Below are 57,671 nucleotides of genomic sequence, written 5' to 3' on the forward strand. Positions count from 1 at the left end.
TTGCCCTTTTAAAAGAAAAGAAAAGAAAAGTTAAGAGTCGATCATGAAAGTCAGTAATGTATATTGAAAAGTTACCAGGACTTACGCGGTTTAAATGAAAACTCAATAATTAAACCTTCAACGATCTAAAATATGCCTTTAGCCGCAGCGTCTATTGTGCTTGAGTTTTCACATTCAGTGCGTAAGTCCTAACGTCATCATTAAGGTATTTTCTCAAGACACCTTTTCCCAGTAACCTTTCAGCGGGTAAGTTTTCAAAAAAAATAAGGATAGGTAAAGACGACGCTCGGCAAACCCCAAATCGTTAATGTACATTACCTTAAGAACATAAGATAATGACTATAAGTCATATTTTTCCTCCTTACCCTATACTTTCTTTGTCTTTCCCCAGAACTTTCATGAAAACTTCTTTGTTTTTTAAAATAAGAGAAACTTTTTTATGCTTACTTATCATTTATACTTTTGTTATACTGTTTGACATTTTAACTTTTTAAACTCTTCAATGGGGGTCTTAACATTAAAATTCTTGGATTGGTGGGTAGTCCTAATATCAATGGGAATACTGCAAAGCTTGTAAATGCAATTCTCGACGGAGCTGCTGAAAACGGTGCCGAAAAAGTAATTTACAATCTAGCTTCTCTAAATATTAAAGGTTGTGACGCCTGCTTCAGATGCAAGGAATCAGGCTGCTGTGCAATAGACGACGACATGCAGGAACTTTACCACGAAATCCAGGCTGCAGACACTATTGTAATCGGCTCTCCTGTTTACATGTGGCAGATGACGGCCCAAACTAAACTCTTAATTGACCGTCTGACAGCCTTTTTAAAACCGGATTTTTCAAGCAGGCTTGATAATAAAAAACTGATCCTTGTTTTTTCCCAGGGCAGTTCAGACAGGGATGCCTTCAAACCGTATTTTGAATACACAGCCGGCCTTCTCTATTATCTCGGTTTTGATGTTCTGGAAACCGTTATTGCGGCTGGCACGGATAATCTTGAAGTCTCATTCAGGCCCAGGCTGCTTGAAAAAGCAAGAGAACTCGGTAAATTGGTTTCAGCTTCTCCTTTTTCTGGTCCTGAGTTTAGAAAAAGCGAGTCAAGCCTGATCCCGCTTCTTTGATTTTCTCATTTTAATATTTTTTGTTTTTGGCATTTACTTCTTTACACTTTTTTACTCAATTTAAACCTGTTTTACCACTAAAATCCTCTTTTTCGTATTCTCTTCAAATTGTATGGGTAAAAGTAAATTTCATGTATTTACTGAAAATTTAATAATTTTATTAAGTTTAAATAACAACCTCAAACGATAAATTCAACTTTATAACTGTTATACTAAAACTGTTGCACATTTTTCGAGCTGGAAAATTCTCGATTGAATTTGAAGAGGATATACAATTATTATACTGCTTAATGTATGATTTAGTTAGAGCACAATTTTCGGAGATTCCGGAAAAAATAGAGGGCAACACTTCAATTAGAGCAAACTTTTGTATGTAAAAACGGAGTAGTAAACCCGAAGGAATAAAATAGTCTGAAGATAAGATGGGGCTTTCACACAATAAAGAGATACATACGATAAAGAAAATATCTATAATATCATAATTTTAATTTCATATTTTTGCTGGAGGTAAGAAATACATGAGAGAAGGGCCGGACCCATTTGGGGTCAGAGACACTATTGAAACAGCTGCCGGAACAGCTACGATTTACAGATTGGGCAAACTGGAAGAAAAGGGCTATGAAGGAATTTCCCTGCTTCCTTACTCCATAAGGATCCTGCTGGAATCTCTGCTAAGGCATGCAGATACTGAAAAGCATATAATAACTGCTGAGGATGTGGAGGCTCTTGCCCGCTGGAGTCCTGAAAATGTAAGTGACAGGGATATTCCGTTCATCCCATCAAGGGTAATAATGCAGGACTTTACAGGCGTTCCGGCTGTAGTAGACCTGGCAGCTCTCCGCTCGGCAATGCAGCGCCTCGGAGGCAATCCCGCAAAAATAAACCCTGTAATTCCTGCCGATCTTGTTATTGACCACTCGGTCCAGGTGGACTCCTACGGCACGGCATATGCCCTGGAGGAAAACGAGAAAAGGGAATTTGAACGCAACACGGAACGTTATTCCGTCCTTCGCTGGGCCCAGAAAGCTTTTGACAATTTCAGAGTCGTGCCCCCTGGAAGGGGAATTATCCATCAGGTGAACCTTGAATATCTGACTCCACTTGTGCACCTTAAAGAGAAAGATGGTGAGTTGTCTGCATTCCCTGATACTCTTGTAGGGACAGACTCCCATACTACAATGATTAACGGAATTGGAGTACTCGGCTGGGGAGTCGGAGGCATAGAAGCCGAAGCCGTAATGCTCGGGCAGCCTTATTATATGCCTGTGCCTCAGGTAGTGGGCTTCAAGCTTTATGGAAAAACTGCACCTGGAGTCACTGCCACCGATCTTGTCCTGACAATTACGAAGATGCTTAGAAAAGAGGGAGTTGTCGGCAAATTCGTGGAATTTTATGGGCCCGGGTTAAATTCACTGAGTCTTCCGGACAGGGCAACGATTTCCAACATGGCCCCTGAGTATGGTGCAACCCTCGGAATTTTCCCGCCTGATACCGAGACGCTTGACTATCTGCGAAGAACTGGCAGGGGTGAAGAGCAGGTTGACCTTGTGAAAAAGTATCTGGAAGCCCAGGGACTTTTCTATTCGCCTCACGAACCTGATCCCGTTTTCAGCACTACTCTGGAACTTGATATGAGCACGGTAAAACCCTGTCTTGCGGGCCCGAAGCGTCCTCAGGACCAGCTTTTCTTGAGTGAGGTGCCTGAAAATTACCGTGAAACTATGCAGCAGACCTTTATCCGAAAGAAAGAGTCAGGGCTTGAACTTTCCCAGGACCCTGCTTACCAGCGCTGGACAGAAGACGGAGGGAAACCTTTAGAGGGGCCTGAAATTCTCGGCGCCGAAGAGGAAATAAAGAAATCTTCGGAAAAGGCTTTCAGGGTAACACATGGCTCTGTAGTGATTGCAGCAATTACTTCCTGTACCAATACCTCAAACCCTTCAGTTTTAATAGGGGCCGGGCTGCTCGCCAAAAAGGCTGTAGAAAAGGGCCTTCATGTCAAACCTTTTGTAAAAACAAGCCTTTCCCCAGGCTCAAGAGTAGCTACGGAATATTTGAGAACTGCAGGACTTTTGCCCTATCTCGAAGCACTTGGTTTCCACCAGGTTGGTTATGGTTGTACAACCTGTATTGGAAACAGTGGGCCTTTACCTGAAAAGGTTTCAAAAGAAATTAAGGAAAATGACCTTACTGTCGCAGCCGTACTCAGTGGAAACCGAAACTTTGAAGGGCGGATTAATCCGCTTGTCAGAGCAAACTTCCTTGCTTCTCCGCCTCTTGTTGTGGCCTATGCAATCGCAGGTACCGTGAACATCAACCTTGAAACCGATCCTCTTGCTTATGATCCCAATGGACGCCCTGTTTACCTCAGGGAAATCTGGCCTGCAGAAGAAGAAATAAGGGACGCTGAAAAGAACAGCATCAAACCTTCAATGTTCGAAAAAGAATACTCGAGTGCTCTGGAGGGTCCCAAACGCTGGAAAGAGCTGGAAGCCCCGACAGGGACCCTCTATGATTGGAACTCTATGTCCACATATATTCAGGAACCACCCTATTTCATGGACTTTCCGCCTGCTCCACCTTCGCCTGCGGATATAAAGAATGCAAGAGTTCTGGCTCTTTTTGGAGACAGTATTACCACGGATCACATCTCTCCTGCAGGGGACATTCCTTCAGATAGTCCTGCAGGCAGGTACCTGATTTCCTGGGGTGTGAGCCCTGAAGATTTCAATTCTTATGGGTCCAGGAGGGGTAACCATGAGGTAATGATGCGTGGAACCTTCGGGAATATTCGGCTCAGGAACAGGCTTGTGGACAGGGAAGGAGGATGGACCGTATACCATTCCCGAAAAGAAGACTTCCCCGAGGACACTTGCGAAGGAATCCCAATTTATGATGCATCTATGCTTTATGCAGAAAATAACATTCCTCTTATCGTTCTCGCAGGAAAGGAATACGGGACAGGCAGTTCCAGGGACTGGGCAGCAAAAGGTACGTTCCTGCTTGGAGTTAAAGCAGTTATTGCCGAGTCTTTCGAGCGTATTCACAGAAGTAACCTTGTCGGCATGGGAGTTCTTCCATTGCAATTTAAAGAAGGTGAGAATGCCGATATCCTGGGCCTCACAGGAAAGGAAAGCTACGATATTCTGGGCATTGAATACATGGAACCCCACGGAGATCTTACTGTAAGTGCAAAGGACGAAAATGATAATGAAGTGCAGTTTCAGGTAACTTTGAGGCTGGATTCGGTTGTGGAAGTTGAGTATTACCTGAACGGCGGAATTTTGCATAAGTTCTTGCGGGATTCAGTGAAGAAAAAATAACAGGTTAGAAATGCCGGAATTAAATAAATAATCTTTTTGAGAAGGTTTCGCAAGCTTTACATAAAGCTTCCTGCTTTTTTGAAACCTTTTTCTTTTCCAGGATCGGAAAGAAAGTTATAAAGAGTTATTTTAATTTTACAGGCATTTTTAAGGAAAACTTTATTCTGAAATGAGCACATTTCATTTTTAATGTAACCTAGAGGTTTAAGGCCGTAACATCCTTTATATTAAAAAAATAATTATAATGGTGCTGAAATATAATTTCAACAAATTTAATATACTTATTCAACGATAATAGGAATGCATTGTCACCCTATTTTTGGGTCTTGTAAGACCCTTTGCGTTAAATTTTCCACATATAAGTAGAGGATTCCCCAAACTTCAAAGTTTTTTGAAAATCCTCTTGGCATAACTGTGAGGTATAAAATGAGTAAAAATATCTGTTTCATTGATGGGTTAGAAGGCATTCTGAAATACAGGGAGATAGACATTAACAAGCTGGTTGATCTCCCCTATGATGCCGTTTCCTATCTGCTTATCCTCGGAGATCTCCCCGGAGATCCGGAACTTGCCGAGTATTCAGCCTGCCTGCATGGGGAGCGTGAAGTCAACAGGGAGGTGATAGACGTTATCCATATGTGCAATTTCAACATTGAAGCTATAGAAGCGCTGCGTACAATCGTTTCTTTTATATCACAGTTCGATCCGGATATCAACGACAGCTCTCCTGAAGGAAATAAGAGAAAAGCCATAAGGTTAATTGCCAAGATACCAACCATAGTTGCTGCGTATTATAGAATCGCAAACGGAAACCAACCTGTTTCTCCTGATCCGTCCCTATCCCATGGAGCTAACTTTCTGTATATGTTAAGAGGAAACAAACCAACTCAATTGGAAGCTGAGGTCATGGAAAAAGACTTCATCCTCAGCGCCGAACACGAACTAAATGCCTCTACTTTTTCGTCAAGAGTTACCGCCTCTACTCTTTCAGACCTATATTCTGCTGTTGTTTCCGGGCTTTGCACTCTTAAAGGCCCTCTGCATGGGGGAGCAAGGGCAGAAGTCACAGCCATGATCGAAGAGATCACTTGCCCCGAAAACGCGGAGAGTTATGTCCTTGATAAGCTGAGTAAAAAAGAAAAAATTATGGGCTTTGGACATAGGGTTTACAAAACTTACGATCCTAGAGGCACGATATTCAAGCAGCTTGCTAAACAACTCGCAGAAGCAAAAGGGGATATGCACTGGTACAATATTGCTGAAGTAGTAGAAAACACTGTTGTCCGCGAACTCGTAGAAAAGAAAGGAAAGCCAATTTATCCGAACGTTGATTTTTACTCGGGAGTTATTTACAAGTATATGGATATCCCCCCTCAACTTGCAACATCAATCTTCGCAATCGGCAGGGTATCAGGCTGGATAGCTCACTGCTTTGACCAGTACGAGAAGAAAAGGATTATAAGGCCCAGGGCTTTCATGCTTGATGAATGTTAAGATGACCATTGGTCAGGCTTTTTTAAAAAAGGTTCCCACCACTGCTACGGATTTTCGATCAAACCTTTTTTGAAAAGGTTTGTGGTCAAGCTTTTTTAAAAAAGTCTTGCAGGCAAGTTTTTTACAAGTTATTCTTAAAAACTTGTCAGATAATCTTTTTATCATCTGACAGCTTTCTGATATCCAGATACCCATGAGTTTTAGAACTTTTATCAACCAGTTAAATGAAAATGGAAAACTGGTAGAAATATTCCAATCTGTGTCCCCGAGATTTGAAGCTTCAAAAATTGCAAAAAACACAAAAACTCCCGTTCTCTTCCATGATATTTCAGGTTCAAAAGTCATAATGAACCTGCTTGGGTCAAGGGATGAACTTGCCTCCATGCTCGGAGTCCCTAAAGAAGAGATTATAAAGAAGCTTTCGGAAGTTTCTCCTGAAGGGGAAGTGAAGCTGGTGTCAGAATCTCCAACGCTTGAGGTCATAGAAGACCAGGTCGATCTGACAAAACTTCCTATCCTCACACATTTTGAAAAAGATGGAGCTCCCTATATAACTGCAGGAATCGTGGTTTCAGAATACGGAGGTACGATTAATGCTTCTATCCACCGGCTTATGCTAGCAGGAAAAGATAAACTTGCAGCCCGGCTGGTTCCTCCAAGGCATACTTATCTCCTGCATAAAAAAGCCGCCGAAAAAGGCGAACCTCTGCCTGTTGCAATCGTGCTTGGTTGCGACCCTACAATTATTTACGCGACTTCGACAAGGGTTCCTGTAGGAAAAGAATTTGAATACGCAGCCGCCCTTAGAGGTGCTCCAATTGAGCTTTTTGAGTGCGCAAACGGGGTAAAAGTTCCTCATGCGGAGATTGTGCTTGAAGGTTATATTGATCCTGTAGAGAGGATTGATGAAGGGCCTTTTGTAGACATAACCGGAACCTACGATGTGGTAAGAAAAGAACCTGTTATCCATATTACCCGAGTCATCCATAGAAAAGACCCGATTTATCACGGAATTCTGCCAGCCGGTCCTGAACATCTTCTGATGATGGGAGTGCCTTACGAGCCAAGGATTTACAGATCTGTAGGGGAGGTTACGACGGTCAAGAACGTGGTGTTGACCGAAGGAGGATGCTGTTATCTCCATGCAGTTGTTCAGATTGAGAAGCAGACTGAAGGGGACGGGAAAAACGCTATCATGGCGGCCTTTGCAGCTCATACGAGCCTTAAGCACGTGGTAGTTGTGGACGAAGATATAAATATTTTTGATCCGAATGATGTCGAATTTGCAATTGCTACCAGGGTAAAAGGGGATATGGACATTTTGATTATCCCCAATGTTCGGGGAAGTTCCCTTGACCCACGAGGAGCTCCTGATGGAACGACCACAAAAGTGGGAATTGATGCTACAAAAGTGCTCGTAGAAAAGGAAAATTTTGAAAGGGCAGTAATTCCTGAATAATTCCTGAATAATTCCTGAATAATAAGTAAAAATTATTTTAAGCATCTGGTAATTATCGAGTGAATTTCAATGTATCTTACAAAAGAAGAAGAGAAAATCCTGAATGGAGACGCTGGAGAGACTCTCAGGCAAGCTATTGAAATCCTGGTGGCCCTTGGGGATATTTACGGTGCAGATGGGCTTATTCCCATCAAAAGTGCCCAGATTGCAGGAGTTTCTTACAAAACTATGGGCGATGCGGGTCTTGAATGGATTTCAGACCTGCAGGGGAAGGTTAAGGTTCCTGCGATTCTAAACCCTGCCGGGATGGATCTGCAAGACTGGAAAAGGCTCAGGATCTCGCCCGAGTTTGCGGAAAAACAAAAATTGATTGTCCAGGCATACGAAAAACTGGGAATTCGGTGTGAATGCACATGTACGCCTTATAATCTCGAGGGTTTTGATGTCGGTTACGGTGACCATCTGGCATGGAGCGAATCATCAGCCGTTTCCTATGCAAATTCCGTACTCGGGGCCAGAACAAACCGGGAAGGTGGGCCGTCAGCCCTTTCTGCTGCACTTCTTGGAAAAACCGCAAACTATGGATTCCATCTGGATGAAAACCGTGTGCCTGAGATTTCATTTGATGTAGAATATCCACTGAAGGGATCGGATTACGGTGCGCTTGGTTATGTAGCTGGGAAACTTGTAGGGAGCAGGGTGCCTGTTTTTCATCTAAGGAGTACTCCGGATGCGGATGAGTTAAAAGCGCTGGGAGCTGCAATGGCAGCGTCAGGAGCAGTTGCCCTTTACCACGTTGAAGGAGTCACGCCTGAGATTCGCAGGGTGGATTTTGAGGAGCCGTCAGAAAAAATAACTATTGAGAAAAGCCAGCTTGACGAGGTTTATGCGAGCCTGAAAAAAGCCTGCAAGGAGCCTGAATTGATAACCATAGGGTGTCCTCACTGCTCGGCAGCAGAGCTCGAAAAAGCAGCCGAACTCCTGAGAGGAAAAACAGTTTCAAAAGAGTTCTGGATCTTTACCTCAAGGGAACTTGCAAAGCGCTATCCTGAGTATGTCGGGACCATTGAGAAAAGTGGAGCTAAGGTTGTCTGTGACACCTGCATGGTAGTTTCTCCTGCTACCAACAGCTATTCCTGTGTCATGGTGAACTCAGGAAAAGCGTTTGCTTACGTGCCGGGGATGTGCGGAGCTGAAGCCGTATACGGAAGTATGGAAGCCTGTGTAGAGGAAGCAGTAGGCGAAGCATCAAAGAAGGTAGTAAAAAAGGCAGGTGGTTCCCATTAAACTTAAAGGCAGGACGATTTCAAGAGGATGTGCACAGGGGGAAGTACTGCTCTCCAGAGATCCTATTTCATTCCTTGGCAGTGTAGACCCGAAAACCGGGGTCGTAATTGAAGAGAATCACGCCCTTGAAGGAAAATCAATCCAGAATAAAGTTCTTGTTTTTCCACACGGCAAAGGCTCTACAGTTGGCTCGTATGTTATGTATCAACTGAAGAAAAATGGGGTCGCCCCTTCAGCGATAATAAATCTGGAAACCGAGCCCATAGTTGCAGTTGGAGCCATTATTTCCGAAATCCCACTTGTTGATATGCTTGAGAGAAACCCTTACGAAGTATTAAATAATGGAGATCTTGTTCTGGTTAACGGAAGTAAAGGATATATTGAACTTCTCAAACAGGAAACCATTAAAACTGAAAACGAGTAAAACTGAAAAATAATCAGCAAACGAAAAGGTTATTTAAGTCCTGAAAGCTGGACAGAAACTGAAAAATAATCAGCAAACGAAAAAAGGTTATTTAAGTCCTGAAAGCTGAACAGATAAAGTTGAACTGATCAAATTGAACGGATAAACCCAAAAATTAAGTTTTAAGATGGGAAATAGGAACTCCAAAATGAACCCGGAAAACCATAAGAAAGGCAAGGGAAAATTCAACGCCGAAGAAACGGTCTCGCGTTTGTATCCTTACATAGCCAGGGTATTCGACGTTTATGAGGTCCAGAATTCCGGGGAAGCTCTTTACTTCTATGGAACCCCTAGAACCAATTCCGAAAATGTTACAGGAGAACTCTGGGAACCTTTACAGCATTTTGGGTTTGGGTGTACGTTGAAGTACGAACTTGGAGAATATGTACTGCTGGTTTCTCCTGAAAAGAAGGCAAAGGAAAAGACCTGGATAAACCTTGTCCTTTTCATAGCAACCTTTTTTACAACTATGGTTTGCGGAGCCTGGATGTCAGGAGCAGACCTCGAAATCGATTCCTCCCAGCTTATCCGGGGCTTACCATTTACCCTTGCGATAATGACAGTTCTTGGTTCTCATGAGATGGCTCACTATGTAATGGCCAGATATCATGGAATGAAGGCATCTCTTCCGTATTTCATTCCTTTTCCGACTTTTATTGGCACTATGGGAGCGTTAATTCGCTACAGAGGGCCTGTACCCAGTCGAAAAGCGCTTTTTGATGTGGGAGTTGCAGGGCCACTGGTAGGTCTATTCATGTCGGTCGCAGTGACTGTAATTGGACTTAACCTTAAGGCGCCTGCAGTAAATCCCCTGTCGGATTCCATTATGCTCGGTCTTGGCATGCCTCCACTTTTCGTGTTTATCCAGAACCTTGTTGGAGTTACAGGAGAAAACCTTCATCCCGTAGCCTTTGCAGGCTGGGTAGGAATGTTTGTTACCCTGCTCAATCTCCTTCCTTCGGGGCAGCTTGACGGTGGGCACATCCTGAGGGCTATGCTGGGTAAGAAAGCGGAAAAAATTTCATTTATGATGCCGCGTGTCCTGTTCCTGATAGGGCTTTATGTAATTTACTGGCTGAAGGAAGACGGATTTATATGGATTTCCTGGGCCCTTTTCCTCTGGATTTTTGCTGCGGTAGGGCATCCGTCTCCCCTGCACGATAAAGTCGAACTGGATAAAAAACGCATTTTTATAGGGATCATTACCTTTATCCTGGGCTTACTCTGCTTTACTCTGATACCTTTTAAGCCAATTCCCTGAGAGAGTCTGGATTTCTAAAAAACGGAGAAAAAATAATGGACGTGCACTTCCGGTACAGCAAGAAAAATTCTTACAGCTTTGCAGTCCTTTCGCCTTTACTGCCTGAAGCCGGTTTTGTGGACAGACCCGTAGACGGGATCATGATCTACAGTTTTACAACGCGCCAGGCGGCAAAAGTATTTATAGAAGTGAAAACTGCAGGCACGGATTCGATTTTTATTGCTGGAGGACCTCATCCATCCGGCGCTCCGGAAGAGACACTCGAATACTTTGATTATGTTGTGATCGGGGAAGGAGAGGAAACCCTTCCGGAACTTGTGAAAACGATCCAGGAAAATGGAGACCCACGAAAAGTACCTGGCATTGCATACAGGGATGTAAAAACAAGCAAGGTTGCCACAACTCCGAAAAGGTCATATGTAAACCTTGATTCCTACCCCTGCTTTGACCCTCATAAACTCCGGTCTCCTATTGAAATTAGCAGGGGATGTCCCTGGGGCTGCAAGTACTGCCAGACTCCCAGGCTTTTCGGAAGAGAAGTCAGGCATAGAAGCATAGATTCCATTGTGAAAAATGCAGGGTACTATAATGACCTCCGCTTTATAGCTTCCAATGCCTTTGGTTACGGCAGTGACGGAATTCATCCCAGGTTTGATAAAGTGGAAAAATTGCTTTCAGCACTTCATAAACTGCCTGATAAGAAAATCTTTTTCGGGACTTTTCCTTCGGAAGTGCGTCCAGAATTCGTAACCAATGAATCGGTTGAACTTGTAAGAAAATACTGCACAAACGATAGCCTTAGCCTTGGGGCTCAGTCCGGCAGTGACCGAATTCTAAAGGAGATCCGCAGAGGGCATACGGTTGGAGACAGCATTTCAGCAGTTGAGTGCTGTCTGGAACATGAAATTGTTCCAGCTGTTGATTTCATTTTTGGCCTTCCCACCGAAAATGAGGAAGAACAGGAAAAAAGCCTTGACCTTGTCCGCTGGATCTGCAAGAAAGGAGGCACTGTAAGAGCCCACTACCTGACCCCTTTGCCGGGAACTCCATATGCATCGGCTGTTCCCTCAGAAGTTAGCGATAGGGTCAGGCGAGAGCTTGGAAAACTTGCCCTTGGGGGCAAACTTACAGGATACTGGGAAATACACCGAAAATTTGATAAAAAGTAAAATTAGAGGGATAAGGTTGAAGGTCGATATACGGATTTCGTTACCGGCTTTGAAACCAAATCTGATTGTTCTGGATTCATAAATTCCCTGAGACGTTGAGCACAATTTATTTATTTTTGAGATTTACGCACATGTTATCTACTCTGGTTCTGTTGCTATCTTTCTTCTATCAACTCCATAACTTGAATTCGAGTTTTAATCCATAGCTTCATTCCACATTTAATTTTTTGAATAGACTTTATTTAGTTTCATTTTGACAGAGTCTGCAATTTTCAAATTTATTTGTAAATTTATTTGTTGGTCTTGCACTTTCGATTGATCTTGTACTACCGGCTGTTCCTTTAATCAAACAATACTTAGAGCTTTTACTACATTTTCAGTTTAGAATAGATACTCTTTGAGCTTAGGAGGCTCTTATACTGACACACTTCTATAAATTAGGACCGCTCATTTTTAGTCCCATATGTAATAAAGTGATTAATGTATTTATAATTTGTTGCTACTAATATCAAAATAAAGCATACCAGTTAAATAAAATACTCATCTGAGTTCTGCAGCCTTCCCGGAGAAAGCTTAACCAAAGCTCAAAGTGGTGCAAGTCTTTTAAAAAAGTTTGAGCAAAAACTGCTCTAAGTTTGAGTTTAAGGATTTTATCCCAGCCCCTCTCCGGCGTGATCGCAAGCCTTTTAAAAAACGGCTTGACCGAAAACCACGGGCCAACATTTGGGTTTGAGAACCTTATCCCCAAACCCTATCGGCGTGATCAACCGGCGCAACGGTTGTGGGACAACCATTTTGAAAAAATGTTTGAGTGGAAGCCCCAGGAGAGATTCGGGACTTATTTGGGAGTTGAAGCTTTTTCTGCTCTTATGACCATTTGCAGGCCTTCCTGCATGAGTTCTTCAGCTCGTTCTTGCTTCTTTGCTTCGGCAAAGATTCGGAAAATCGGTTCCGTGCCCGAGGGGCGGATAAGGACCCAGCCATCTTCGTATCGGATTTTGACCCCGTCGATGGTGTCCATCTTAAGCCCGAGGCCTGAAGCTTCATATTTTACTCTTTCCATTGTGGCCTGCGTGTTTACAGAGGGAACTTTGGTTTTTGCGTTGAAGTACTGAGGTACACTCTTAGCAAGCTCGGAAAGCTTTTTCCCATCAGCCAGGATTTCAAGGATTTTGGCACAGGCCATTGCTCCATCCCTGCAATACTGATGCCTGGGGAAAATAAGGCCTCCATTGCCCTCTCCTCCGAATACTGCATTTACTTCCATCATCTTTCTGGCGACGTTGATGGAGCCAACTGCTGTCCAGTAAAGTTCGACTCCTTCTTCTTTTGCTACATCAGCCATCCGCTGTGAGGAGCTAACAGGAGTTACTATAGGCCCTTTTTCGCGTTCAAGCATATATTTTGCCATCATGGCAAGCAGAACTTCTTCATTTAAGAACTCGCCATTTTCATCCATAAAGACTATTCTATCTGCATCCCCGTCGTGAGCTGCTCCGAGATCGGCCCCGGTCATTTTCACAAGTTCGGAGAGCTCGGTTAAAGCATCGGGAGTGGGTTCGGGATTTCGCCAGGGGAAGGTCCCATCGGGCTGAGCTCCAAGAGTCAGCACATTGCAGCCCAGTTCTCTGAGCAGAAAGGGGAGAGTAAGCGAACCTGCTCCGGAACCTGTATCAATGACTACTTTGAGTTTGCGGCTGCGAATCTTTTCGGCATCCACTGCGTTAATAATATTTCTGATATAATAGTCATTGACTCCTGGATCGACTCTGAAACTGCCGGTTTTCTCCCAGGATACAATGGAATATTTTCCAGATAAGTAAATTTTTTCGATATCTCTTTCTCCATCCCTGGGAAACTCCGTACCATCTCCAGCAATTAATTTGATTCCGTTATATTGTCTTGGGTTGTGAGACGCAGTAATAACGATTCCTGCATCGGCATAATCACGCACATAGTATTGAATAGAAGGAGTAGGGAGAGTTCCCACGTCAATTACATTCAGACCTGTTGAAAGAGCCCCGGCAATTGCGGCAGACTTCAGCATCTGACCTGAAATCCGGGTATCACAGCCTATAGCAACCGTGCCTTTTGAACCCATATATGTACCAAGGCTTCTGGCTAAATTGACTGCCAGTTCTGGATTTATATATTCATTGGCGATACCACGTACACCATTAGTTCCGAATAATGCCATGTAAGATCTCCGTCTTTGTAATTTGAATAAAAATTCTGTCGTTCAGGCAAATCTGCTCTTTACTTTGAATTATTATAATAAATAGAGCTCTGATATGGAACAAAGCTCTGGTAATAAAAACATTGCAATGATTTCAAAATACCTCTATTTTGAGAAGATCCTCAAACTTAAAAATAGTATGCATTAGTGAATCCATAAATCCTCTCTGTCGGCTGTTTCAAATAGCCTGATTATAGGGCTGGCAAATACATATATCTTATTAGCTAAAAACCCGTTATTAATGGCCAGTGAAAAGATAGAACTGATAAAGGAAGCTATAAAAGCCAGAGAAAGTGCAGTCATTGCATTTTCAGGAGGGGTAGACAGTGCTACTCTTGCAGCCCTTGCTTTTGAGGTACTTGGAGAAAGAGCTCTTGCCGTAACCATAAATTCTCCACTTTTTCCAAGGACACAACTTGAAATAGCTGTCAAGACAGCCTGTGAGATCGGAATTGAGCACAAACTACTCTCTTTCTCTCAGTTGAGCCTTCCTTATTTTTCCGCAAATACACTAAACAGGTGCTATTTCTGTAAAAAAGCGCTGCTTGAAGCCCTGCTGGATTTCGCGGAAAAATCGGGATATAATGCTGTACTTGAGGGCACTAATTCCTCTGAAATACACGGGGAAAACCGTCCGGGATACAGGGCGGTCCAGGAAGCCGGAAAAATGGTCTTTTCTCCTTTTGTGGACTTTAACGTGACAAAAGAAGAAATCAGGGAGTTCGCTTCTGAACTTTCTCTTTCAGCAGCCAGCAGGCCGTCTGCAGCCTGCCTTGCCACCCGAATTCCTTACGGACAACCAATCACGGAAGAGGCTCTCCAGAAAATCGAAAAAGCTGAAGAATTTCTTTTTTCCCTGGGTTTTACTCAGTTTAGAGTCAGGATGCACGAAAATTTAGCCAGGATAGAAGTTATTCAAAATGAATTTGAAGATGCTTTGCGGAAAAGAGATAAAATTTCACGTCATTTGAAATCCCTGGGCTTTGACTACGTAACTCTTGATCTTGAGGGTTTTCGGAGCGGGAGCATGGATGAACCTTATACCTTGAAGAAAGTCTGACTACCATATGAAAAAAGCCTGACTACCAGATGGAGAAAGCCTGACTACCAGATGACGAAAGTCTGACTCCCATATGAAGAAAGCCTGACTGCCAGATGAAGAAAGTCTGACTACAAGAAAACAACTAAGGAAAACAAGGGAAATTATGAGAGAGATCTGCATTCGAAAAGCCAGAAATTCTGACCTGCTAGCGATTCAGAGGCTCCTGTCAACTTACTTTCTTGACATGGAAGGACTTGCACCGGAAGATTTTGTGCTGGCTGAAATCGATGGAAAAATTACAGGATGTGCTGCCCTTATAAAATCCGAATTCCACGGTAAAAATTTTCTGGAGATTCATTCTATTGCAGTCCATCCGAACTTCCGGGGAAAAGGTGTTGGAACCAGGCTTGTTAAGCATCTTCTAACAACTACTGGGGACTCATGCTGCGACTTGTATGTCAGGACAACTGCTCCCATCTTTTTTGAAAAACTAGATTTTAAAAAAGTAGAAAATTCTGAAAAGTTATCCCTCTGGAAAGATTGTGAAAATTGTGAGCATTTTGAAAAGTGTACACAGCATGCAATGAAGTATTCTTATAAGTGATAAACTTCCAACTCAATTGTTAAGCCTTCACTCCAGATTTTCCGGACACAATATCCATATTTTCTGTTAGACAACTCGAGAAAACAAGAGTTTTTTTTCATATTCGGAATTTTAAATTGATAAGTTAACTGTTGCCGGGTTAGTACATAATTTTGACGATTTCAGACGGAATGAAAAAGATTTCAACGGTATTTTATGTCGGGACAGTTATAGCTTTCTTTATTAATTATAAAAAGGGATTAAAACGCTTGGCTGAGAGTTAAAAAAGCACCATAAAAATATACAAAAATCACTAGTGTTTTGAAAATTTAGTTATTGTTCTTATGTTAAATCTGAATAGATATCTTTTGATGAAAAGCTATCAAAAATTATGTTCGATAATTAAGTTGCCATAACACTAGATTTTGGAACTGAGCATAAAGTGCTAATTGTTAGATACTTTGGTAATACAAATTATATAGATGTTTATAAGTTGTAATATTTGGAATTCAATCGGGTGTGAAAATTACGATTGGAACCCAAAAATCTCAAAGCTCGATTAGTTACTGAGCTCGTCCCAAAACTAATTTTATTTATCATATCAAAAATTTCAGAACCTTTTCACGATTGGAAACTCGATTGGTCATTTGGTTTTTGAAAATTCAGATACGCAATTTTGAGTTTTGGGATTGGCTCACTTACAAAATGCAATCTAAAAAAGTAATTTTGAGTTGTGGGCTCAGCTCAATAAGTACTCAATGTTCTCCGGATTGTCTAGCAATAGTGACCAGTTGCAAGTAAAATCAATGACAGATTTATCAGTACTCGATTTCGACAATTCTGGGGGATAATAAGCACTAAAATAAATGAAAAAGATGGGAGAGAAAAGACAAATGAAAAAGAAAGAAAAAGTGTATTCAATAGCTTTAGCTTCAACATTTCTAATTTTATTTTTGCTTTTTATTTCAACTGCAGCATCGGCGTCTCCTGAACAAAATCAGCGAACCGTTGCTCCACCGGAGATCAGCAGTGGAGCAGGGGATCCCTCAGATGACCAGATTCTGTCCGATGAGTTATCTACCGAAGAAAGCGATACAGCCAATGAATCTATACAACCTGCTGCCGCACCCAAGATCACTGAAAAGCGTATCACCACCAATGCAGCAGAGCAGTATTCACCTGTTATCTATGGTAACAAAATTGCGTGGTATGATAATCGTAATGGAAACTGGGATATTTACATATATGATCTTTCTACTAAAAAGGAAACCTCTACTCTCAATAAATCAGATCAGTATTCTCCAGATATCTACAGTAATAATATTGTGTGGACAGATACGCGTAACGGAAAGACTGAGATCTATCTGGAAGATCTTTCTACTAAAAAACAAACTCGTATAATTAATAATAAAGTAGATAACTGGGATCCTGCAATTTACGGTAACAAGATTGTCTGGACAGGTTATCCGGGTGAAGATTACGAAGGTTACAATATTTTCATGTATGACATTTCCACTAAAAAGGAACAAATGATAGCTGCCCAAGCATATTCTCCTGATATATATGGTAACAGGGTTGTGTGGGTAAACGATAACGCTGGATATAGCGATATCTACATGTACGATCTCTCTACTAAAAAGCAAACTCAAATTACCAATAACGGACTCGCAAACTCTCCTGCAATCTATGGTAACAAGATTGTATGGCAGGATGCCCGCAATGGAAACGCCGATATATACATGTACGACATTTCCACTAAAAAGGAAAAAAGAATAACCACCAATCCATCAGCTTCATATTCTCCAAAAATCTACGGTGACAGGATAGTCTGGGAGGATGATCGCAATGGAAATTGGGATATCTATGTGTACGATTTAGCCACTCGCCAGGAAAGTCATACTACTGATAAATCAGACCAGTACTATCCCGATATCTACGGCGACAGGATAGTATGGACAGATATGCGCAATGGAAATGCTGATATTTACATGGGTACTCTTTCAACCTCTCCAGTTGCTGCATTTTCTGCATCTCCAACCTCAGGAAACGCTCCACTGAAAGTAAAATTTACTGACAAAAGTACAGGCTCCCCAACTTCGTGGAAATGGAGCTTTGGAGATGGAAAAACTTCGACATCCAAGAATCCTTCATACACATACAGTAAAGCCGGAAAATATACTGTCAGCTTAACAGTAAAGAATGCTGCAGGAAGCAACACGAAAACAATAAAGAACTATATTGTTGTAAATGCGTTGAAAGCGCCGGTTGCTGCTTTTTCAGCTTCTCCTCGATCAGGAAAAGCCCCACTGAAGGTGCAGTTTACTGATAAAAGTGCCAATAGTCCGACTTCCTGGAAATGGAGTTTCGGAGATGGAACGTATTCAACAGCAAAAAGTCCTGCACACAAATATAATAAAGCCGGAAAATATACTGTCAGCTTAACAGTAAAGAATGCAAAAGGCAGTAATACCAAAACTATTTCTGGATACATTACGGTTTCCAAAAGATGAATATTTTAAACTGAAAAGTGAGCAAAAAGATTAGGTCTAAGGGTTAGGTAGGAATATCGATCAAATCTGACAAAAAAGGCAAAAGTAATCATTTTGTCAGATTTGAAAATTCTTTTTTACAATTTTCAATATTGATCTTAAAATCCAGCTTTTTAACTTCTTTAAGTTCTTTTGAGACAGTCTCAGCCATTCTCTTATTTTTTGTGTCAACATATATAATATTAAAAATTTACAAGGTATTTTATATAAAGACTTAACATTCATTTGATAACTATTGCAAATAGTGGGGATCTTAAGCAAGAAATTTTTTACATTTTCCAGTTTTTCCAGCGACGCTAGCCAATTGAAAGCAAAATCAATGCTAGAAATGCTTGGTTTCGACAATTGCGGAGAACAGTTTACACTAAAAGGAATGGAAAAGAGGAAGGAAAAGTGAAAAAGAGAGAAAAAGCGTATTCAATAGCCTTAGCTTCAACAGCTATGATTTTGTTTTTGATGCTTGCATTATCCATGGCGTCGGCATCTCCTGAACAAAATGCTTCGTTCACGATCACTGAAACTCTAGTAGTCGCAAATCAATCAGTTGGTGACTTCCCTGTTATCTATGGAGATATTATCGCGTGGACAGATGAGCGCAACGACTATGACTATGTCTATATTTATGACTTATCTACATCCAAGAAAAGTCGGGTCACTAATAATAAATCAGATCAGTACGAACCCGCGATTTACAGTGACAAAGTAGTGTGGGCGGATGGGCGCAATGGGGATTACGATATTTACGTGTACAACCTCTCCACTTCCACAGAAACTCCGATAGTCATTACCGGATCAACGCAGTTCAGTCCTGCTATCTACGAAAACAGGATAGTGTGGGAAGATGATCGTAACGGAAACCAAGATATCTACATGTATGATCTTTCCACTAGTAAAGAAACTCAGATCACCACCGACGAATCCGATCAGTTACGTCCAGCTATTTATGGCAACAAGATAGTGTGGCAGGATCGTCGTAATGGAAACTGGGATATCTACATGTACGATATTCCCACCTGCACTGAAACCCAAATAACCAGCGATGAAGGACATCACGCGTACCCTGCTATATATGAAGATAGGGTCGTTTGGGAAGATACTCGCAATGGAAACTACGATATTTACATGTACAACATTTCCACTTCTAAGGAAACTCAGATCACTACAAATGAATCATGGCAAGTTAGTCCTGCAATCTACGGGGACAGGATAGTATGGCAGGATGGGCGCAATAATGAAGGCATTAATGACGATATCTACATGTATGACCTTTCTACTTCCACGGAAACTCAGATCACTACTAATAAATCAGGGCAGTGTCGCCCTGCAATCTACGGTGACAGGATAGTGTGGATTGATTATCGCAATGGTGATATCCCTGATATCTACATGGCTACTCTAGGTTCAAGCCTTCCGGTTGCTGCATTCTCTGCATCCCCAACCTCAGGAAAAGCGCCATTGAATGTTTGTTTTACCGACAAAAGTACAGGCTCACCGACTAAATGGAAATGGGATTTTGGAGACGGAACTACTTCAACCAAGCAGAACCCAACTCATAAGTATTCCAAAGTAGGTAGTTATACTGTTAAACTTACAGCAACAAATGATAAAGGCAGTAACACGGTAACAAAAAAAGATTATATAAAAATTGTAACAAAGCCGGTTGCTGCATTTTCGGCAAACCCAACCTCCGGAAAAGCATCATTAACCGTTGCTTTTACTGATAAAAGTACGGGAATACCAACTAAATGGAAATGGAGTTTTGGAGACGGAAAGACTTCAACTCAGCAAAATCCAAAACATCAGTATTTACAGGAAGGAAAATACAAGATTACACTTACAGTAAGCAACGCGGCAGGCAGCAGTACTGTAACAAAAACAAATTACATAAAAGTGACAACAAATACAAGACCCGGTATCTACTCTGAAAGCAAATAAACCCTTAAATTGAAAAACGAAAAAAGATCAAGGTTAAAAGGATATGTATGATTGTCGATAAAATCTGGCAAAAAAGGCGAAAGTAATCCTTTTGTCAGATTTAATAGTTTTTTAACAACTTTTCACTAATTGATCTTAAATCCAATTCTTTAATTTATTTTAAGCTAATTGAGATGTTCTCTATTTTCTCCTTATTTTGATGTCAAGATATCTAGTATTTAAAGATTTCAAGGTATTTTATACAAGGACTTTTACATTCACTTACTAACCTAACTTCCGCTTTTTTAGGCGCATATGTGCTTTTCTGTATCTCTGCGGGGTCATATGATTGCGATTTAGATATTTTTACCTTGTATATAATGTGCTTAAGTTTAAGCACATGTATCGATATCAAGCGAGATTTATGTGCTTAAAAATGCGGAACTAAGGTTACTAATCACTACAAATAGTTAGAATTTTAATCAAAAAATTTTTGATATTTTTCAGTTTTCTAGTGATAGTATACCAGTAGCAGGCGAAATATCAAATTCTCCAAAAAACATATATGATATTCTTCGAATAACATGCCCCAAAAATGAAAGTACTTGAGAGCACTTTCATACCAAATGAGCATATTATATTAAAAAATATATCACAATGCAACATATAAAAATAAGTGGGACATTTATACATGAATCTATATCGAAACTCACAATTTGATTTTTGAACCTCAAATTTGGAACAGTTAGTCGAATATATGATCATGGAAAATGAGCCTGAAAATTCTTGATGATTCAGTATAAAACAGATTTTAGGATAGAGTCGTAAAACCGATACATAATAAAGTGAAAATTATCATATAGACTGTCTCAAATATAAACTCAATTCTACAATTGAGATATTATATTTGACTATAAGGTTAATCTGTAGTAAAAATGGCTTGAGTTTTGAGACCGCTTGAGAAGAGATGTTCCATATCCTGATACGGTTTGATAAATTTAAATATGTAAAAAGTATATATTAATTATGAAATTTTTTAACATAGCTGTTGGGACAACAAATCTGCTTCATAATAAATGTGAATACAGATCGAGGTGTGCTGGGTATAAAGATGATTCTTACACATGTACAAAAACATTGGATAAAAACTACTGTGGAATCTATAATCATTTTTTACAGGAAACCTCTGAAATCTTAAATACAGAACTATAATAAAATTATTCAGAGTTATTAGGTTACGCTGACAAACTTCTGTTTTTTGTTTTGCTGTGAATTAAACAGTAAAATATCAAACTGAAGAACAGGAGCTTTATTCCCTTTTATCTATTTGAAGGTCATTATTTTAAATGCGGTCTAAGTAACTGACTGTTCAAGGAGTTATTAAACCCGAAAAACTTAAGAAAAATCAATAAAAGTTGACGAAACATTATTTTACGAAAAAGAATAATGAAGCACCTTATGCTCACCCTTGGGATAGTAAATACCTACGATAAAATCAAAGTTCTAGATGCGCATTATCGGGCAATAGCAAGAGCTGCTCCGATCTGCCATGCTTTTGGATTCCACCTCGCTCTTTACGATTTTCCTTTCAAGATGACCGCAGAAGAACTGGTAGCTTATGTGATGGAAAAAACCACAATAGGAGAATCGGGAAGTTATCTCAAAATCCTTTATGAAAAAAACCACCTGTCAGTATCCGATCTTCCAAAAAAAGGGTTTGCTTCCCAGTTTGGGGAAATCGTAATCACTACCTCAAAACCTGATCCCAAAAGACAGGTTCTGCCCATAAAGATTGCCGAAGAAGCTCTTCGAAACCGTTCATTTCTGTTTCTTGTAGGGCTCGGGCACAAAGGGCTTCCAAAAGAGCTTTTCGAGAGAGGAAAATACCATCTTGACATTACCTGCAAAGGGCTTTCTCTTGAGACCTGTACTGCCATAGGGGCGATTCCGGCTCACCTCTCTGGGCTTATGGCAAATTTGGAAGCTAAAAAATAAATACATACTAATTTTTTTAAAGGTTGAATATTGGGGGTTATTCCAATCGTTTAATCAAAAAATTTAACTCAATTAAAAAAATTTCAAGCGTATCTAAAAGAAATTCCGGAATCAATATATATTACGATTGACAATTAATACTTGTTGTGGAGAACAACGCATGCTGCGCTGTCATGGGGTTTTTAGCCCATAGGAAATAGAATTCTGGCCCGCTTTCAGGTTTTATCCTGAACAATTGAGGTTCTGGACCTTATTGCAGGAGTTTGTCCACAGGGATTTAGAGAATGACGTTGATTGAATTTCCCTGAAGGGACTGGAAATTCTAACCTGCATTCAATTGCCGCTCCCGAAAAGGCTGAAAACTTTAACCTGAATTGCATGGCCCTCAAATCCGCAAGGACTACTATGACCCACATTTAAGCGCAGGTTTTGAAGAGACAGGAGGAAATTTTATGAGTGAATTAATGCACGAACACAGAAAAAGAAAAGAATATGGACGTAAGCACCAGGAAAATGGTTATCATGCCGTTGTAAAAGGCTGTACCGACAACCTGGACTCAGATGAACTAGACCTTTACCGCTTTATGATAGGCGGGGTGCAGGGTAAATAACCTGCAAAACCTTTTTTTATTTCTCGTTCCTACAAAAGAAGCATGTACGACGTATATGCGGTCCGTGAAGATTTCCCTGTTCTTAAAGAAGTCGTGTACCTTGACAGTACGGCAACTACTCAGACTCCGATACCTGCAGTTGAAGCTATGGTAGAGTACTTTTACAGGTATGCTGGAAATCACGGGAGAGGTGCTCATCGTCTGGCCAGGGAGGCTACAAACCGCTATGAAGATGCAAGGGAAACAGTTGCGCATTTTCTTAATTCTGAGCCTTCAAAGACCGTTCTTACGAAAAATACCACTGAAGGAATCAATCTTATTGCAAACAGTTACCCATGGGAGGCTGGAGACCATATCGTTACAACCGTTCTCGAACACCATTCTAATCTCCTGCCCTGGCTGCGCCTGCAGAAAAAAGGAGTAAATGTTACGGTTGTAAGTCCGGACAGTAATGGAAAAATCGATGTCTCTTCGATAGAAAAAGCCTTTACTGAAAAAACCAGATTGGTGGCCATAAATCATATTTCAAATGTCTTCGGTTCTGTCCAGGATGTAAAAACCATTACTAAACTTGCCCACCGATACGGTATAAAAGTCCTGGTTGACGGGGCTCAGTCTGCAGGACATATGCCGGTCAGCCTTAAAGACCTGAACTGTGATTTTTTTGCGACTGCCGGACATAAAGGCTTGCTTGGGCCGCAGGGCACTGGTGTCCTCTATATCAAAGAACCGGATGTGCTCGATAGCGCTTCAGTGGGGGGCGGTACGGTTTCGGATGTTGAGGGATGTACTTACGTGCTGGAGCCTTCTCCAGCCTGTTTTGAAGCCGGCACTCCTAATATCCCTGGAGTTATAGGCTTGGGAAGAGCAGTTGAATATGTAGAAAAAATAGGGGTACCGGAAATCGAGGCACATGAAATAAAGTTGTCCAGGGAAGCTGCAAAAAGGCTCTCCGAACTTGAGCATGTAGAGGTATATGGGCCTGAAGACAGGGCAGGGATAGTACCTTTTAATGTAAAAGGGCTTCATGCCCATGATGTTGCACTGATCCTTGACCAGACAAGGAAAATCTGTGTCAGGAGTGGGCATCACTGTGCAATCCCAACTATTCGCTTCCTGAATGTAGACAGCACTGTAAGAGCTTCTTTTGCACTTTATAATACCGAAGAAGAAGTAGATATACTGGTAAATGCAGTTGCAGGGCTTAAGGCATTGGTTTCTTAAATTCCCGCGTTCTGTCACCCGCGTTCCGTCACCCGCGTTCCGTCACCCGAGTCCCGTCTCGGGAGGACGGTGCCCTTTTCGCTCGCTCCGCTTTGCTCAAGAGGGCTGAATTGTAGTAATATGGCTTAATCAATACAGAATTTTCAAGATTGCTATTCTTCAAGAAAATTTATCGGATAGTCTCAAAAGCCATTAGATAAGGAAATCTTTCAGGTTCATCTTTCTTGTTATCGATAATTGAAATTGATGAATATAATCTACCGTTGCTTGAATTTGTATACCAGTAAATTTTATTTTGGAATAATAATCGGACTGCAGGGCACCTGGGGTGCAAAATCAAGCACAAAAGACATTGATGTAAAATATGCGTTTTAGATAGTTGAAGGGTAAAAGCATATCGATTTTCCGGTTCAACCACGCAAGTCCTAAATAATATAAACACTGATTGAGGAAAGTGATTAAAACTATGTCAGAAGTTAATTTTAATTCCAAGGCTTTTACATATGCAGATAATGCACTGGTTCAAAAGTCAGCCTCTGAAGTTCTCTTGAATTTATTATCAATTCAACCTGAAGAAGATATACTTGATATAGGCTGTGGACCAGGTCATATCACGAAAAAAATTGCACAAATTACAAAAGGAACTGTACTGGGCATCGATGTCTCTCAAGGTATGATAGAACAGGCAGTAAGTTCCAACAAAGAGCTTCCCAACTTAAAATATTCTGTCATGGATGCTGAAAGTTTTGAGCTAAATACAAAATTTGATGTTATTGTGTGTAACTCGTGTTTTCAGTGGTTTCAAAAACCAGAACAAGTATTAATGCGTTGTTTTAATGTGCTTAAGGAAGGAGGTAGAATAGGGATACAGGCTCCGGCTACTCAATCTTATTGCCCTAACTTTATTTCAGCAATAGAAAAAATCCGTATGCATCCATATACACGAGAGGTATTTAATCACTTTAAAAGTCCATGGTTTTTCTTTGACAGCAAGGACGAATACGAGCAACTTTTTAGAAATCCTGGATTTGATATAATTTATAGCGAACTTCGTGAAGAGTCAACTCTCTTTTCTGTTGAACAGGCGTATAAAATATATCAATCAGGAGCCGAAAACGGTTACTTGAACCAATCGTTTTACACAGTAACTTTGACAGATGATTATATTAGTGCTTTTCGTGAATTAGTTAAAGAAGCTCTTCAAGAACAGGCAGATAATTCAGGAATGATTAACTTAAAGTTTAAAAGAATCTATTTAGTTGCTAAAAAACAATGAATTTCCAGCCTTATAATTCTTGCATGCTTACGTGACCGGGTTGCGTCTCTAAGTTACTGAACCGGAATTCTGAATGTTAATAATTTCCTTTAAACTCTACATGTGATCAGCTATTTTTTCGGCCACTGATGGAGTTTTTTGGAACCATTTTCTATTTCCAGAGTCAATTTTCAGGAATCATTCCAGGTTCTTAAAACTTTTTTTCTGAGGAATGTCGAGTCCAAAAAATGCTGTACCTCTGGTTTCACTAAAGTAATGCTTGCAGGTTTTACATTTAAGAAGTTCATAGTTATTTTTACCGTATCTTTCTTTAAGGACTATATTCCTTTGATTTTCATTCCATAATTAGGACAATCTTTATTCAATCTCTATATTTATGAGAAATCTATTTTGGAAACTCAAGGACACGACCAATTCCTAAATTGTAAGTACTTATTAAACTTCTTAAGGAAAATAAGCAAGCCGAATTCTCGTGAAAATGGTTTTGCATCAAGAAAAACAGCATGCTGCGTTAGGAAATTTTGATCTGGATACCTTACCGGTTACCAGGGCTCATCTTAACATGTAAAGTTTTTATAAGATGTTCTTCTTATATGACCTAAGAAGAAACCTGAGGGCGAGAGTTTGAATGATGTAAAAGGAAAGATAGCGAAGAATAAGTGTATTTCGGGGTTATTGGGGAAAAAAAGTAACTCCAACTCCATAGCTGAGGTCGTAAAAAAGGCTAGAAGCTACTTTGATAAGCCTTTGAGGACTCTACCAGCTTATGACCCGGAAAAAGAAGGACCTCTTGTAGATTTTATAGTGCCTGACGGGTTAAAAGAACTCGAAAGATACTGGCTTCAGGAACCTTACTCTTTTGTATCGATCCTGGAAGACCGTAGATCAACATATTACAGGCTTATTGAACCTTCTCTGACAAAATTTGATAAGGAGCTTCTTGAAAGAATATATGAAGATTTTCAAGATATCCTGATTCTTGGGTCTACGCATTCCAAATCCGAAAAGGATGCATTTCTGGTAGATAGAGCCCTCTTTCTTCTTGAACGTTATAAAGCTGACATTTCGAAAGCCACACTTCTAAAAATTATATACTATCTTAAAAGAAACCTGCTAGGCTACGAGAAAATCGATCCTCTCCTTTATGATCCTTATATAGAAGATATTTCATGTGATGGAGTGGGAGTCCCTCTCTATGTTTATCATAACAGATATCTCAATGTTGAATGTAATATTACTTTTGAAGAAGAGGAACTTGATGCTCTTGTAATCAAGATGTGCCAGTTGAACAATAAACACGTTTCTGTAAGCCAGCCAATTGTGGATGCAACAATTCAGGACGGTTCCAGACTTCAGGCTGTTCTAGGAAGAGAGATTACTCCCAGAGGTAGTTCTTTTACTATCCGTAAGTTCAGAAAAGATCCAATGACTCCTATAGACCTGCTTGGCTATAAGACGTGTGACCTTGACATGCTTGTATATTTCTGGATGGTCATCGAAAACGGCCACAACATGCTTTTTGCGGGGGGGACGGCGTCAGGAAAAACGTCTATACTGAATGCTACATCCCTGTTCATGCCTTCTACAACGAAGATAGTATCGATAGAAGATACAAGGGAACTCTTACTCTACCACAATAACTGGGTTTCCGGGGTTGCAAGAGAGGGTTTTGCTGCAGACTCTTCGGGAGAAATTACCATGTACGACCTTTTGAGAGCTGCTCTCAGACAGCGCCCAGATTATATTATTGTGGGTGAAGTGAGAGGCAGTGAAGCTCTGACTCTTTTCCAGGCAATGTCAACAGGACATGCAACAAGCTCAACAATGCACGCAGGAGATGTACAGACCGTTGTAAACAGACTTACCCACGAGCCAATAAACGTGCCTCACGTCATGCTGCAGTCTCTGAATGTGCTCTGTATTCAGGAGCAAGTGTACATAGAAGAAAAAAGAGTTAGACGAACTCGAAGTCTTGTAGAAGTCCTGAATGTCGATCCTGAAACAGGAGATCTGGGTATAAATGAGCTTTTTAACTGGGAACCTTTAGAGGACTGCTTCACTAAGGTAGGAGATTCTCATATCCTGCAGGAAATTATGAATGTAAGAGGATGGGATACCAGTCAGTTGAGAAACGAGATGGAAAATCGGAGAAAAATTCTGGCTTATATGTACGAAAAAAGCATAAGGAACTATGTTCAGGTGTCCATTGTAGTTCAGGCATACCAGACTCATCCAAAGATGGTTATGGAAGCTATAGAAAACGATACTCTGGAGAGTATGATACAAAGTATAGCTGCTTAAGAATAAGCCTTTTAAAATAACTGCTTGCCCGCAAGCCTTTTAAAAAAAGGCTTGAGCGAAAACTCCAGTAACGACATAGTAGGCGTGATCACAACCCTTTTCAAAAAAGGCTTGACCGAAAAACCAAGCAACAAAGTGGTCGGCGTGATCAACCGGCGCAACGGTTGCGGGTCAACGGTTGCGGGTCAACGGTTGCGGGTCAACGGTTGCACTTAACGGTTTCTGTACAGGAATATGGTTGCTTAAGAGGGGGAATATGACTTATAATATTCTGGATGAATTAGCATACCTATTTTATGGGGACTTTTTCTATAAAAATAAAGAATATTTTCAGGATTTAAAGGTAAAAATACGTCATTCTCATATCTCGATGTCAGTAGACCAATATCTGGCTTCTACCTTCATGTACTCCGTAATTGTAGGAATTACTTCAGGAATCTTTGGCTTATGGCTGGGACTAAAAATCTTTGGGAATCCGGTTTCCCGACTTAGCCTTTTTGTAGACCCTGGACGTGCCGACATTGCAGGTGAATATGTATATCCTCTTGCGCTTCTAGTTGGCCTAATACTGTTTCTTGTAAGTTTTTTTGCCGTATTTCTCGTGGCATATATCTATCCTTATTTCCAGGCAAATAACCGGCAAGCATCTATCGATAAATCCATGCTTCCGGCAATAACTTACATGTATGCTCTGACAAAAGGAGGCATGTCAATTTATGATGTTTTCCGGTCTTTGAGCAGGTACAGCTATATATTTGGGGCAACTGCGGAAGAAATCTCCTACGTTGTAAGAGATATGGACTACCTGGGAAAAGATTTCATAACTTCCCTTAAAATTGCCAAGGAACGTACTCCTTCTGAAATTTTCAAAGACTTTGTTGATGGATTGATTATTGTTTCAAGCAGTGGAACCATAACCGAATATATCAAAAATAAGTCCGAACAATATCAGGGTCTGGCCGAAATGGCGAATAGAAACCTATTACAGAGACTAGATGTACTTGCCGAAATCTACGTGACGGCTCTTGTTGCAGGCCCTCTTTTCGTAATGGTAACCCTTGTTGTGCTACAGTTTTTCCGGCCGGCTTCAGCTCAGATCCTTTACATGCTTATTTATATAATATTACCTCTCGCAACCCTGCTCTATTTAGTACTTCTCGATACTGTGGGAGAACTCTCCATTGATCCGAAAAAAGGTGATATTCGAAGTTTTACAATAAACCTTTCCGATATCCCGGAAATCGACTCCGGACTTACTGAAGAGGTGGAGGAAAAAAGAAAAAAGATGTACATGCTGTACAGGGAGCTTCACAGGCTAAAAGACATGGTGCTTAACCCTTACAGGACTATCCGGAATGAGCCAAGATACACGTTTTTCTTCGGAGTTCCGCTCGGATTGTACTATCTTACCCAACTTCCAAGAAACCTTAGAAACAGCCTATTTTCTAGTTTTCATCATCTGAACATAAGTTTTGACCATGTCACTGACAGTGCTATAAAGCTAGTTACTGCTGTTGATGATTATTTTGTCATCTTTATTGTCGTTGCCCTTATTCCTTTTATAATTTTTTACGAAATAAAGGCCTGGAGGATGCGCAAAATCGACGAGAAAATGCCTGATTTTTTGAAAAGCCTTTCCAGCATGAATGAATCGGGGATTATGCTTGCCAACTCCTTAAAAATAATTGCTGAATCCAAAATGGGGATCCTCAGTAAAGAACTTAAAAAGTTAAAAGAAGACCTTTCCTGGGGCACTTCCACCTCTAAAGCCCTTCTGAACCTTGAAAACAGCATCAGAACACCTTCTTCAAGTCGAATCCTTCACATTCTGGTAAAAGCAAATGAATCAACAAGTGACCTTAAAAACGTACTCTCGATTACTGCTAGACAGGTTAGAAATGACGAGGATATGAAAAAAGAGCGCTCATCAGCAATGGTAGTCTACGTTATTACAATCTATGTAGCCTTTTTCGTATTCCTTTTCATAGTTTATATCCTTGCTACTAACTTCTTTCCACAAACGGCTTCTTTTTCCACCTCTTCACAGGGAATGGGGGGAATCGGCGGATATTTTAACGTCGAAGAGTACAGTATGCTTATGTTCCACTCCGCCCTGGTGCAGGCTTTCACTTCCGGGATTGTTGCCGGGAAGATGGGGCAGGGCTCGGCGTATCTGGGCCTGAAATACAGCGTAAGCATGGTAATAATAACTTACGTGGCTTTCACCATGTTTGTTTGATTTATATGACGAAGCGTAAAACCCCTGAGTCTTTATCTTAGGGGTAGTTCATGTGGAGAATTTGGGGGATCTATCCGAAACACCCCCAATTTCATTCATCAGTTTTAAATTGTCAGATGGGACTGTTAAAAGTTAAACCTTAATATCTAGAGAAAAGCTCTTTAATGAAAAATAATTAATCTTGATCGCCATTTTCAGTCTGCTTATTTTTTCCTGCGCATTTACCTTTATTGCTTATATGTGTAGTGGATTATTTGTAATCAGCAGTCCCGAGGGTTCGAGCCCCTCCGGCAGCTGTTTGTTTTTGGTTCAGAACCTGTCTTTATAGACCATTAAGTAACGGAAATATCGATTTATAAACCAAGTTGTTGATTCCAGGGCAACTCTGTTCCTTCAGAAAGCTGTCTACGTTTTCCCCCACTTTACAATAATATAATATGTTGTAATGCTCCTGTCTTGGCCTTACTGACTTTCATTGGACTGTTTCATCAGAATGTTTCCGTTATAGTATCTACTTCTTTCGACATCTCGTTGATGTACTTTCGATAGCCTACAAGTTCTGCAATCAGGTAATTTCTTGCTTCAGATAACTCACGGATAAATTCATTCCGAAGAGAAAGCATTGCTGTAGCATCGGTTACTGACATTTGATCTTTCTCTTCTTTGAAGTAATCTCGTGAAAGAGCTTCTATGACATCGCTGAGTTTACTCAATGCATCTTCCATTAAAAGATCGCATTCTTCTATTGAATTTGTAATATATTCTTCAGTATATTCATTTGTGTTCTTATTCTTTTCAAATGTGGCATATGAAGAATGCATCACTGTACTTGCCGTTTCACCAATTGTCATTAATTACCATCCTATGGAACATTAGCCATAATATAGAAACAGCTTACAATATATACAAAGGTTTTCCATGGATTTGATTCAAGTGTAAGTTATTTCTCAAAACAAAATATTGCAAAAAGATGAAATTGATGTATTAATTGGGTACAAGAGAGATTTATCTAATGAGGGCCTGAGCTTTCTTTTTTTGCGAAAAACCTGAAAATGAAATGAAAGGCTTTTGAAAGAGGTTTTAATGTTCCTGAGTACTATTAAGGATCTTAAATTCGGTTATTATTATATTATATTTATATTATTCATTAAATTAACTAAATACTCCGGAAATCTACTTTATTTTTAATTGTTAAACTAAACTGCCGTATTGAATTTAACTACCGTATTAAATTCAACTACAGGATTAAATTCAGAATGTTCAAAATTCTTTTCCGGATGTCAAAATACGTAATATTATCCGTAACATTATCCGTAACAGGGCAACAGATAATCATAATTCTTGATCGCTCGTTCATTCTAGGAATTTTGGATGGCATATTTATTTCAGGCGATATGCCCATATTATTATTACATATAAAATATAATATTCAATGTTCCAATAAATCACTGAGTGGTAGTAAAATTGAGTAGGGGGATGTATACACATGGCTAAGAAATTTGAAAATAAGGAGATAAGGGAAGAGTCTTCGGAAGCACCAACCCAACGTAGATGCGGAGCGATGGAAGTTCATCACAGGTTGTTAGCGGAATCTGAATCATATGCCAGAAATCGCGATCAAATTGAAAATCTGGCTCTTGCATATAAACGAGGGCTTCGAGCGGTATCTCGGACCGGGATTGTCCAGATTCCTGTGGTCGTTCATGTTGTATGGAATAAAGAAGAAGAGGATATTTCTGATGCCCAGATCCAGAGCCAGATAGATGTCCTTAATAAAGACTTCCGCAAGTCGAATTCAGACATATCGCAGGTTCCTTCTGTCTGGAGCAATCTTACGGCAGACCTGGGAATTGAATTTTCTCTCGCAACGAAAGATCCAGATGGGCATCCGACTTCAGGAATAACTCGCACTCAAACCTCAGTGACATCTTTCACTGTCGATGACAAAGTTAAATCCAAATCTTCTGGCGGTGAGGATGCATGGCCGGCTGACCTTTATCTGAATATGTGGGTATGTAAGCTTGGCGGGGGTCTTCTGGGTTACGCACAGTTTCCAGGAGGGCCAGCTGAAACAGACGGTGTTGTTATTACTTACACAGGATTTGGTACCACTGGAACTGCCAGACCACCATTTAACGAAGGGAGGACAGCTACCCACGAAATAGGCCACTGGTTAGACCTATATCATATATGGGGTGATGAATTGAGTTTTGAAGACCCATGTTCACGCTCGGATCAAGTTGATGATACTCCAAACCAGGCAAATGAAAACATTGGCGTTCCGGCATTTCCACATATTAGTTGTAACAACGGGCCTAATGGTGATATGTTCATGAATTACATGGACTACGTTGATGACAGATGCATGGTTATGTTCACACAGGGCCAGGCAGTTCGTGTAAATGCATGTCTTGAAGGGTCACGGTCATCATTCCTTACTGCGGCGCAAAAAGCAGAGGTCAAGAGAGCATCATCTGAAGGTAAAATGCCTATGCCAAGGTGAAGTATCTCTGAGGAAGATAAAAGTATCATTGCCTGAGGAAGGAATACCTTGCCGTTTTCTTCCTCTGTATCAATTTTGTCCTGTGTCACAATGAAACAACTCAAAATGGAACCAGTCAGTAAATGTTCTGAATAAATGGATGAGGTTACTGCTAACTTTTGATTTTGTATGGTATATATAAAGGACAGGCTATGACCGAATTACCTGACGAGATCTTCCGAAAATGGATACATTCCTTTGAAGAAGATACGAATGGAATAACTGTTTATAGGCCAGTTGAGTATGATTTTCCACTAGCGCGCGGTCGAGGTGGTATTGAGTTCAGGCCAGATGGAGTGTTTATCTCCTGGGAAATTGGTCCTACTGATGCCACTCGTGGAATTAATGGACACTGGAAGATAGAGGGTTCTGGGCGTGTAAGTGTGTCTTTTGAAGAGAGTACTCGACCTTCTACAGTCATAGAGATCCTTCAATGTGATTCAGAAGTATTGAAGGTGCGGAAATTGCCAGAATCTTCATGATTCGTGTTCGAGGTGAAATTATGGGGAGATATATAGTACTCTCGGATTCAAGCGAAAAACGCAGTGTTGAAGAATCTGCAAGGAACTTCGGAGCGCACTGGGCTCGTCTGGGAGATAAAAATGTAGTATGGACAGTTTCTAAAGAATGGGACACTTTCGCCAATAAAGCCATAGAGGCAGGCATGAGTCTCGACCAGGCAGAAGGTCGCAAATTGGAAGGCCAGTTTTATCTTGTTATCCAGACTGGAAGGGCATTCCAGGATGAACATCCTGAAGTTCGGATAATCGTGGAAAAAGGCCGTTACCTGGTGGCCGATTTGCTTCCTGAAGAATTAAGCCGTTTCTCTAAACGTGAAAATGATTGGTGGACGATACGCCCTCTGGAAATGGACAGCGTGATTATGGATATAATAAAACCGGAAGTAAGAGCGGCAGTTTCCAGAGTACAGGCAAATGTCGATGTTGTATCACAATCTACCTATAGTTCTTATCTGACTTCGCTGGTGAATTTCCTGACTCGCCATTCCTTAAGCTCTCAATTTACCAGTGCAGCAAAATGGGCTGCAGATCAGTTGCAAAGCTTTGGTTACCAGGTAAAACTGTATCCAATCAATATTGGAGACGGCAATAGCTATAATATCGTGGCAGATCGACCAGGTAGTGAAAGTGGGTCCTGTAAACTGGTGCTTGTTACTGCTCACCTGGATTCAATTAACATCAAAGGTGGAGTGGATGCACCTGCTCCAGGTGCAGACGACAATGCAAGCGGTGCTGCAGGAGTTCTGGAGATTGCACGCGTGCTTGCTGAGCGTCCTGCAAAAAATGACCTGCGACTTATCCTTTTTGGAGGAGAAGAGGAGGGACTTCATGGGAGTAAACAGTATGTCAGCGGGTTGTCAAAAAATGAGCGCATCCGTATTAGTGCAGTTATCAATATGGATATGATCGCGACCTTAAATACCGCATCGAAAGCTGTCCTGCTTGAGGGTGATCCAGTTTCCCGGACTTTAATGGAAGAACTTGCAGGAGCCGCTGCCACATACACATCCCTGATTGTCCAGACATCCGAAAGTTCATTCGGAAGCGACCACGTACCTTTTATCAGTGAACTTATTCCCGCGGTTCTCACGATTGAGGGAACTGACAGCTCAAATCTCAATGTCCATACTGCTAATGATACTCTTGATCACATCAATTACGGACTCGCGCTGGACATTATTAGGATGAATCTCGCTGTTACTTCGAAGCTACTTGCTTGAGTAAATAGTCTTGATTGTTCGAAAGTGCTTTGCTTTCTTTGCGAGAATCAGGAAGGCATGGAAAATATACTAACTTTAAGATTAAAACACAAGTAATAAATGTTTTAAATAATGTAAATAAAATAATAATTATGTGTAGGTAAATTGTCATAATGGATAAAAAATATTATTCTCTAAGTGAGTGGGGTAAATGAAATGATTGGTATAGCAGCTGCTTTTGAAAAGGTGAAGATTCCGGAGACTGGGGAAACTTTTTCAACTGGTTGGCTTCCTCCATTGCCGGACTTGAGAGATTACACAGAAGGAACAACAGAAGAAGATGCCCAAATTCCTGAAATAACAAAAAAACTCGGGCTTCTGTCTTTCAAAAAGAAATCTAAAGCTTCTGAGCTGCACGCATCGGTAGACCTTAGAAGCTGGTGTTCGCCGGTTGAAAACCAGATGGATCTGGGTTCCTGTACTGCCCACGCAGGCGTAGGAGTGATTGAATACTTCCAGAGGCGGGCTTTTGGAAAGCACATTGAAGGGTCAAGGCTTTTTGTTTATAAGACGACAAGAAACCTGATGGGCGTTAAGGGAGACACCGGAGCCTGGCTTCGAGATACTATGGCAGCTCTTGTTCTTTGCGGGGTTCCTCCTGAAAAATATCACCCTTATACTGACAGGAAAATCCCGGGCCCGGCAGGGGAACCGACCTTTGATGAAGAACCTTCGAATTTTGTATATTCGCTTGCCGACGATTTTGAGGCCCTTAAGTACTTCTGCCACGACCCGCAGGGTATGAACATCCTGCCTTCAGATGTTCTTTTTAGCGTGAAAAAGTACCTTGCAGCAGGAATACCTTCAATGTTTGGTTTCTTTGGTTTTCCCTCTTTCAACGATACAGATGTAAAAGGCGGAATCCCTTTCCCAGGCCCCAAAGAACAGGCAATATGGGGTCATGCAGTCGTTGCTGTCGGATATGACGATGATCTAAAAATTAAAAACACTCTCAGCAACCAGGAAACCACTGGTGCCCTCCTGATTCGCAACTCCTGGGGGACAGGGTGGGGAGATCAGGGATATGGCTGGCTACCCTATGAATATGTCCTGAGTAAGTTCGCAGTGGATTTCTGGTCTCTTATCTCAATGAACTGGATTGACACAGGGAATTTCGGACTTAAACTCTGACGGTTCCACACCATTGAGGCACGGCCATCGGGGTTTAAAAGAGGTAATTGAGAACGTCTTCGATATTCAGCAACTCTATTCCAGTTCAGTAGTTAACATCCAGAAAACAAGATTTCGTCCTCAGCAATGCTGTTTTGCAGCAGGATTGCAGCAGGATATCTAAAACACTGAACTATATCACAGAGGCTATAAGTTTATTTTTATACCACGTTTATATAAATACTCACATATGCCAGAAGAAAGCAAAACTGCCCGGAACTTCAAGGAACTTAAATGGAGTGACCTCCAGGATTGGGCTGGAGGGAAAGCAACTGCAAAGGGGATTAAGTATCAAGAAGAGGGGCGTGTGAAGGAAATAAAATGCACTTCCACAGGCAGTCTGGTCGCGCGGGTAGAAGGGACGATAGAGTATTTCACTGAAGTTTCCCTTGAAAACGGGAAACTGAGTTCTATCTGTACCTGTCCTGTCGGGTATGACTGCAAACACGGAGTTGCAACTGTACTTGAATATCTTGACCTTATTGAACAGGGAGAAGATGTGTCGGTTGTTACTGAGGAAGATCCCCTTATTAAAAGATCCAGAAGAGGATTTGCAGGAGCCGGAACTTCTGGAGCTTACCAGGTCGAAAAATCTTCACGGATTCTCCAGGAATATCTAGAAAAGCTGGAGAAGCCGGAATTAATCCAGATACTGACAACGTTCGCAAAAAAAGATAACATGCTTGGCATATATCTGACAGACCGTCAGCACCTTTCATCTGAAAATCCGGAAGGAGTTATTGGAAATATCTATTCCGAGCTGGATGGGCTCTGGAGAGAATTAAAAAGTTTTGATTTCTGGTCTTACGAAAGCGAAGAAGTGCCTGATTTTTCAAAGTTACAGGTTCGGCTTGAAAGCCTCCTCGATTCAGGTTATCCTGATGAGATTCTTGATATCGGAAAAGAGCTCATGGACCGATATAATGAAATTGAGGAATATGACGAAGAAAGGGATATCGGAACACAAATCTCCAGTTGCATGGATGTGGTGTTCAGAGCCTTATCTCAATCCTCTCTTCCTGCACATGAGAAAATGCTTTACACTCTTGATCTTGAGCTAAAAGATAATCACAGTATTCTTAATGAACCTGTTATCTGGAGAGAAGCCTATTCTCGGGAAGAGTGGAATCTATTTGCAGAAACCCTGAAAGTCCGGTTGCAAAAAGAAACAGAAAAAGAAACAGAAAAAGAAACAGAAAAAGAAACAGATATCCTGTACGAGTCATTCTGGGAACGAGATTATGCTGTTGACAGACTTATCGATGCCCTGAAAAAAGCTGGGCGTTCGGAGGAGATTATCCCGATCTCCGAGCTCGAAGTCGAAAGGACAGGCAATTATACGAGGCTTGTTAGAGAACTGCTCGATTCCGGGCAAAAAAAGAGAGCAGAAGACTGGATTCATAAAGGGATCAAAGAACTAAGAGAATATGACCCTGGCACTGCCTACGAGCTCTTGCAAACCCTTATTGAAATTAAAGAAAGCGAAGGAAACTGGCTTTTCATAGCTGCCCTTGAAACGGAAGATTTTTTCAGATATCCCCAACTTTCCAGTTATATTAAAATGCAGAAAGCAGCCATGAAAATTGGAAAGTGGCCGGAAATCCGAGAGGTTGCTCTCCAGTACTTGAGAAACGGAGAGTTGCCAGTCCGCCAGTCCAGAACTACGGAGGATTTTTCAATCATTCCGGGCATTCTCCCGGAATCAGGGCTGCTGGAAGTAAGCTGGTTAGAAAAAATTAAACCTCCTGTCCTTGATCTGTTGATTCATATAGCTATTCAAGAAAATGACGCTGATGAGGTAGTCCACTGGTATGAAGAGCTTAAAAAAAGCAAAGGTGCAGCCGAAATAGCCATACAATCTATCTTAGGAGAAGAAATTGCAAATGCTATAAAGGACAAATACCCTGAGGTTGCGATTGAAATCTGGAAAACCATTGCAGAAGAATTGATCTCAAAGACAAAAGTAAACTCATATGAAGTAGCATCAATATACCTCCGAAAAATAAAGGAGACGCTGGAATCTATTGGAAAGAAAGAGGAGTGGGAAGTATATCTTAACCAGATTCGGAAAGTCAACAGGTTCAAAAAGAAGCTGCTTGAAATACTAAATCGGTTGGAAAAATCCCGAATTCTCGACAAGTGAAAAAGAACAAAAAGAAAACTTTGCTGGTAAAATGGGTTGAAAAATTTATACACTTAAATTTATATATTTAATCTGATATAATTAAGAATAGGTTCAGGCTAACCTTAACTTCAGACACATATTAGAATGCCAGCAAAAGTCAATAAAGAAGAATGTACGGGCTGTGGAACCTGTGTGGACGAGTGTCCGGTAGAAGCAATCGTTATTGATGAGGACGAAGGTTGTGCAGTTGTCGATGAAGATGAATGTGTTGAATGCGGAGCCTGTGAAGAAGCCTGTCCCAATGAAGCCATAACGATCGAACAACCTGAATGAGTCGGGATTCCACGTTTTAAATAGATTCAACAAAATCCGATTATTCAGAAGAATGGGTACAAAGCTGGTCAATAAGGAAAAGTCGATCAACGCTTGAAAGCGGCGTCCCATTCCGATTTTCGACTTTGTAAAGATCGCCGGTTTGCTCCGCTTGACGAAGGGAGGACTTTTGTTTCATATCCCATTACCTTCAAAATCGGCTCATATTCTCCGGATTTCTTGCCATTAAAAAGAACCAGCTTCAGGTTCGGAGCCATGTCTTTCAGCATTGAAAATTGGTTTATTTCTTCGTCCTTTATCTTTGTATCTTCGCTTCCTTGTCTTTTTCCGGCTTTGAAAACATCCCAGAGCCCTATTTTATTGTGTTTCAGGGTCTCAAGCCGATTTTGATAATCCATGCTCTGAAGGTCTTCTCCGATAATACTGCCAAGCAGCCTCCAAAAATCATTGCCTGGATGCCCGTAGTATTGATGCTTCCTTATAGAAATGTCTCCCGGAAGAGACCCAAGAATCAGGATTTCGGTATTTTCGTCAACGATTGCTGGGAAACCTTGCTTTTTCATTCTAAATAATCTGGAACTTAAGATTATTTCAAACTTTGGAAACGAAAAAATTAAACTGATCAAAAACTAAACTGATCAAAAAACTAGATTAGTTGGAAACTAAACTGTTTGAAAATTAAATTGATTAAAAAATTAAATTTGAGTTATTTGTTTGGACAGATCTTTGTAATAGTTAAAAAGTTCCTGTCCCCAGACAAGGGCGCTTTTCTCAGAACTTACCATCTCATGGTTATAGTACCTTCCTTCTTTAGAGATCATGGATAGGGAGATAAAGCGATCTGTAACAATGCTGGAAGCAAGCTCAATTTTATGGTCGCAGACAAAAAGGTGCGCATTTTCCATGTTTAAGAACTCTTTCACATCTGCCCTGTAGTCGGAAATTAGTTTTTCACATATTTGCCTTTCCAAGACAAGCGAGACCTCAATGCCTCTTTTTGCAAGGTCCAGATATAGACTCGGATATCCGGGGCGGAAAATTGAAGAAATCTCCATGACTGTCCTGGACTTGTAAAGAGGGTCCATAATTTCAGGAGGGTAATCAAAAATATGGGTTTTTCCAGGTAAAAGCTCTTTACAGCTACCAAGTTCTCCAATTCGGTCCAGCAAGTGAGGAGGAAGAGTCCGCAAATTCTGCCTTGCCCAGTACTCATGGTTTTCGTCGAAAACCCGAAAAGTGGAGAGAAGAGGTTCCATTTTTGGGACAATAAGCTTTCCTTTTACAGAGAGACAATAACTGTCCCCTTTTTGCACCAGCAGCCCTTCTTTGAGAAGGATTCGGATCTGGGCCATTATAGGACTGGAACTGACTTTAAGCCCTTTCTTAATTTCTTCAATTGTCTTTGGCCCGTCCTTCAGGAGTAAAAGCAAATTTTTCCTCTTGTCCGAAAAAAAAATTGTATCTATTAACTGAAGTTCTGTACTCATTTAATTTAACCTCCGGAAAGGGATTCTGAAGCGATTCTGAAAGTTGGTTGGAGATTCGACTCTGATGGTTTACATCTGAACAAACTGCCTTACCAACCGCTTACAAATTGCCTTATATATGTTCTTGCCAACTGGTTGACTCTGGTCCAAAATCCAGTGATTTTTGCATTTTTTGATTGAAAATCTGAATTAGCAAGAAAAATTCGGTTTTCACTAAAATCAATATTCGGTATCTAAAGACGTCAATCCCTAAGTTGTATTACAAGGATTGTGACCAATTACAAAATCTAGTGATTTTGAATTTTACATTCATCACTAGATTTTGGTACTGAGTCAACTGGTTGCTCTATTTATCAGTGCAGGCTGAACATCATGGATTCCGGGAAAGCTTCGCTTTCGGCTGTACCAATAAAATTATCGATACATTGCTCGTTCTCGATCTGCCAGGCTCTTGATTTATAGAACTCAATAAGCTCTTTTGCCCAGATTATGGCTTCAGGTCCGGAACAGGACATATACTCGTAATAAAATCTCCCATTGCTATCAAAGAGAGAAATTATCATCCCGCGGTCTGAGACCATAAGTTCAGCCAGCTTGACCCCGTCATTACAGACAAAAAGCTCGGTGTTTTCCAGCGTAGCAAGTTTTCTTATCTTCTTTTCATAATTCTGCATAATTTTTTCGAGTACCGACTCAGTGAAAATAAGGGTAACATCTGACTCCAGCCTTCCAAGCCTTGTGTAAAGGGGGAGAAATTCAGGCCTATAGAAAGACGAAAATACCATCAGATAACGTGATGAGGAGAAAAAATTCAAAAGTTCAGTACTCGGCTCAAAAATCTGGCTAGGATCGGGTTCAACCAGCTTGCAGTCCTTCAGGTCTCCTATTCTGTCGAGGAGATACTTAGGAATTCCACTCAGGTCGTGTTCGATCCAGTAATTATCTTGTTCGAGTAAAGTAAGGACATTGACAAGAGACTGAACTTTTTTAAAGACCTGATCTCCCATATCTGTCAATTCATAGCTGCCATTTTTTTGAATAACAAGGTTACTGTCTGTAAGCCTTTTGATCTGGGGTAAGATAGCCGTGGGAGAAACATCAAGAAAGGTCTTAATTTCTTCCATTGTTCTTGGTTCCTCTCCCAAGAGTAAAAGGAGGTCTTTTCTTTTCTGGGAACGAAATACTACATCTATTAACTCGTGTTGCATTCAAACCACTTCTATCGCGTTTTTGTATTAATATAGAATCTCTGTATCATGTGACACTAAAGTCTCCGCACAAAGACAGATGTAAATTCTACCTTCAGTCTGCTTTATACGACCTGAATAGGAAGAAGCGTTTGTGCCATTATTGAGATTCGATATATCCATTTATATAAAAGAGTTTGGATTAATAATTTTAAACGCGAAGGCATCTTGTAGATATAATTCAAAAAGTCTTAAACTAATTTCAGATACTCATAAAAACGATAGCTTTAAATGCATTTTTAAATTTTTACGGTCTTATATGACAGAATAATCAAGTTGTATAAAATTGAAATCGTAGAGTACGATCATTGAAATTTTTGATAGGCTTTATCTTAATAATCACATTGTTTAAACAATTTTGATATGTTTCCCCTCACGAATCTAAAAATTCATGAATCTAAAAAATATTCAAATGTATTTCAAATTTACTTCAAAAATTTGAGGGGTATATCTCCTGAAAAACGGGTACATAAAATTTCGTGGCAAAATGCTCTGTAATCGATTCAAAATTTCAGACCTCTTATTGTCCTGTAAAAATCAGAAAAAAATTCCCGTCGGTTATGGTATATGTGATAATCTCCCCTAATAATGCTGTAAAGACGTGTCAGCATTAGCAGACACGCGAATTAATCAAAAAGGAAAAGTTCCGGTGAGAAGGAGAAAATTCTTTCGCTGGTAGACTCTGAGTAAAATCTAGAGATAAAATCCTGTAGAACGGATGAACTGTAGATTTCCAGGTCTGAATATCCTCGAAAGAAAAGACTTCACGGAGGTAAAGCCGGAACATCATGACACCGAACATGTCCGGGACTGCAGACCCGGCAACGGTAGTGACCTTTTTGCCAAAAACCAAAACGGAGGTTTAAAAATATGTTGGACTTTACAGAGGCAAGTCTGAAAAAGGTTTTAACCAGATACAATGTGGCTCTGGAAAAGGCAATGACGCCTGAAGAAGCCGCAGAAGAGATCTATCCTAAAGACGAACTTATTTACCCGATCGCAAAGGCCATCTTTGAAGGAGAAGAAGATGACGTTATCGAGGGTCTCCAGGCCGCAATCGATGCAGGTAAGGACCCAATTACACTTATCGATGACGCTCTCATGGTCGGTATGGGCGTTGTCACAAGACTCTATGATGAAGGTATCATTTTCCTTCCAAATGTCATGATGTCCGCTGACGCCATGCTCGAAGGTATCGAATTCTGTAAGGAAAACTCCGAAACTGCTCCTGTAACCAAGGGAACCGTTGTCTGCCACGTCGCAGAAGGTGACGTTCACGACATCGGAAAGAATATCGTTACCGCTCTCCTCAGGGCAAACGGTTACAATGTAGTCGACCTTGGAAGGGACGTCCCTGTGGATGAAGTTCTCAAGGCAGTTGCTGAAAACAACCCAATCATGGTCACAGGTACTGCACTCATGACCACCACAATGTACGCATTCAAGGAAGTTAATGACAAACTCCTCGAGAAAGGATATAAGATTCCGTTCGCATGCGGTGGCGGCGCAGTTAACCAGGACTTCGTATCCCAGTTTGCACTTGGTGTATATGGAGAAGAAGCCGCTGATGCCCCCAAGATTGCTGATGCAATCATCGCAGGTACCACAGATGTCGCAACATTAAGAGATAAATTCCACAAGCACTGAGGTGAGTTAAATGGCAGCAAAAAGATACACTTCAATGGCATACGCAAGCGCAGATGAAATGACCTTCGGCGTATCCAAGTACCCTGTAAAGGCAGGTCTCGGCCTCGAAATCGGTGCAGGTTACACAATTCCTGAAATTAACTATGCTCCTAGACCTGAAGCCGGTTCATCCAAGGAAAAGCTCGTAAAGGAATACGAGAGGATCACAACCGACATTATGTCAAGAATGGTTCAGGTCGGTTTCCCAGCAGTTATCCTCGAAACCGAACACGTTCAGCAGATGTCCAACAACCCATCCTGGGGAGCAGAAGTTGCACATGCCCAGAAGACCATCATGGAAGAATTCCACGATGAATATGGTATAAAGTGTGCACTCCGCCACACAATCGGTGACATCCGTGAGAACAGGGATTTCCTCCAGCTTAGAGGCGACAAGTACTCTGTCTTCCTCGAAGCCTTCGAAGAATGCGCAAAGGCCGGTGCTGACCTGCTTTCCGTTGAATCAATGGGTGGTAAGGAAGTATTCGACTACGCAGTTCTTAGGAACGACATCGCTGGTATGCTCTACGCAATTGGCTGTCTTGGTTCCATTGACATGGAACTCATCTGGTCCGACATCTCCGCAATTGCAAAGAAGACCGGAACTGTTTCTGCAGGTGACACTGACTGTGCCCAGGCAAACACTGCAATGTTCATCGGCGGTGGACTGCTCGACAAGAACCTCGCCCACACCCTTGCAATCCTTGCAAGAGCAATCTCTGCTCCAAGATCACTCGTCGCATACGAATGTGGCGCTGTTGGTCCAGGTAAGGACTGCGGATATGAAAACGTCGTTGTCAAAGCCATCACAGGTATGCCAATGACCCAGGAAGGTAAGACCTCAACCTGCGCTCACTCTGATGTAATGGGTAACCTCATTATGCAGTGCTGTGACTGCTGGTCCAACGAGTCTGTTGAGTACCACGGTGAATTCGGCGGTACAACTGTTCAGTGCTGGTCCGAGTCCCTTGCATACGACTGCGCCCTTATGAATACCGCTCTTGAAACCAAGAACGACAAAGTTCTCAGGGACCTCCTGATGCTCTCCGACAGGTACAGAGACCCACAGGCGTACGTACTTGCATACGACAACGCCTACAAGGTCGGTCAGGCAATTGTTAAGGACGGAGACAACATCTATCTCAGAGCAAAGAACGCTGCAGTCGAATGTTGCAACATTGTCGAAGAAGGTGCAGCTGGCAAGCTTGAGCTCTCCAGGTTCGAAGCCAAAGCCCTCGCAGACGCAAAGGCAGCTCTCGAAGCTCTTCCAGACGACATGGACAAGTTCATGGACGACTGCCTTACAAAATACAAGAGTGAAGTTAAGGTCTTCCTACCGGAGAACTACGGCCTCTAAGCCGAACCCTCCGGTTCTCTTTTTTTTAAATTTGTTTTGAATCTCCATAATTCTTAATATTTCTGGCTGTTTTGGTTTTGCATGTTTTTGTCGTTTTCTTCTGTTCTGAGTTCCTGTGTAATTCCATTTTGCATGTAAGCGCTTCACTTTTATTCATAGAATTTATAATCACAAGCTTCTCCCCACTTGACCACACTTCACAATGTTTTAGCTCAAGCTTTTTTTTAAAAGAGTTGCGGTCACGCCGACCATATTGTTGTTGAGGTTTTCGGTCAGGCCTTTTCGAAAAAAGCTTGCAGAACTCGGGCGAGATGTTACCCTAATTAATAGACCGATAAAAAAAGAAAGTAATATATAGAACAACATGATAAAAATAAAACAACCAATGTCGAAATATTGTGCAATTAAATTTGAGGAACAGAATATTTTTTCAGAGCATGAGAATATATCTTTTCAGAACATAAGAATATATCTTTTTAGAACATAAGAATATATTTAATTTAATAATTACATAGAAAAAAAGAAAAAACATATATACATTAGTGGAGTATCGATAATTAGTAGCGTGGGACAAAAAAATATACCATCATAAAAAAATATACGAACAGACAAAAACCGTGCCATCAATAAGGAGTTAAAATAATTCTCCCATGTTACTTTTTCTTCCTTTAATTTTGAACTCTTAAAATGATCCCGTTTTAGGGTTAATATGTTTCATTTATATATGGAAGCTGTTACAGTAGTTCCTCAACAATTTCTAAAGCTGAATTTTTGATCTGTTTTTCCAGGAGAACTCTATCAGGTTGTGTATGAAATAAGCACTCGAAATGACCAGGTTTGTGAATGCTCAGTTTAAATACTGATTTTGAATACATTACTAATTTTCGATTATTTAGACGGATCAGGGCTTATCCGCAAATTCTTTGAAAAAAGCCCGGAATATAGAATTACAAATCGAGAATTAAGGAGAGAATAAAGAGAAAGAAATGTATTTTTAAGGGGGACGGATAAAATTGAAAATAATTATTCTGATATGTGGAGAAGGGCTTGGTCATACCAGCCGGTGCCTTGCGTTGGGGAAAGAACTCCTTTCTGGCGGACACGAAGTGCATTTCGGAGCATATGGATATTCAAAGGAGCTGGTCGAAAAAACAGGGTATTCGGCACATGAAATCCCTTCAGAAATAAAGCTGATCGGAAAAGCTGGAGCCCTAGATCTTACAAGTTCAATTGAGGCTACCCTTAAAAGTGCTGACATTTTTGGAGGACCAAAACTCCTTAAACTGATCAAAGAGATTGGTCCTGATGTCGTTATTTCGGACAGCTATTATCTGGGAACTCTCGCTGGCTTTACACTTAGAATTCCGGTATACCTCATCCTGAACCAATCAAATATGGAAGAGTTTTTCAAAAACCGTGGAGTATCCTTGAGGCTTCTTGGAGAAGTGACCAGAAAGTTCTATACCCAGATTTTTGAAAAAGTAGACAAAATAATTATTCCTGATTACCCGCTTCCTTATACCGTTTGCAAGAAAAACCTTAATTTTCGGGGTAGAGTTCAGGAAAAGCTATTCTTCAGCGGTCCCCTTATAAAAGAAAAATACGAAGATGTGGAGTCAATTCCCCTTAAGAAACCACATATTGTTTCACTTATAGGGGGCTTCGGATACAGAGAGCCTATTTTCAGAAAGGTGCTCGAAACAGCAAAACTTGATTCGTCCATTAATTACACCCTGATTTCAGGTCCTTCCCTCGATCCCTCAAACCTGGTTGGCCTGCCAGAAAATGTACAGATTCTTAAGTTCATAAAAGATACATATCCATACCTGAAAAGTTCTGATGCAGTAATAGCTCCAGGAGGGCACAGTACTATGATGGAAGCCCTGAGCTTTGGGATTCCTATCCTTTCTTTTCCTGACAAGGGGCATAGTGAGCAGGAAAATAATGCTGAAGTAATCGAGGAAGAAGGCTACGGAAGGATGCTCAGCTATTCCACGCCTCCTGAGGTCGTACTCGAATGTATTCGGGAAGTCCTTGAGGAAAAAAGATACAGGAATAAAACCGAAAGGCTACAAAGACTTGCCAGAGAACTGGACGGGCCTCGTGCTGTAAGAGAAATGCTTGAAAAAGATTGTAATGAGAAAATTTTGTGAAAAGCCTCTTCAGTTTCCGCAATACTTCTGCAAATCCTGGATAATGAAGAAATGATCAGGAAAAACCATGATCACTTTGTAATATCACTTTGTAATATCACTTTGGAATGAGATTCTTCAGATACTTGAAAAGGGCAGCATGGTTTTCGAGCACAAGATCCGCATGCTCAATCTTTTCAGGTTCAAGCATACCCGTAACTGCAACACAGTAAATCCCTGCCCTCTTGGCGGCGGTTATCCCCAGAGGTGCATTTTCAATTACCATGCACTCGTTTTTTGCCAGGTCAAGTTTCTCAAGGGCTTTAAGGTAAGGGTCCGGGTCCGGTTTTCCGCGCTCAAGGTCACTCCCGGTAATTATGACATCAAAACAGTTAGAGAAATACTTATTGACAACTTTATTTACGGTATCAGTATGTGACCCTGAAACCAGAGCGAGCTTGAAATGCCGTTTCAATGCCTTAAGGCAATCCGGGATACCTTCATAAGGCTTTATCCGATCAAACTCGAGAACCTCACGTTTCTTTTCAGGCAATTGCTCTAAATGCCAGGGCTCAGGCTCCTTTCCGGCCTCTTCGAAAATTGATTTAATTAATCTTTTGTTGTTTGAGCCTTCGAGCTCATAAATGTCTTCTCTGGTAATGTTAATACCAATTTCCTTGAAGGTTTTAACCCAGGCATCGGCCTGGAAACGCATGGAATCTATAAGAACTCCGTCCACATCAAAAATTATTGCTTTTAACATCTATTTAATAGATTGCTATAATCTATAATAAATATTATGAAAAATAAAGTTCTATAAAATCTCTATATAGAGATCTATTAGGTTGTGATAACCTGATTATTTTTGAGCAGATTTTTCATTTGAAATACTTCTCGTACAGGATCCCTCCCAGCCAATATCCTAAGAGGGCAAAAAGGAGTGTGCCCGGAACATAAATAGAGGGCCCTAATCCCTTAACAGAAAATAATATATTGAAAAATAAAATATAGGAAATTAAAAAGATAAAAAATCCAATTATCTCAAAGTATATTTTTGCTGGTTTCAAGTTTTATCTGAGCCCCCTCTCCCTAATCCATAAACTTATAAATCACAAGATCTGGCTTGTTGAACTTTACTTCCTACTTTCTTTCTACTTTTTTGCTTTCTTTCTACTTTTTTGCTTTCTTTCTACTTTTTTACTTTCTTTCTACTTTTTTACTTTCTTTCTACTTTTTTACTTTCTTTCTACTTTTTTACTTTCTTTCTACTTTTTTACTTTCTTTCTCCGCCTTGCTTGTCTTCTTCTCCTTCTTTCTTGAAATTAAGAGAAATGGAGTTAATGCAGTAGCGTTTTCCGGTTGGTGCAGGTCCGTCTTCAAATACATGGCCCAGGTGGCTTCCGCAGCGAGAACAGACTACTTCTATCCTGTTCATGAAATAACTGGTGTCTTCTTTGAGCCTTACCCTGTCGCTGGAAATAACGTCAGAGTAACTTGGCCAGCCGGTTCCGGACTCGAATTTTGTGTCTGAGGAAAAGAGCTCCTGCCCGCAGGCAGCACAGGTGTAAACTCCTTTTTCCTTGTTATAGTACAGGTTGCCGGAAAAGGGACTTTCCGTACCTTTCTTTCGCAGGATGTGATATTGTTCAGGAGTAAGTACTTTTTTCCATTCTTCTTCAGATTTTTCGCCCACTTTCTGTTCCATTTGTGAACCCCCTTTGTATATGATTTAGTTGTTCCAACGATATTACTATTTTTTGAGTCCTTTATATTTTTTGCAGCAGTCTTTGAAGTTATCGTTTTCAAACAAATTAACCCTGGAAAGTTTACTCTGCCTTTTTATTTTCTAGTTCATCGATTCCAAAGTATGTCAGAAATGAATTTTTTGAAAACCACTGAAAGCACGGAAGACACGGAAATCAGTAGTAAAGGCGTGTTTCTTCCATGCTTTCCGTGTTTTCCGTGGTTGTAATATCCAGATAGAATCACATGCGACAGGCTGCGTTCTGTTTTCCCTCCGGAATTTGGATTGGGGCAGGTCTGATATGGAGCGGTTAAAGCCAAAAAAGAGCCCATTGAGCGTGGGAAAGTGCTCCTCAAGATTGGTTTTGGGCTCTTTATTCTGGTTTTCGCAGTCTTCAAGCTCTTTTTCCAGTATAAGCCGATTTGAAAGCTCAATACTTTAATCTGGCCTATTTAAGGCTATATACACTTAAAAGCCTTTAAGAAATATAGTTTTTAGCTCTTTCTTGACTTATTCATTCAGAGAAGGCTTGTAATTCCTTTCTTTCTGTAATGCCGTAACTTACAGTTATTTCCAGTAAAAATACGGCTAAAGAATAGTATTTTTGGACAGAGCTCCCTGTAAGTATTTGCCTGCAAGATCTCATCTCAAAAAGTTTTTAATATTTTGGATAGCAATTTTCATTTGAAATTTTCGTTTAGTGGTATAAATGGAGCTTTCACAATACATAGCCAGGGGAGATTATACGTGCTCCTCACCAAAATTTGCGGTTTTTAGGAAGGTTAATTGGATTTTAACCTGAAAAGAAATGGTAATTTTTTTGGAAACACTACTATCTTAGTTAATTGTCTGAAAAAAGGAGGAATAAGTTCCAGTTTGGTAGTGAATTTAAGAGGACCCTATTACTCTTATTCAGTTAAAAACTCCGAAGTAAGGCATCAGTTCTTATGCTGCTCTTTAAAACCCTGATTCAAAATGAGCTAGAATAAAAACTCGAAGCAAACATACTATGAGTATGTCCTCCATGACTCCGCTCTTCGCTTCTATCAGGATATGAGGGTGCCTAAAAGGAACGACATCAAAAGAAAAGGGACAAAGGTATGAAGGAGATAGAGATATGACCGGAAATGAGAAGGGAATGAAAAAACGGCTTGAAAGGGCAGGAAAAGTAAGATGGGAAAAAATATCGATTGGGAAAATGAAAGGAAAAGTGAGCGTAACCAAGCCTGCAGGGACTTCTGTTTTTCTCCTGGGAATCCTATTGCTGGCTGTGGTGATGGCTGAAAGCGGATGTACGGACTATGATTGCGAACGTGGCTCAGGAAATGTGGAAACTATAACCCGTAGCATTGAACCTTTTCACAGCTTGGATTCACGTATTTCAGGAAACGTATTTATTGAGCAAGGGAACAGCAGCCTTAGAATCGAAGCAGAAGATAACATCCTGCCCCTCCTGGAGACCAGCGTGGAAAACGGAGTTCTGGTAATCAATGCGAAAAAATGCATCCGCCCCCAGAAAACTATTAAGATCTATGCAGGGATGGAAGAAGTCCGGAGCCTTTCCCTCAGTGGTTCGGGGGATATTATAGGAACTACGCCGATTGATTCCGAAAACCTGGATCTCGCAATCACAGGTTCAGGTAATATCAAACTGGAGACAAATGCCAGCTCTCTGAAGAGCCTGATTTCCGGTTCTGGGGGTGTCCTCCTGAAAGGCAATGCCTCTTCACATGAAATAAATATAGAAGGTTCGGGAAGTGTTGATGCTCCTGAACTCAGGACCGAGATGACCAGAGTAAGTATCAGGGGTGCGGGAAATGCAAATGTCTACGCGGACCGGAAACTTGACACTAATATAAGCGGAAGTGGAAATGTATTCTATGGAGGGAACCCGGAAGAGTTCAACACGCAGGTTTCAGGCAGCGGCAAAGTCACAAATAAAGGCAGATAAATTAAAAGCAGATAAATAATTGAGTAAAAAATTAAGTAAAAAATTAAGTAAATCATTGGATAGAAATCCGTCAAGTATTCTTAAATTAAATCATTCATTTCAATTTTTGCTGAAGTTTACTCGTGCCTTAGTGAGTCCACAGGCTTCATTTTTGCGGCTTTTCTTGCAGGGTAGACTCCCGAGACAAAGCCCACGAAAACAGCTACGAAGAATCCGGCCGCAATTAGGCTGAAAGGAAAGACGACAGGCAGTTTGAGGAGGGTTTCAACACTGTATGCACCTGCGATTCCAACCGTACTCCCCAGGAGGCCCCCGAAAACTCCGAGCAGGATTGATTCTATCATGAAAAGAAAAAGAATGTCAAAGCCTGTAAATCCAAGAGATTTGAGCACTCCTATTTCCCTCGTCCTTTCAGTTACGCTTACGAGCATGATATTCATGATTCCTATCGAGCCAACCAGCAGCGAGATTAGCGCAACGGCCGTCAGGAAAGAACTTAAAGCTGCCGCCATCATATCCGTCTGTTCCAGTACCTCTGCCTGATTGACAATGATATAAGGGCGGGAATCTTTATCTTCAAGTTCTCTTTCAGAAATCCCGAAATTTCTGGCAAGACGCTCATCGACCTCATCCGAAGTCTCCTTAACTGTTGCGGGGTCATCAGCCATTGCAAAAACCCCGCCATAATCTTTTTCGCCAAGGATCTCGTTCATGACATCGATTGGGATAAGAACGGCTTCGTTGTCATTGTACGCCTGGATAACAGTGTTCTCCGGGTTCTGGATTATTGCCTTAACTTTAAAGGTCTTTGTAACTTTTTCGTCTTCTCCTACCCTGAAGGTTATGTTTATGGAGTTTCGGGCCGAGATGTTCCGGTCGAATTTCTCGTTTGCAACCTTGTACCCGATAACTGCCACATACCCGTCGTTGTCAGTAATAAAATCTCCTTTCTGAAGCTTTGTGTTTGCCACCTCATCATAGGATTTCCCTACGCCGCTAACCATAATATTTTTGGTTTCGGACATGTACGTGACTTCTGCAGTTTGTGATTTCAAAGGAGAAACTCCCGAGATCCCGGGTGTGTTCTCAACGATCTTCAACTCATTGTCGTAAAAAAGTTTGGGCTGCATCCCCTGAATATAAATGAAATTAGATCCTATATTGGTCACTTCATTCGTAAAATGCTGGTTGAAACTCGCCCCAAGAGACACATTTGCAATTACAGCTGCAACTCCTATGACGATTCCAAGCACTGTAAGGGTCGAACGCAGCTTTGCACTTTTAATGCTTCCAAAAGCGAGTTTTCCTGCACTGAAAAGGTGGATCATAAATGGAGCTCCGTTTTACAGATTTTATAAGGACAGGCTGGGGAGTGTAAAATTATGAACTCATATAAAATCCATTTTTTTCTTAAACTTTCTTTAAATGAATCTCTCAAACATATAAATTCTACTAAAAAAGGGTATCTCGGTAATTAGCTCTGTACTTTTTATAAAAATTATCTAATATTGGTTAGAACTTTTTCAAATTGAGAGGAGATTTTTACCGTCAAATAAATGTAGCAGATAATTACAATATTAAAATTTTTAAATTGATCGTAAGAGCAACAGAAAAAGATATGAAGTCTTAAAATTAAACTCCATATTGGTAATTAGATTGATATGCAGGTAATTGAATAATATTATATTAAACAGCTAGTTAATGCTAAAGTTGCCCGGCTACGAATTATTCACGTGCAAGTAAAATTTTTTGTTTTAAGAGGGAAGGCATTTATTTTCAGGAAGGAGTGCATTTTCTTGCTTAAAGACAGAGTATTCGACAGACTTTCAGATGCAGGTTTCAAGATCCGAAATAAATCCAAATCCAGAAAGGCTTCATCACGTGAAGCTATCTTTGGGTCCAGTCCTATAATTGATGCTGATTTCGTTGAGATCGATGACGTTGAGGTAGATAACGTTGAAGTAGGTAACTTTGAAGTAGATGACGTTGAAGTAGATGACATTGAGATAGATAAGGACTTTTTCAGCGATTCGAACTCATCTCATGAAGCGGATTCAGAACCAATCGACACGGACCTTCTGGAAAAACTCAGAGAATACCTTAAAACGAGGTCTGAGGAGGAGATTTTGGAGATCTTTAGAGAAGTCCGTAAAATTCTGGAGAGCCGAGGCTCTGAAAGTGATTTCCGAAAGGCATCTGGAGAGGAGATCCCTATTAATCAAAGAGCAAGACTAAAAAAGATCTCACAGAATGCTTTCAAAGTCTTTCTGGAAACGGCTTCCTATGGAAGAAAACAGATAATAAACGCCTCAAAAGTAGCTTCCTCAAAAGCCTCAACAATAGCATCCGAAGGAAAAGAATCAATAATTGATTCCTCGAAAAAGATAAACGAAAAATGGAATAACCTGAGTCCCAGAGATCAAAAAATCATTTCCGAATTAATTGTTGCAATGATCGAGATTGGGCTGCTTAAAGGAGCCAGCCGGAGTAAACAGGCTGCATTTTCCGTTCTTTCAAGCATATCCAGGCGCCAGACCCCCGCACGGAAAGACCTGGAAGATTTTGGAGAAGGTCTGCAGAAACTTTTCAAGCGCAGGCATTAAAGTACGAAGGACCAAAAATATCTACAGTGCGAAATACCAAAACATCTTAATAAATGCCGCGCAGTCAAAAATATCCGGGAACTTATATCCGGAAACTTATATCCAGGAACTTTATCCGGGAACTTATATCCAGGAACTTAAAACCTGTAAGGTTTGCTTATAGCTTTCACAAAACTTGCAGGGCTTTCTGCAACATCCCAGTTTTCGGCATTCCCTATGAGATATGTGTGGTCCGAAATCTGTTGCAGTCCGCCGGCATCATAATTTCCGATAATCAGGGAAAAGATCCGGGTTCTTCTTTCGGCTTTTATCTCATTCCATTCCCTAATAAGGGGTTTTTCTGAGAGTTCTGAATAACCATCGGTAAGGAAAAGAAGATCAGCTCCCTCGAAGGCTTTTTCGTTTTTCATAGCCTTAAGACCTGCGCGAAGTGCAGTATTAAAATCGGTGCCGCCGCCAAAAGTAAACTTCAGGAACTCCAGAAACTCCTCCCCCATGCGCTTTTTATTCGTAAGTTCAATTTCGACTGTCTGCCACTTAGAGGAGAAGAGGATCACTTTAACATCCCTGCTTTCTGTTAACATTCTTCTCGTAACTGCCAGAACTACAGCTTTTGCAAGAAGCTCTGGGCTTCCCCGCATCGACGCCGAGGTGTCTACAAGGGCGACTACAGGCCCTTTTCTCTTTTTTCCTGCATTATCCGAGTTCCAGTTTTCTCCTTTTAGCTGGTAGGTCAGGAGTTTTCCTTCAAGCATATCAGCATAGAATTTACGCTTCAATAGAGGATTTTTTAGCTTTACGGTTTCTGCTGGAAGTAATGTCTGGATATCTCCCGATAAAGTGACTGAATGGACTTCGCTTTTACTGTACGGAGATAAACTCAGCTTTTTTGAGCCGTACTCAAGTTCGATTCTTCCGACCTGCTCAAGAATTTCATGAATAGCCGAGCTCTTTCTAAGAAGTGCGGCGTATTTTTCAAGGTTTCCGAAGTATTCTCTGTGAAGAGTCCTCAAGGAGTAATCCCAGGCTCTGCCCGGAAAGAGCATTGAGAGAATTTCCAGCATTTCAAGGTGGTCTTCAAGCACAGGGATAAGCTCTTCAATTTTTACAGCGATACTTTCTTCGATAACAGAATCAAGGGCTTCTCCTGCCTTCTCTGAAGACATAAAGTTCAGAGTCATTGAAGCAAGTCTTTCGGACCCCGCAGTATTTCCAGTCTGTATATCTGGATTTTCCCAGGTCTCATGCTCGAAGTCTTGCAGAGAACTTTCCTCTTTGAGAGAATTTTCCTGCTGGAAGGAAAGCTCCTGTGGAAGAGAATTTTCCTGTTTAAGGGAACTTTCCTCTTTGAGAAAATTTTCCTGTTTAAGGGAACTTTCTTGTTCGAGGGGACTTTCCTGTCTTCTTTCTTGAGTTACCTGTTGATTGGATGTGTTAGGATTTTCCTGCAACCAGAAATTTTCTTCAAGATCTCTTATTCTGTTTTGTTCCCAAGCCGATTGAGTTTCATCGATTAGCTTCTTCAGGGCTTTAAGGCTTTTTTCCAGGTTTCTTGCGAACTTTTTTGAAAATTCAGATTCCAACTTTCCATAGTCATCCAGAAGTGTAAAAAGTTCTTCAAGCAGGGTCCTGAGTATAAAAACACCTGCCAGGTTGTTGGCTCCTGCAAGAGTTTTTATTTCAGCCCAGACCCCAAAATCCCTTAAACCTAGGAAGATTGGATAAAAAGCTCCAAATTTACTCATAAACAGCTTTTCATCTTTTATTTCGTACCCATCTTCTGAAAAGAGCTCATAAACAAGAATTTCTGCAATTTCTTCCCTGACTTGCCTTGGTATTTTTCGTGGAGTTGCCAGGACACCCCTGAGCTCAATATTCAATATTGTGGAAGGATTGAAGGCGTGGCTAAACGATAAAGATGAGCCTGATCCGTGAATGCCCTTGAAATCTTCTTTCCGCTTTTTTAATTCCTGCATATTTTTCCTTTTCCGGAAATTCTCCTAAGTTTTAGGAGTTTTTGATAAGTTTTAGGAGTTTTATAGTTAAGTTGTCTTCTTATCTATTATATTTCAGAGAAACTCTTCAGCCATATTTTAGAGGTTTTTCAGCCATATTTCAAAGGTTTTTCAGTCATATTTTAGAGTTTTGCATCCATATTTTAAAGGTTTTTCAGCCATATTTTGGAGATATTCAGGTCTCAGCTATCTCTCCTGCTTTTTCAATGGTTACATCAAATACCCTGGGTTTTTCAAGCAGGATCCGCACCTCGTTTAGACTGCTTGCAATCTCGTAAACATCGGTATTTTTGGAGCGATATTTCATCAGGATTTCCTGGCTGTCCTGCCCTGAAACCCAGATATTTTCTCTCAGGGTGTTCTCAAGCGCTTTTTCTTCTTCCTGGATCTGCCTTCTGAAATAGTTCAGTCTTTCTTCCAGATTTTCGTACTCTTTTTCATAGAGCTTCTTATCTCCGTAATCAAGGCTGATCTTGAATTCAAACCCGTATTTTCTGCGGAATTGTTCTGCCAGGGACTCAAAGTTCAGGGAACTGTTGACATTGCTGTAATCGAGCCCGAAACTGTAAGAATGGGTTGGAAATTCGGTATGGTGTTTTAGCAGGTCAAGGGCATTGTCGAATGTGAGGTTCCTCTGCGCTTTGACCCCTGAAAATCTTGAGCTTTTCAGGCTGCCTGTTGTCCTTCTTTCTTCTTCGTAGCACTTATTACAGGCTACAAGATCTGGAAGTTCCTGCTGCAAACAACTGTAAATGGAATTTTTCAGATCAAGGACATCCAGTTTCAATTTGCCAGTATCCGTGCCACCTGAAACAACCCTGTCCAGAATAAGTTTCCTGATTGCTTCTTTTTGTTCCGGTACTTCCCAGAGTACGTGCTGCAGCAGGACAGCAGTCATCCGGTCTACACTGGTATGTCCGTTTACGAATGAAGCTACCCTGAGTACATTTACAATTTTCTTCCAGCGCCTGTCCGAGACAAAAATATTTGAGTTCCTGAGTTCTCTTCGGAGTGCCTTTATAATTGACCGAACCTCAGGATCAACAGGGAGGTCTCTTGCTCTCTTCTGGGTTTCCTTTATTTCTTCTATGCTGAGTTTCGTTGAGGGTACGAAATCTTCGGTGTTTTTGAAGATCAGGTCTTCAAGGTTCTCTTCGTGCTGAATATAATCCACCCTGTACCGGAACAAAAAACGGTCGTAGAGAGCTTCGAGGCTTTCATCTTCTTCCGGCAACTCGTTGGAAGCCCCAAAAACCGTAAACAGAGGCACCTCAATAAGTTCCTTGCCGTTATGGTACTTTCTCTCATTCAGTACAGTCAACATGCTGTTTAAGATGGAACTGTTTGCCTTGAAAATCTCATCGAGCAGGGCTATATGGGCAGTTGGAAGGTAACCTTCTACCCGCCTGCTGAACTCGTCCCTTTCAAGCGCTTTAAGGGAAAGCGGCCCAAATACCTCTTCAGGCGTGGAAAAACGGGTAAGAAGATAATGGAAAAAATTTCCCCCCTCTATAGTTTCGCAGATTTTGCTTGCAAGCAGGGTTTTTGCAGTTCCGGGTGGGCCAAGTAAAAGGACATGCTCACCGGAGAGGAGTGCAAGAAGAGACCCGTTAATTTCAGCATCTCGTTCTTTAAAGTAGCCTGAAAACTCCTGTTTGATATTGATAACCGTATTCTTTAAATCCAGAATTCTCATAAATTCCAAGACCTATACAAATTTCTTTTTTTCAGCATCCCGCCTTTAGTATGTGAGAAAGATGCTACAATAGTGAATTGCAATAGCCGGTTAGAATAATATAAAAAAATGAATTTCCTATTTTTATGGGCCTTGCCTTAATTAATTTTTCTAAAAATTCTTATCCCTACCACCGATATGCCTGCGGATTATATTTCTTCCCCGAGATATACCTTTCTGCTTTGATACTGAAGCCCAGTTTTTATCAGGTCTCATACGCTGGGATCCATCTTGAGAAAGTTTTTTCCGACCCTATCAGCCCCACCGATCCTGTCTTTTACCATCCGAAGAGGTTATGCATAAGGAAGGTGATGATTAATGAGAATGATTTAAATTCACCTGAGTGAGAATATTCCTGGTGACGAATAAATAAAAATCGCATCCTGAAATAAATCAAATTCCGGAAGTCACTGCATGAATGATTTCGAGCGTGAAAAATACAGCCGTCAGATTCTTCTTTTTGGGGAAGAGGGACAGGAAAAGTTGAAGAATGCAAAAGTGCTGGTTGCCGGGGCAGGCGGGCTGGGAAGTCCGGTTTCCACCTATCTAGCAATAGCAGGAATCGGAAAAATAATTCTTGCAGATTTCGATTCCGTGGACCCCAGTAATCTAAATAGACAGTTTCTTCACCATCAAAAGGACATCGGAAGGCTTAAGGTAGAGTCAGCAAAGGAAAAACTGCTCTCCATGAACCCGGATATTGAGGTTGAAACTATAGCAGAGATGCTTACCGAATCAAATCTCGAAGCCCTTGTTCCTGAATGTGATGTTATAGTTGATGCGCTTGATAATCTCGAAACCAGACATATGCTTAACAGGTTTGCCATTAAAAGAAGGATTCCTTTAATACATGGAGCAGTTACCGGTTATGACGGCCAGGTAACAACAATAGTGCCTGGAGAAACTCCCTGTTTTTACTGTATTTTCCCACGCATTTCCAAAAAGGAAGTTTTTCCGGTTTTAGGGACAACCCCAGGGATCATCGGTTCCATCCAGGCAAATGAAGTTATTAAATTCCTGACAGGACAGGGAAAGCTTCTGGAAGGTCGCCTCCTGTTCTGGAATGGGCTTTCTGGAAATTTCAGCGAAATATCACTCTCAAAGCTAAATAATTGTCCTGTTTGTGGAAATCTTAAGACAATGCGTGGAAACAAATGAGAGTTTTACTATTTTAAATCCAGATAAAATTTTATTTCGATTCCCTGCCGCCTATTAACCAATTTATATATATCTTCAGTAATAATATCTTATAGGGTATATCTCATAGGGTAATATCTCATAGGGTATAGGGTAATATCTTATATGGTATCTTATTAAAGGGGATTTTGTGCGAGGGAATTGGATGAAAAAGAAGACCATGCCAGTTGAGAAGGAAGTCAATGGTTTGAACGGAAACTCAAATTTATGGTCTTATGGGTTTCAGGATCTGAATTATGGGTTTCAGGATCTGAATTATGGGTTTCAGGATCTGAATTATGGATTTCAGGATTTGAATATTTCTTCACCGACTTCACTTCCTGCTTCACTTCCTGCTTCACTTCCTGCTTCACTTCCTGCTCTTATTCCGAATGCACCTTATTTTGACCTTCGGATCTATAGGGAGCCCATGATAAAGTCGTTGATCAAGGTACACAGTAAAGATATGTACCGGCTGCTTGAGAAAGTTCACTTTGATGGAAACTACTACAGGGTAAAGTGTGTAAGTTCAGGGGAGTGGGAGTACTGCTGGGATCTTGCCGTCAGAATTCAATTTTTTGGAAAAATGCTGGGAATGACTCTTTATCCCAAGCGCCTGGTTTCACAGAAAGAAAAAAGAATTGTCTACAGGTCTATGATCCTCGTTAACCCTTACCAGCTCTGGGACGAAGCTCTTGTAAACAAATTCTGGAATTTGCAGGAGAGGGTTGAGTTCCTGATAGCCAGAATTCTTTTTCACGAGTGTATTCACGTTATGATTTCGCTTGGAAATATCCTGCCTTCAGGTTTTGGAAACACGGACATTTTCCTTGAGTTTAAGAAGATGCTGGAAATCTCGGTTTCCGAGATGCTTTCTCATGAGCTTCATAATGTACAGTTCCGCCTCTGGAATCTTGTGCTGTTTGGATCGTCAGGTTCTGAAAGTGAAAAAAAACTGCTTGAAAGAGTTCAGGAAATATACGAGTTCCTTATCAACGAAAAATACGCTAACCAGAAAACTGGAAAAGCTTTCCGTTTCC

The 57,671-nt window shown here is 40.9% G+C and carries 45 protein-coding genes (2 of these 45 cut by a window edge); 32 read left to right on the forward strand and 13 right to left on the reverse strand.

Annotated features, from left to right (window positions below):
* The 4 genes from MSKOL_RS01595 to MSKOL_RS01610 form a co-directional block, all read left to right on the forward strand.
* Positions 1 to 47, forward strand: partial view of a DUF2341 domain-containing protein gene (locus tag MSKOL_RS01595; protein WP_048153343.1) — the final stretch only. 2,083 nt of this gene lie to the left of the window's left edge; 47 of the gene's 2,130 nt are visible here — the last part of the coding sequence; its start codon lies off the left edge, out of view; it ends in the stop codon at positions 45 to 47.
* Positions 48 to 516: 469 nt separating this feature from the next.
* A complete protein-coding gene (locus MSKOL_RS01600; RefSeq protein WP_048117235.1) occupies positions 517 to 1,122 on the forward strand; it encodes a flavodoxin family protein in 606 nt (201 codons plus the stop codon).
* Positions 1,123 to 1,640: 518 nt separating this feature from the next.
* The gene (acnA, locus tag MSKOL_RS01605) at positions 1,641 to 4,445 is read left to right on the forward strand and encodes an aconitate hydratase AcnA (protein ID WP_048153344.1); all 2,805 of its coding nucleotides are present in this window, start codon (positions 1,641 to 1,643) and stop codon (positions 4,443 to 4,445) included.
* A 426-nt stretch (positions 4,446 to 4,871) separates the two neighbouring features.
* Positions 4,872 to 5,939, forward strand: a complete 1,068-nt coding sequence (locus MSKOL_RS01610; RefSeq protein WP_048153345.1) for a citrate/2-methylcitrate synthase — start codon at positions 4,872 to 4,874, stop codon at positions 5,937 to 5,939.
* Between the two features lie 12 nt (positions 5,940 to 5,951).
* On the opposite strand, the gene MSKOL_RS20840 is transcribed toward MSKOL_RS01610, so the two are convergent.
* Positions 5,952 to 6,284 carry a hypothetical protein gene (locus tag MSKOL_RS20840; protein ID WP_231592682.1) on the reverse strand — a complete coding sequence of 111 codons (333 nt, stop codon included), beginning with the start codon at positions 6,282 to 6,284 and terminating at the stop codon, positions 5,952 to 5,954.
* Here MSKOL_RS20840 and MSKOL_RS01620 point away from each other — a divergent pair.
* The 5 genes from MSKOL_RS01620 to MSKOL_RS01640 all read left to right on the forward strand — a co-directional run bounded on the left by MSKOL_RS01620 (position 6,199) and on the right by MSKOL_RS01640 (position 11,578).
* On the forward strand, positions 6,199 to 7,398 hold the full coding sequence (locus MSKOL_RS01620) for a UbiD family decarboxylase (protein ID WP_231592598.1): 1,200 nt from the start codon (positions 6,199 to 6,201) through the stop codon (positions 7,396 to 7,398). The two genes, MSKOL_RS20840 and MSKOL_RS01620, sit on opposite strands and share 86 nt — an antisense overlap.
* A 69-nt stretch (positions 7,399 to 7,467) precedes the next feature.
* Positions 7,468 to 8,685 (forward strand): aconitase X, encoded by a 1,218-nt coding sequence (locus MSKOL_RS01625; RefSeq protein ID WP_048153348.1) that lies wholly within the window; start codon positions 7,468 to 7,470, stop codon positions 8,683 to 8,685.
* Positions 8,672 to 9,109 carry a DUF126 domain-containing protein gene (locus tag MSKOL_RS01630; RefSeq protein ID WP_048117250.1) on the forward strand — a complete coding sequence of 146 codons (438 nt, stop codon included), beginning with the start codon at positions 8,672 to 8,674 and terminating at the stop codon, positions 9,107 to 9,109. Before MSKOL_RS01625 ends, MSKOL_RS01630 begins: the two co-directional genes overlap by 14 nt.
* Before the next feature lie 187 nt (positions 9,110 to 9,296).
* The gene (locus MSKOL_RS01635; protein WP_048153349.1) at positions 9,297 to 10,409 is read left to right on the forward strand and encodes a site-2 protease family protein; all 1,113 of its coding nucleotides are present in this window, start codon (positions 9,297 to 9,299) and stop codon (positions 10,407 to 10,409) included.
* A 35-nt stretch (positions 10,410 to 10,444) separates the two neighbouring features.
* A complete protein-coding gene (locus MSKOL_RS01640) occupies positions 10,445 to 11,578 on the forward strand; it encodes a TIGR04013 family B12-binding domain/radical SAM domain-containing protein (RefSeq protein ID WP_048153350.1) in 1,134 nt (377 codons plus the stop codon).
* Between the two features lie 838 nt (positions 11,579 to 12,416).
* On the opposite strand, the gene glmM is transcribed toward MSKOL_RS01640, so the two are convergent.
* Positions 12,417 to 13,775 carry a phosphoglucosamine mutase gene (glmM, locus tag MSKOL_RS01650; protein ID WP_048153352.1) on the reverse strand — a complete coding sequence of 453 codons (1,359 nt, stop codon included), beginning with the start codon at positions 13,773 to 13,775 and terminating at the stop codon, positions 12,417 to 12,419.
* A 280-nt stretch (positions 13,776 to 14,055) separates the two neighbouring features.
* Here glmM and larE point away from each other — a divergent pair, with 280 nt between their 5' ends.
* From larE to MSKOL_RS01675, 5 genes are all read left to right on the forward strand, one after another.
* A complete protein-coding gene (gene larE, locus MSKOL_RS01655; protein ID WP_048153353.1) occupies positions 14,056 to 14,874 on the forward strand; it encodes an ATP-dependent sacrificial sulfur transferase LarE in 819 nt (272 codons plus the stop codon).
* Positions 14,875 to 15,019: 145 nt separating this feature from the next.
* Positions 15,020 to 15,460 (forward strand): GNAT family N-acetyltransferase, encoded by a 441-nt coding sequence (locus MSKOL_RS01660; protein WP_048153354.1) that lies wholly within the window; start codon positions 15,020 to 15,022, stop codon positions 15,458 to 15,460.
* Between the two features lie 872 nt (positions 15,461 to 16,332).
* Complete coding sequence (locus tag MSKOL_RS01665; protein WP_048158086.1) at positions 16,333 to 17,949, forward strand: PKD domain-containing protein; 1,617 nt, start codon at positions 16,333 to 16,335, stop codon at positions 17,947 to 17,949.
* A gap of 432 nt (positions 17,950 to 18,381) precedes the next feature.
* Positions 18,382 to 19,923, forward strand: a complete 1,542-nt coding sequence (locus tag MSKOL_RS01670; RefSeq protein WP_082091205.1) for a PKD domain-containing protein — start codon at positions 18,382 to 18,384, stop codon at positions 19,921 to 19,923.
* Positions 19,924 to 21,348: 1,425 nt separating this feature from the next.
* The gene (locus MSKOL_RS01675; protein ID WP_082091006.1) at positions 21,349 to 21,897 is read left to right on the forward strand and encodes a DUF531 domain-containing protein; all 549 of its coding nucleotides are present in this window, start codon (positions 21,349 to 21,351) and stop codon (positions 21,895 to 21,897) included.
* Positions 21,898 to 22,112: 215 nt separating this feature from the next.
* Here the strand turns inward: MSKOL_RS01675 and MSKOL_RS19680 are convergent, their stop codons facing one another.
* On the reverse strand, positions 22,113 to 22,313 hold the full coding sequence (locus tag MSKOL_RS19680) for a hypothetical protein (protein ID WP_156150928.1): 201 nt from the start codon (positions 22,311 to 22,313) through the stop codon (positions 22,113 to 22,115).
* Positions 22,314 to 22,349: 36 nt separating this feature from the next.
* Here MSKOL_RS19680 and MSKOL_RS19685 point away from each other — a divergent pair, with 36 nt between their 5' ends.
* From MSKOL_RS19685 to MSKOL_RS01700, 5 genes are all read left to right on the forward strand, one after another.
* Positions 22,350 to 22,508 (forward strand): hypothetical protein, encoded by a 159-nt coding sequence (locus tag MSKOL_RS19685; RefSeq protein WP_156150929.1) that lies wholly within the window; start codon positions 22,350 to 22,352, stop codon positions 22,506 to 22,508.
* Between the two features lie 42 nt (positions 22,509 to 22,550).
* A complete protein-coding gene (locus tag MSKOL_RS01680; RefSeq protein ID WP_048153355.1) occupies positions 22,551 to 23,732 on the forward strand; it encodes a cysteine desulfurase in 1,182 nt (393 codons plus the stop codon).
* A gap of 466 nt (positions 23,733 to 24,198) precedes the next feature.
* Positions 24,199 to 25,008, forward strand: a complete 810-nt coding sequence (locus MSKOL_RS01685) for a trans-aconitate 2-methyltransferase (RefSeq protein WP_048117284.1) — start codon at positions 24,199 to 24,201, stop codon at positions 25,006 to 25,008.
* Positions 25,009 to 25,632: 624 nt separating this feature from the next.
* On the forward strand, positions 25,633 to 27,309 hold the full coding sequence (locus tag MSKOL_RS01695) for a type II/IV secretion system ATPase subunit (RefSeq protein ID WP_048153356.1): 1,677 nt from the start codon (positions 25,633 to 25,635) through the stop codon (positions 27,307 to 27,309).
* Between the two features lie 256 nt (positions 27,310 to 27,565).
* The gene (locus MSKOL_RS01700) at positions 27,566 to 29,548 is read left to right on the forward strand and encodes a type II secretion system F family protein (RefSeq protein ID WP_048153357.1); all 1,983 of its coding nucleotides are present in this window, start codon (positions 27,566 to 27,568) and stop codon (positions 29,546 to 29,548) included.
* A 488-nt stretch (positions 29,549 to 30,036) separates the two neighbouring features.
* Here the strand turns inward: MSKOL_RS01700 and MSKOL_RS01705 are convergent, their stop codons facing one another.
* Positions 30,037 to 30,399 (reverse strand): hypothetical protein, encoded by a 363-nt coding sequence (locus tag MSKOL_RS01705; protein ID WP_048117296.1) that lies wholly within the window; start codon positions 30,397 to 30,399, stop codon positions 30,037 to 30,039.
* Positions 30,400 to 31,034: 635 nt separating this feature from the next.
* On the opposite strand from MSKOL_RS01705, the gene MSKOL_RS01710 reads away from it, so the two are divergent.
* The 6 genes from MSKOL_RS01710 (at position 31,035) to MSKOL_RS01735 (ending at position 37,498) form a co-directional block, all read left to right on the forward strand.
* Positions 31,035 to 32,051 carry a zinc metalloprotease gene (locus MSKOL_RS01710; protein ID WP_048153358.1) on the forward strand — a complete coding sequence of 339 codons (1,017 nt, stop codon included), beginning with the start codon at positions 31,035 to 31,037 and terminating at the stop codon, positions 32,049 to 32,051.
* Between the two features lie 191 nt (positions 32,052 to 32,242).
* On the forward strand, positions 32,243 to 32,572 hold the full coding sequence (locus MSKOL_RS20600) for a hypothetical protein (protein ID WP_197078805.1): 330 nt from the start codon (positions 32,243 to 32,245) through the stop codon (positions 32,570 to 32,572).
* Positions 32,573 to 32,592: 20 nt separating this feature from the next.
* Positions 32,593 to 33,831, forward strand: coding sequence for a M28 family metallopeptidase (locus MSKOL_RS01720; RefSeq protein WP_231592355.1), 1,239 nt, complete (start codon positions 32,593 to 32,595; stop codon positions 33,829 to 33,831).
* A gap of 195 nt (positions 33,832 to 34,026) precedes the next feature.
* Positions 34,027 to 35,001 carry a C1 family peptidase gene (locus tag MSKOL_RS01725; RefSeq protein ID WP_048153359.1) on the forward strand — a complete coding sequence of 325 codons (975 nt, stop codon included), beginning with the start codon at positions 34,027 to 34,029 and terminating at the stop codon, positions 34,999 to 35,001.
* A 229-nt stretch (positions 35,002 to 35,230) separates the two neighbouring features.
* Positions 35,231 to 37,183: an SWIM zinc finger domain-containing protein gene (locus MSKOL_RS01730; RefSeq protein WP_048153360.1), complete on the forward strand. Its 1,953-nt coding sequence runs from the start codon at positions 35,231 to 35,233 to the stop codon at positions 37,181 to 37,183.
* A gap of 126 nt (positions 37,184 to 37,309) precedes the next feature.
* Positions 37,310 to 37,498: a 4Fe-4S binding protein gene (locus MSKOL_RS01735; protein ID WP_048117305.1), complete on the forward strand. Its 189-nt coding sequence runs from the start codon at positions 37,310 to 37,312 to the stop codon at positions 37,496 to 37,498.
* Between the two features lie 86 nt (positions 37,499 to 37,584).
* On the opposite strand, the gene MSKOL_RS01740 is transcribed toward MSKOL_RS01735, so the two are convergent.
* From MSKOL_RS01740 to MSKOL_RS01750, 3 genes are all read right to left on the reverse strand, one after another.
* Entirely contained in the window at positions 37,585 to 38,061 is a 477-nt protein-coding gene (locus MSKOL_RS01740) for a DNA-deoxyinosine glycosylase (protein WP_048117308.1), read from the reverse strand.
* 132 nt (positions 38,062 to 38,193) lie between these two features.
* Complete coding sequence (locus MSKOL_RS01745) at positions 38,194 to 38,985, reverse strand: winged helix-turn-helix domain-containing protein (RefSeq protein WP_048153361.1); 792 nt, start codon at positions 38,983 to 38,985, stop codon at positions 38,194 to 38,196.
* Positions 38,986 to 39,338: 353 nt separating this feature from the next.
* Positions 39,339 to 40,193: a winged helix-turn-helix domain-containing protein gene (locus MSKOL_RS01750; protein ID WP_197078806.1), complete on the reverse strand. Its 855-nt coding sequence runs from the start codon at positions 40,191 to 40,193 to the stop codon at positions 39,339 to 39,341.
* Between the two features lie 909 nt (positions 40,194 to 41,102).
* On the opposite strand from MSKOL_RS01750, the gene mtaC reads away from it, so the two are divergent.
* From mtaC to MSKOL_RS01765, 3 genes are all read left to right on the forward strand, one after another.
* Positions 41,103 to 41,879, forward strand: a complete 777-nt coding sequence (gene mtaC, locus MSKOL_RS01755) for a methanol--corrinoid protein MtaC (RefSeq protein WP_048117314.1) — start codon at positions 41,103 to 41,105, stop codon at positions 41,877 to 41,879.
* A gap of 10 nt (positions 41,880 to 41,889) precedes the next feature.
* Positions 41,890 to 43,275 (forward strand): methanol--corrinoid protein co-methyltransferase MtaB, encoded by a 1,386-nt coding sequence (gene mtaB / locus MSKOL_RS01760; protein ID WP_048153362.1) that lies wholly within the window; start codon positions 41,890 to 41,892, stop codon positions 43,273 to 43,275.
* Between the two features lie 1,013 nt (positions 43,276 to 44,288).
* Positions 44,289 to 45,428 (forward strand): UDP-N-acetylglucosamine--N-acetylmuramyl-(pentapeptide) pyrophosphoryl-undecaprenol N-acetylglucosamine transferase, encoded by a 1,140-nt coding sequence (locus MSKOL_RS01765; protein WP_048153363.1) that lies wholly within the window; start codon positions 44,289 to 44,291, stop codon positions 45,426 to 45,428.
* Between the two features lie 97 nt (positions 45,429 to 45,525).
* Here the strand turns inward: MSKOL_RS01765 and MSKOL_RS01770 are convergent, their stop codons facing one another.
* From MSKOL_RS01770 to MSKOL_RS19695, 3 genes are all read right to left on the reverse strand, one after another.
* Complete coding sequence (locus tag MSKOL_RS01770; protein ID WP_048117327.1) at positions 45,526 to 46,170, reverse strand: HAD family phosphatase; 645 nt, start codon at positions 46,168 to 46,170, stop codon at positions 45,526 to 45,528.
* Between the two features lie 510 nt (positions 46,171 to 46,680).
* Entirely contained in the window at positions 46,681 to 47,112 is a 432-nt protein-coding gene (gene msrB, locus MSKOL_RS01780) for a peptide-methionine (R)-S-oxide reductase MsrB (RefSeq protein WP_048153365.1), read from the reverse strand.
* A 146-nt stretch (positions 47,113 to 47,258) separates the two neighbouring features.
* Positions 47,259 to 47,549: a hypothetical protein gene (locus tag MSKOL_RS19695; RefSeq protein ID WP_156150930.1), complete on the reverse strand. Its 291-nt coding sequence runs from the start codon at positions 47,547 to 47,549 to the stop codon at positions 47,259 to 47,261.
* A gap of 719 nt (positions 47,550 to 48,268) precedes the next feature.
* On the opposite strand from MSKOL_RS19695, the gene MSKOL_RS01785 reads away from it, so the two are divergent.
* Positions 48,269 to 49,102 (forward strand): head GIN domain-containing protein, encoded by an 834-nt coding sequence (locus tag MSKOL_RS01785; protein ID WP_048153366.1) that lies wholly within the window; start codon positions 48,269 to 48,271, stop codon positions 49,100 to 49,102.
* Between the two features lie 116 nt (positions 49,103 to 49,218).
* On the opposite strand, the gene MSKOL_RS01790 is transcribed toward MSKOL_RS01785, so the two are convergent.
* Positions 49,219 to 50,430, reverse strand: coding sequence for an ABC transporter permease (locus MSKOL_RS01790; RefSeq protein WP_048117343.1), 1,212 nt, complete (start codon positions 50,428 to 50,430; stop codon positions 49,219 to 49,221).
* 468 nt (positions 50,431 to 50,898) lie between these two features.
* On the opposite strand from MSKOL_RS01790, the gene MSKOL_RS01795 reads away from it, so the two are divergent.
* Positions 50,899 to 51,705, forward strand: coding sequence for a hypothetical protein (locus MSKOL_RS01795; protein WP_048153367.1), 807 nt, complete (start codon positions 50,899 to 50,901; stop codon positions 51,703 to 51,705).
* Positions 51,706 to 51,842: 137 nt separating this feature from the next.
* Here MSKOL_RS01795 and MSKOL_RS01800 read toward each other — a convergent pair whose 3' ends face one another.
* Positions 51,843 to 53,681: a VWA domain-containing protein gene (locus MSKOL_RS01800; protein WP_048153368.1), complete on the reverse strand. Its 1,839-nt coding sequence runs from the start codon at positions 53,679 to 53,681 to the stop codon at positions 51,843 to 51,845.
* Between the two features lie 214 nt (positions 53,682 to 53,895).
* Positions 53,896 to 55,416 (reverse strand): AAA family ATPase, encoded by a 1,521-nt coding sequence (locus MSKOL_RS01805; protein WP_048153369.1) that lies wholly within the window; start codon positions 55,414 to 55,416, stop codon positions 53,896 to 53,898.
* A 453-nt stretch (positions 55,417 to 55,869) separates the two neighbouring features.
* On the opposite strand from MSKOL_RS01805, the gene MSKOL_RS01815 reads away from it, so the two are divergent.
* Positions 55,870 to 56,613: a HesA/MoeB/ThiF family protein gene (locus MSKOL_RS01815; protein WP_048153371.1), complete on the forward strand. Its 744-nt coding sequence runs from the start codon at positions 55,870 to 55,872 to the stop codon at positions 56,611 to 56,613.
* A gap of 184 nt (positions 56,614 to 56,797) precedes the next feature.
* A protein-coding gene (locus MSKOL_RS01820; RefSeq protein WP_048153372.1) for a hypothetical protein crosses the window boundary here: on the forward strand, positions 56,798 to 57,671 show its 5' portion. It continues 182 nt past the right edge of the window; only the first 874 of its 1,056 coding nucleotides appear in the window; its start codon is at positions 56,798 to 56,800; its stop codon lies off the right edge, out of view.

The sequence above is a fragment of the Methanosarcina sp. Kolksee genome (assembly GCF_000969945.1).
Taxonomy (GTDB): Archaea; Halobacteriota; Methanosarcinia; order Methanosarcinales; family Methanosarcinaceae; genus Methanosarcina; species Methanosarcina vacuolata.

What these genes read in the sequence shown, in the direction of transcription:
- larE (WP_048153353.1), top strand. Translation starts at nt 14,056, where the DNA reads ATGGCCAGTGAAAAGATAGAACTGATAAAGGAAGCTATAAAAGCCAGA.
- MSKOL_RS01730 (WP_048153360.1), top strand. Translation starts at nt 35,231, where the DNA reads ATGCCAGAAGAAAGCAAAACTGCCCGGAACTTCAAGGAACTTAAATGG.
- MSKOL_RS19680 (WP_156150928.1), bottom strand. Translation starts at nt 22,313, where the DNA reads ATGTGGGTCATAGTAGTCCTTGCGGATTTGAGGGCCATGCAATTCAGG.
- MSKOL_RS19685 (WP_156150929.1), top strand. Translation starts at nt 22,350, where the DNA reads ATGAGTGAATTAATGCACGAACACAGAAAAAGAAAAGAATATGGACGT.
- MSKOL_RS01740 (WP_048117308.1), bottom strand. Translation starts at nt 38,061, where the DNA reads ATGAAAAAGCAAGGTTTCCCAGCAATCGTTGACGAAAATACCGAAATC.
- MSKOL_RS20600 (WP_197078805.1), top strand. Translation starts at nt 32,243, where the DNA reads ATGACCGAATTACCTGACGAGATCTTCCGAAAATGGATACATTCCTTT.
- MSKOL_RS01750 (WP_197078806.1), bottom strand. Translation starts at nt 40,193, where the DNA reads ATGCAACACGAGTTAATAGATGTAGTATTTCGTTCCCAGAAAAGAAAA.
- MSKOL_RS01725 (WP_048153359.1), top strand. Translation starts at nt 34,027, where the DNA reads ATGATTGGTATAGCAGCTGCTTTTGAAAAGGTGAAGATTCCGGAGACT.
- MSKOL_RS01785 (WP_048153366.1), top strand. Translation starts at nt 48,269, where the DNA reads ATGACCGGAAATGAGAAGGGAATGAAAAAACGGCTTGAAAGGGCAGGA.
- MSKOL_RS01705 (WP_048117296.1), bottom strand. Translation starts at nt 30,399, where the DNA reads ATGACAATTGGTGAAACGGCAAGTACAGTGATGCATTCTTCATATGCC.
- MSKOL_RS01800 (WP_048153368.1), bottom strand. Translation starts at nt 53,681, where the DNA reads ATGCAGGAATTAAAAAAGCGGAAAGAAGATTTCAAGGGCATTCACGGA.
- MSKOL_RS01815 (WP_048153371.1), top strand. Translation starts at nt 55,870, where the DNA reads ATGAATGATTTCGAGCGTGAAAAATACAGCCGTCAGATTCTTCTTTTT.
- MSKOL_RS01770 (WP_048117327.1), bottom strand. Translation starts at nt 46,170, where the DNA reads ATGTTAAAAGCAATAATTTTTGATGTGGACGGAGTTCTTATAGATTCC.
- acnA (WP_048153344.1), top strand. Translation starts at nt 1,641, where the DNA reads ATGAGAGAAGGGCCGGACCCATTTGGGGTCAGAGACACTATTGAAACA.
- MSKOL_RS01635 (WP_048153349.1), top strand. Translation starts at nt 9,297, where the DNA reads ATGAACCCGGAAAACCATAAGAAAGGCAAGGGAAAATTCAACGCCGAA.
- MSKOL_RS01805 (WP_048153369.1), bottom strand. Translation starts at nt 55,416, where the DNA reads ATGAGAATTCTGGATTTAAAGAATACGGTTATCAATATCAAACAGGAG.
- mtaB (WP_048153362.1), top strand. Translation starts at nt 41,890, where the DNA reads ATGGCAGCAAAAAGATACACTTCAATGGCATACGCAAGCGCAGATGAA.
- MSKOL_RS01680 (WP_048153355.1), top strand. Translation starts at nt 22,551, where the DNA reads ATGTACGACGTATATGCGGTCCGTGAAGATTTCCCTGTTCTTAAAGAA.
- MSKOL_RS01700 (WP_048153357.1), top strand. Translation starts at nt 27,566, where the DNA reads ATGACTTATAATATTCTGGATGAATTAGCATACCTATTTTATGGGGAC.
- MSKOL_RS20840 (WP_231592682.1), bottom strand. Translation starts at nt 6,284, where the DNA reads ATGACTTTTGAACCTGAAATATCATGGAAGAGAACGGGAGTTTTTGTG.
- glmM (WP_048153352.1), bottom strand. Translation starts at nt 13,775, where the DNA reads ATGGCATTATTCGGAACTAATGGTGTACGTGGTATCGCCAATGAATAT.
- MSKOL_RS01720 (WP_231592355.1), top strand. Translation starts at nt 32,593, where the DNA reads ATGGGGAGATATATAGTACTCTCGGATTCAAGCGAAAAACGCAGTGTT.
- msrB (WP_048153365.1), bottom strand. Translation starts at nt 47,112, where the DNA reads ATGGAACAGAAAGTGGGCGAAAAATCTGAAGAAGAATGGAAAAAAGTA.
- mtaC (WP_048117314.1), top strand. Translation starts at nt 41,103, where the DNA reads ATGTTGGACTTTACAGAGGCAAGTCTGAAAAAGGTTTTAACCAGATAC.
- MSKOL_RS01790 (WP_048117343.1), bottom strand. Translation starts at nt 50,430, where the DNA reads ATGATCCACCTTTTCAGTGCAGGAAAACTCGCTTTTGGAAGCATTAAA.
- MSKOL_RS01665 (WP_048158086.1), top strand. Translation starts at nt 16,333, where the DNA reads ATGAAAAAGAAAGAAAAAGTGTATTCAATAGCTTTAGCTTCAACATTT.
- MSKOL_RS01745 (WP_048153361.1), bottom strand. Translation starts at nt 38,985, where the DNA reads ATGAGTACAGAACTTCAGTTAATAGATACAATTTTTTTTTCGGACAAG.
- MSKOL_RS01640 (WP_048153350.1), top strand. Translation starts at nt 10,445, where the DNA reads ATGGACGTGCACTTCCGGTACAGCAAGAAAAATTCTTACAGCTTTGCA.
- MSKOL_RS01710 (WP_048153358.1), top strand. Translation starts at nt 31,035, where the DNA reads ATGGCTAAGAAATTTGAAAATAAGGAGATAAGGGAAGAGTCTTCGGAA.
- MSKOL_RS01625 (WP_048153348.1), top strand. Translation starts at nt 7,468, where the DNA reads ATGTATCTTACAAAAGAAGAAGAGAAAATCCTGAATGGAGACGCTGGA.
- MSKOL_RS01735 (WP_048117305.1), top strand. Translation starts at nt 37,310, where the DNA reads ATGCCAGCAAAAGTCAATAAAGAAGAATGTACGGGCTGTGGAACCTGT.
- MSKOL_RS01660 (WP_048153354.1), top strand. Translation starts at nt 15,020, where the DNA reads ATGAGAGAGATCTGCATTCGAAAAGCCAGAAATTCTGACCTGCTAGCG.
- MSKOL_RS01685 (WP_048117284.1), top strand. Translation starts at nt 24,199, where the DNA reads ATGTCAGAAGTTAATTTTAATTCCAAGGCTTTTACATATGCAGATAAT.
- MSKOL_RS01675 (WP_082091006.1), top strand. Translation starts at nt 21,349, where the DNA reads ATGAAGCACCTTATGCTCACCCTTGGGATAGTAAATACCTACGATAAA.
- MSKOL_RS01610 (WP_048153345.1), top strand. Translation starts at nt 4,872, where the DNA reads ATGAGTAAAAATATCTGTTTCATTGATGGGTTAGAAGGCATTCTGAAA.